At 62.9% G+C, this 51370-nt stretch carries 44 protein-coding genes and 1 tRNA gene; 19 read left to right on the top strand and 26 right to left on the bottom strand.

Annotation, left to right across the window (positions count from 1 at the left end):
- A partial coding sequence (locus B5G28_RS07660; RefSeq protein WP_144265499.1) for an IS3 family transposase occupies positions 1–210 on the top strand: 210 nt, incomplete at its 5' end.
- A gap of 123 nt (positions 211–333) precedes the next feature.
- Here the strand turns inward: B5G28_RS07660 and pulA are convergent.
- Entirely contained in the window at positions 334–2289 is a 1956-nt protein-coding gene (gene pulA / locus B5G28_RS07655; RefSeq protein ID WP_204228832.1) for a type I pullulanase, read from the bottom strand.
- Positions 2290–2550: 261 nt separating this feature from the next.
- Between pulA and B5G28_RS07650 the strand changes: the two genes are divergently transcribed.
- Positions 2551–4647 (top strand): AAA family ATPase, encoded by a 2097-nt coding sequence (locus B5G28_RS07650; protein WP_087247507.1) that lies wholly within the window; start codon positions 2551–2553, stop codon positions 4645–4647.
- A 649-nt stretch (positions 4648–5296) separates the two neighbouring features.
- Here B5G28_RS07650 and B5G28_RS07645 read toward each other — a convergent pair.
- The 5 genes from B5G28_RS07645 to B5G28_RS07625 form a co-directional block, all read right to left on the bottom strand.
- Positions 5297–6793 (bottom strand): polysaccharide biosynthesis C-terminal domain-containing protein, encoded by a 1497-nt coding sequence (locus tag B5G28_RS07645; RefSeq protein WP_087247505.1) that lies wholly within the window; start codon positions 6791–6793, stop codon positions 5297–5299.
- Between the two features lie 20 nt (positions 6794–6813).
- Positions 6814–7365 carry a YgjP-like metallopeptidase domain-containing protein gene (locus B5G28_RS07640; RefSeq protein ID WP_087247503.1) on the bottom strand — a complete coding sequence of 184 codons (552 nt, stop codon included), beginning with the start codon at positions 7363–7365 and terminating at the stop codon, positions 6814–6816.
- Positions 7355–8287 carry a DMT family transporter gene (locus tag B5G28_RS07635; protein WP_087247501.1) on the bottom strand — a complete coding sequence of 311 codons (933 nt, stop codon included), beginning with the start codon at positions 8285–8287 and terminating at the stop codon, positions 7355–7357. Before B5G28_RS07635 ends, B5G28_RS07640 begins: the two co-directional genes overlap by 11 nt.
- Positions 8284–8832, bottom strand: coding sequence for a hypothetical protein (locus B5G28_RS07630; protein ID WP_087247499.1), 549 nt, complete (start codon positions 8830–8832; stop codon positions 8284–8286). Before B5G28_RS07630 ends, B5G28_RS07635 begins: the two co-directional genes overlap by 4 nt.
- 116 nt (positions 8833–8948) lie before the next feature.
- On the bottom strand, positions 8949–10253 hold the full coding sequence (locus B5G28_RS07625) for a family 10 glycosylhydrolase (RefSeq protein ID WP_087247497.1): 1305 nt from the start codon (positions 10251–10253) through the stop codon (positions 8949–8951).
- Positions 10254–10768: 515 nt separating this feature from the next.
- Between B5G28_RS07625 and B5G28_RS07620 the strand changes: the two genes are divergently transcribed.
- Positions 10769–10845, top strand: a tRNA-Ile gene (locus B5G28_RS07620).
- A 268-nt stretch (positions 10846–11113) separates the two neighbouring features.
- On the opposite strand, the gene B5G28_RS07615 is transcribed toward B5G28_RS07620, so the two are convergent.
- From B5G28_RS07615 to B5G28_RS07595, 5 genes are all read right to left on the bottom strand, one after another.
- A complete protein-coding gene (locus B5G28_RS07615) occupies positions 11114–11377 on the bottom strand; it encodes a hypothetical protein (RefSeq protein WP_087247495.1) in 264 nt (87 codons plus the stop codon).
- A gap of 35 nt (positions 11378–11412) precedes the next feature.
- The gene (locus B5G28_RS07610) at positions 11413–12744 is read right to left on the bottom strand and encodes a prolyl oligopeptidase family serine peptidase (protein WP_087247493.1); all 1332 of its coding nucleotides are present in this window, start codon (positions 12742–12744) and stop codon (positions 11413–11415) included.
- Between the two features lie 155 nt (positions 12745–12899).
- Complete coding sequence (locus tag B5G28_RS07605; protein WP_087247491.1) at positions 12900–13619, bottom strand: Crp/Fnr family transcriptional regulator; 720 nt, start codon at positions 13617–13619, stop codon at positions 12900–12902.
- Entirely contained in the window at positions 13609–14481 is an 873-nt protein-coding gene (locus B5G28_RS07600) for an NAD(P)/FAD-dependent oxidoreductase (protein WP_087247489.1), read from the bottom strand. Before B5G28_RS07600 ends, B5G28_RS07605 begins: the two co-directional genes overlap by 11 nt.
- 96 nt (positions 14482–14577) lie before the next feature.
- Positions 14578–15708, bottom strand: a complete 1131-nt coding sequence (locus B5G28_RS07595) for a hypothetical protein (protein WP_087247487.1) — start codon at positions 15706–15708, stop codon at positions 14578–14580.
- A 147-nt stretch (positions 15709–15855) separates the two neighbouring features.
- Between B5G28_RS07595 and B5G28_RS07590 the strand changes: the two genes are divergently transcribed.
- Positions 15856–16863 (top strand): asparaginase, encoded by a 1008-nt coding sequence (locus B5G28_RS07590; RefSeq protein ID WP_087247485.1) that lies wholly within the window; start codon positions 15856–15858, stop codon positions 16861–16863.
- A gap of 24 nt (positions 16864–16887) precedes the next feature.
- A complete protein-coding gene (locus tag B5G28_RS07585) occupies positions 16888–17643 on the top strand; it encodes a TIGR02206 family membrane protein (protein WP_087247483.1) in 756 nt (251 codons plus the stop codon).
- Positions 17644–17731: 88 nt separating this feature from the next.
- Here B5G28_RS07585 and B5G28_RS07580 read toward each other — a convergent pair whose 3' ends face one another.
- The 3 genes from B5G28_RS07580 to B5G28_RS07570 all read right to left on the bottom strand — a co-directional run bounded on the left by B5G28_RS07580 (position 17732) and on the right by B5G28_RS07570 (position 20422).
- Complete coding sequence (locus B5G28_RS07580) at positions 17732–19627, bottom strand: heavy metal translocating P-type ATPase (RefSeq protein ID WP_087247481.1); 1896 nt, start codon at positions 19625–19627, stop codon at positions 17732–17734.
- A gap of 225 nt (positions 19628–19852) precedes the next feature.
- Positions 19853–20074, bottom strand: a complete 222-nt coding sequence (locus B5G28_RS07575) for a cation transporter (protein WP_087247479.1) — start codon at positions 20072–20074, stop codon at positions 19853–19855.
- A 30-nt stretch (positions 20075–20104) separates the two neighbouring features.
- Positions 20105–20422: a metalloregulator ArsR/SmtB family transcription factor gene (locus B5G28_RS07570; RefSeq protein ID WP_087247477.1), complete on the bottom strand. Its 318-nt coding sequence runs from the start codon at positions 20420–20422 to the stop codon at positions 20105–20107.
- 252 nt (positions 20423–20674) lie between these two features.
- Between B5G28_RS07570 and B5G28_RS07565 the strand changes: the two genes are divergently transcribed.
- The gene (locus tag B5G28_RS07565; RefSeq protein ID WP_087247475.1) at positions 20675–21061 is read left to right on the top strand and encodes a thioesterase family protein; all 387 of its coding nucleotides are present in this window, start codon (positions 20675–20677) and stop codon (positions 21059–21061) included.
- 3 nt (positions 21062–21064) lie between these two features.
- On the opposite strand, the gene B5G28_RS14680 is transcribed toward B5G28_RS07565, so the two are convergent.
- Positions 21065–21208, bottom strand: coding sequence for a hypothetical protein (locus B5G28_RS14680; RefSeq protein WP_158098195.1), 144 nt, complete (start codon positions 21206–21208; stop codon positions 21065–21067).
- Positions 21209–21506: 298 nt separating this feature from the next.
- On the opposite strand from B5G28_RS14680, the gene B5G28_RS07560 reads away from it, so the two are divergent.
- On the top strand, positions 21507–22559 hold the full coding sequence (locus B5G28_RS07560) for a hypothetical protein (protein ID WP_087247473.1): 1053 nt from the start codon (positions 21507–21509) through the stop codon (positions 22557–22559).
- Positions 22560–22659: 100 nt separating this feature from the next.
- On the top strand, positions 22660–23190 hold the full coding sequence (locus B5G28_RS07555) for a MarR family transcriptional regulator (RefSeq protein ID WP_087247471.1): 531 nt from the start codon (positions 22660–22662) through the stop codon (positions 23188–23190).
- 81 nt (positions 23191–23271) lie between these two features.
- Here the strand turns inward: B5G28_RS07555 and B5G28_RS07550 are convergent, their stop codons facing one another.
- Complete coding sequence (locus B5G28_RS07550) at positions 23272–23685, bottom strand: EamA family transporter (RefSeq protein WP_087247469.1); 414 nt, start codon at positions 23683–23685, stop codon at positions 23272–23274.
- Between the two features lie 334 nt (positions 23686–24019).
- Here B5G28_RS07550 and B5G28_RS07545 point away from each other — a divergent pair, with 334 nt between their 5' ends.
- Both B5G28_RS07545 and B5G28_RS07540 read left to right on the top strand, forming a co-directional pair.
- Positions 24020–24541 carry a hypothetical protein gene (locus B5G28_RS07545; RefSeq protein WP_087247467.1) on the top strand — a complete coding sequence of 174 codons (522 nt, stop codon included), beginning with the start codon at positions 24020–24022 and terminating at the stop codon, positions 24539–24541.
- Between the two features lie 71 nt (positions 24542–24612).
- A complete protein-coding gene (locus B5G28_RS07540) occupies positions 24613–26730 on the top strand; it encodes an AMP-binding protein (protein ID WP_087247465.1) in 2118 nt (705 codons plus the stop codon).
- Positions 26731–26882: 152 nt separating this feature from the next.
- On the opposite strand, the gene B5G28_RS07535 is transcribed toward B5G28_RS07540, so the two are convergent.
- The 3 genes from B5G28_RS07535 to B5G28_RS07525 form a co-directional block, all read right to left on the bottom strand.
- Positions 26883–27266: a desulfoferrodoxin family protein gene (locus B5G28_RS07535; RefSeq protein ID WP_343215546.1), complete on the bottom strand. Its 384-nt coding sequence runs from the start codon at positions 27264–27266 to the stop codon at positions 26883–26885.
- A gap of 156 nt (positions 27267–27422) precedes the next feature.
- Positions 27423–28226, bottom strand: a complete 804-nt coding sequence (locus B5G28_RS07530) for a Cof-type HAD-IIB family hydrolase (protein WP_087247463.1) — start codon at positions 28224–28226, stop codon at positions 27423–27425.
- A gap of 4 nt (positions 28227–28230) precedes the next feature.
- Entirely contained in the window at positions 28231–28884 is a 654-nt protein-coding gene (locus tag B5G28_RS07525) for an HAD family phosphatase (RefSeq protein WP_087247460.1), read from the bottom strand.
- 309 nt (positions 28885–29193) lie between these two features.
- Between B5G28_RS07525 and B5G28_RS07520 the strand changes: the two genes are divergently transcribed.
- The 4 genes from B5G28_RS07520 (at position 29194) to B5G28_RS07505 (ending at position 33584) form a co-directional block, all read left to right on the top strand.
- On the top strand, positions 29194–30273 hold the full coding sequence (locus B5G28_RS07520) for a branched-chain amino acid aminotransferase (RefSeq protein ID WP_087247458.1): 1080 nt from the start codon (positions 29194–29196) through the stop codon (positions 30271–30273).
- A 447-nt stretch (positions 30274–30720) separates the two neighbouring features.
- Positions 30721–31491 (top strand): alpha/beta hydrolase-fold protein, encoded by a 771-nt coding sequence (locus B5G28_RS07515; RefSeq protein ID WP_087247456.1) that lies wholly within the window; start codon positions 30721–30723, stop codon positions 31489–31491.
- 10 nt (positions 31492–31501) lie between these two features.
- Complete coding sequence (locus B5G28_RS07510; protein WP_087247454.1) at positions 31502–32254, top strand: alpha/beta hydrolase-fold protein; 753 nt, start codon at positions 31502–31504, stop codon at positions 32252–32254.
- A 127-nt stretch (positions 32255–32381) separates the two neighbouring features.
- Positions 32382–33584 carry an ATP-grasp domain-containing protein gene (locus B5G28_RS07505; protein ID WP_087247452.1) on the top strand — a complete coding sequence of 401 codons (1203 nt, stop codon included), beginning with the start codon at positions 32382–32384 and terminating at the stop codon, positions 33582–33584.
- A gap of 344 nt (positions 33585–33928) precedes the next feature.
- On the opposite strand, the gene B5G28_RS07500 is transcribed toward B5G28_RS07505, so the two are convergent.
- The 7 genes from B5G28_RS07500 to B5G28_RS07470 all read right to left on the bottom strand — a co-directional run bounded on the left by B5G28_RS07500 (position 33929) and on the right by B5G28_RS07470 (position 43499).
- A complete protein-coding gene (locus B5G28_RS07500; RefSeq protein ID WP_087247450.1) occupies positions 33929–35614 on the bottom strand; it encodes a DUF2264 domain-containing protein in 1686 nt (561 codons plus the stop codon).
- 14 nt (positions 35615–35628) lie between these two features.
- Positions 35629–37425: a beta-glucuronidase gene (gene uidA, locus B5G28_RS07495; RefSeq protein ID WP_087247448.1), complete on the bottom strand. Its 1797-nt coding sequence runs from the start codon at positions 37423–37425 to the stop codon at positions 35629–35631.
- 99 nt (positions 37426–37524) lie between these two features.
- Positions 37525–38685: a glycoside hydrolase family 88 protein gene (locus B5G28_RS07490; protein ID WP_087247446.1), complete on the bottom strand. Its 1161-nt coding sequence runs from the start codon at positions 38683–38685 to the stop codon at positions 37525–37527.
- 158 nt (positions 38686–38843) lie between these two features.
- Positions 38844–39704 carry a carbohydrate ABC transporter permease gene (locus B5G28_RS07485; protein ID WP_087247444.1) on the bottom strand — a complete coding sequence of 287 codons (861 nt, stop codon included), beginning with the start codon at positions 39702–39704 and terminating at the stop codon, positions 38844–38846.
- Positions 39705–39719: 15 nt separating this feature from the next.
- Positions 39720–40649 (bottom strand): sugar ABC transporter permease, encoded by a 930-nt coding sequence (locus tag B5G28_RS07480; protein ID WP_087247442.1) that lies wholly within the window; start codon positions 40647–40649, stop codon positions 39720–39722.
- A gap of 98 nt (positions 40650–40747) precedes the next feature.
- The gene (locus tag B5G28_RS07475; RefSeq protein ID WP_087247440.1) at positions 40748–42064 is read right to left on the bottom strand and encodes an extracellular solute-binding protein; all 1317 of its coding nucleotides are present in this window, start codon (positions 42062–42064) and stop codon (positions 40748–40750) included.
- Positions 42065–42329: 265 nt separating this feature from the next.
- The gene (locus B5G28_RS07470) at positions 42330–43499 is read right to left on the bottom strand and encodes an MFS transporter (protein WP_087247438.1); all 1170 of its coding nucleotides are present in this window, start codon (positions 43497–43499) and stop codon (positions 42330–42332) included.
- A 302-nt stretch (positions 43500–43801) separates the two neighbouring features.
- Here B5G28_RS07470 and B5G28_RS07465 point away from each other — a divergent pair, with 302 nt between their 5' ends.
- The 5 genes from B5G28_RS07465 (at position 43802) to B5G28_RS07445 (ending at position 51000) form a co-directional block, all read left to right on the top strand.
- Complete coding sequence (locus B5G28_RS07465; RefSeq protein WP_242967511.1) at positions 43802–45616, top strand: histidine kinase; 1815 nt, start codon at positions 43802–43804, stop codon at positions 45614–45616.
- Positions 45594–46856: a response regulator gene (locus B5G28_RS07460; protein ID WP_087247436.1), complete on the top strand. Its 1263-nt coding sequence runs from the start codon at positions 45594–45596 to the stop codon at positions 46854–46856. The genes B5G28_RS07465 and B5G28_RS07460 overlap by 23 nt, the downstream gene beginning before the upstream one ends.
- 84 nt (positions 46857–46940) lie before the next feature.
- The gene (locus B5G28_RS07455) at positions 46941–48737 is read left to right on the top strand and encodes a heparinase II/III family protein (protein WP_087247434.1); all 1797 of its coding nucleotides are present in this window, start codon (positions 46941–46943) and stop codon (positions 48735–48737) included.
- A 23-nt stretch (positions 48738–48760) separates the two neighbouring features.
- The gene (locus B5G28_RS07450; protein WP_087247432.1) at positions 48761–49579 is read left to right on the top strand and encodes a carbohydrate-binding protein; all 819 of its coding nucleotides are present in this window, start codon (positions 48761–48763) and stop codon (positions 49577–49579) included.
- Entirely contained in the window at positions 49576–51000 is a 1425-nt protein-coding gene (locus B5G28_RS07445) for a hypothetical protein (protein ID WP_087247430.1), read from the top strand. The genes B5G28_RS07450 and B5G28_RS07445 overlap by 4 nt, the downstream gene beginning before the upstream one ends.
- Positions 51001–51370 lie beyond the last annotated feature (370 nt).

Here is a 51370-nt window from a genome sequence, read left to right as displayed (position 1 = left end):
CCATCTATGTCAAGACGGGGAAATCCGTATGACAACGCGATGGCTGAAAATTTCTTCTCTATCCTCAAAACAGAGTGCATCTACCGCCGCAAACCGGCTACATTCTCCGAGGCCAACGAGATGATCGACCGATACATCCAGTTTTATAACCACGAGCGAATCCAAACGAAAGCAGGAGTGGCTCCGCTAACGCTCCGCCACTCCTGCTGAATCCTAATCTCCTACACTTGGGGCTTTTTTGTACTGTCCACACAATTTGGACCGGTTCACCTCTCAGCAAGATGCGGGGCTTTTTTCAATGGGGCAGGGGCGCACAAGGGGAAAAGGGCGCCCTCAGACTGCGCCCAGGATGGTTGCACTGTAGGGAAGCAGGACGGTGCTGCCGGTGCGGATGATTTCGCCGCCCCGCCACAGACTGGAGGAAACGCCGTCGCACAGCAGCCGCCACCGGCCCTCGGGCAGGGAAACGGTGGCCTCGCTGCCGGTGGGGTTATAGAACACGGCAATTTCAGGCCAGGCGGCGCCGTCGCCGTCGGCGGCCTCCAGATGCCACCCCTCCAGGGGCGGCTCCAGGGAGAAGAATTCGACGGCGTGGGCGCTCTCCAGTTTGCCGTCTCCCAGCCGGGGGAACCGGGCCCGCAGGGCGATGAGGCCCCGGTAATAGTCCACCAGGCCATGGAAGCTGGCCGCCCGGCTCCAGTCCAGCTGGTTGATGGAGGCAGGGGAGCGGTAGCTGTCCTTGATGCCCTTTTTGGTGCGGGCGAATTCCTCGCCGGCCTGCATAAAGGGCGTGCCCATGCAGGTCAGATAAATCCCCGCCGCCAGCCGGTTCTGGGCCACAATCACGTCGGGGCTGGCGTTGTAGTCGGGCTTTTTGAACCGGACCGCCATCAGCTTATCCCAGAGGGTCAGGTTATCATGGGCCGACACATAGCTGATGATCTGGCTGGGAGCCCGGGGATTCACCCGGTCGTGGAGGCACCAGGCCCCCACCGCCGCCCCGATATCCCAGAAAGCCCCCTGTTTTCCCTCCACATAGCCGGGGTCCCGGGCGTCAAAGCAGTTGCCCTTGATGGCGTCCCGGGTGTCGTCGCTGAACACGCCGATGCGGGTGCTGAGCATCTGCAGGTTGGCCTTGTTGGCCTCGTACCGGCGCAACATGCTCTGGCCGCCCTGCCAGGGCTCGCCGTACATCAGAATCTCCTTGCCCCGGGGCAGTCTGTCCAGGGCGGCCCGGATTTCGTTCATGGTCTCCACGTCAAACAGGCCCATCAGGTCAAACCGGAAGCCGTCGATGTGGTATTCTCTGGCCCAGTAGAGGATGGAGTCGATCATATAGCGGCGGGCCATGGGCCGCTCGCAGCAGAACTCACACCCGCAGCCGCTGCCGTTGGAGAAGGTGCCGTCGGGATTCTGGCGGAAAAAGTAGTAGGGCACCGTGTTGTTCAGGACGTTTTCGTGGCGGTACATGTGGTTGTACACCACGTCCATCACCACGCCCAATCCCGCCTTGTGGAGGGCCGCCACCATCTGTTTGAACTCATGAATCCGCACCTCCCCGTGATAGGGGTCGGTGGAGTAGCTGCCCTCGGGAATATTATAGTTGGTGGGGTCATAGCCCCAGTTGTACTGAAGCCGGAGGGGCCGGGCCTCGTCCACGCTGCCGAAATCAAACACCGGCATCAGCTGGATGTAGGTCACCCCCAGGCGGCGCAGGTAATTCAGCCCGGTGGGAAAGACGTTGTCCCCCGCCAGGGTGGTGCCCTCCTGGGTGAAGGCCAGATATTTGCCCCGCCAGGGCCGGGCAAACCCGCCGTTGGGGTCCCAGGAAAAATCCCGGACGCTGACCTCCCAGATCACCCGCCGGGAGGGCGGGATCACCGGCCGGCGGTCAAACTGCCAGCCGGAAGGATCGGTGCGGCGCAGATCCACAATCATGCTGCGCAGGCCGTTGACCCCCGCCGCCCGGGCGTAGGGGTCCCCGGTCTCCCGGATCTGGCCGTTGACCCGCACCGAGAACGTATAGTACATCCCGTGCTGGTCCCCGGGCAGGTAGATGGTCCAGCAGCCGTGTTCCCGCCGCTCCATGGCGAGGGAACCGATGCAGAAACCCTTGTCCCCCTGACGGTAGAGGTTGACCATGACCTGTTCCGCTGTGGGGGCCCACAGGCGCAGCCGGGTCCCCTCGCGGGAATAGTCCGGCCCCAGAGGCCCGTCGTAAAGGGAATCCTTCTCAAACCTCTCGCTGTCGTAGTAGGATCTCAGGCTTTTCGGGGTCTTTATGCTCACACCTCGTCACATCCTTCTGTCAACTGCGCTGAGGGACAGACCGGCCCGCAGGCCGGCCTGTTCCCACTGCATTCTATGATATCTTTATTTTAAAGGACACCGGGCCGCATTGCAAGAGCTATTCCTATATAATCCGCATTTTGTTGCAAGGTTTTGGACATTCTGCCCAAAAGGGCCGGATTTGCCCGCGGCTGCCGCTTGCAAAAAACCACGGCACCCGCTATACTTGAATCAACAGAGAAAGAACAACCGGAGGGTGCTATGGGCTACAACGACGACTGGGAAAGTTTGATGAACAGTGTATTCGGCTCACAGGGTCGGGTGCGCAGCGGCGGCACGGCCGAAAAAGCCGCCAAAGAGGACGCAAAGCCGTCGGGAAAGCCGGCAGGGAAGGCCGCGGGACCCCGTCCGGCCCGGGCCAGCGGGATGCCTGACCTGAACAAAGCCCTGCAGGAACAGCAGAAAACCCTCGACGCCCTCCTGAAAAAGCAGAATGCCGCCCTGCGGGCCCAGGACCAGAGCAGCACCCGCCAGGCCCTGGAGGAGAGCCGCCAGCTTCTGCGGGACATGGAGGCGGACGGGCTGCTGGCCCGGGGCACCTCCGACACCCCGGTCGAGCACATGGGCAGCTTTGAGGGTCTGGCCGCCGAGGTGAAAAAGACGGTTCTGGGCCAGGACGCCTATGTGGACGCCCTGGTGCGGGCCATGCGGCGGCCCTTTGTGCTGGGGACTTCGGGTCCCCGGGCACGGAATGTGATTTTGCTGTGGGGCCCCAGCGGGACGGGGCGCCACTTTGCCCTGGCCGAGACCGCCCGCCTGATGGCGGCCCGGGGCCTGCTCCAGAGCGACCAGGCCGCCCGGATGGATCTGGCCCTTTACGCCGACCCCGGCGCCGAGCGGCTCTTTTTACAGGATCTGTACGCCGCCCTGTACGCCCCGGGGGAGATGGTTCTCTTTGACCACTACGAGCGGTGCTGCCCGGCCTTCCTCAAGACCCTGGCCAGCCTGGCGGTGAAGGGTTCCGCGCCTTTGACCTCCCGCTATCTGGTGAACCGGGAGGGGATTCTGGTGGACGCCGGCAGCGCCCTGGCGCCCGGCGCCGTCAGCCGCATCACCCCCCAGGGAAAATATCTGATCTTCTTCTCCCACAAGGGCCGGGACGCCATGGCGGACCTGCTGGGGGCCGGGTTTGTGTCGGCCATCGGGGATGTGTGCCAGACCCAGCCCTTTACCGCCGACCATCTCCAGGCCCTGGCGGCCCAGCAGATCAACGAGCTGGCCCGCCGCTGCCTCCGCCAGCTGAAACTGACCCTGACTGCCGGGGCCGACGTCCGGGATTATGTGGCGGATTTCACCACCGAGCGGGAAGGGGCCGCCGGTCTGGCCGCCTGCTGCGACCAGATGTTCCGGGCCCTCAGCGAGTATTGCCTGCGGAATGACAGTTTCCGCCAGGGAAGCGTGGCTCTGGACGTTCAGGACGGGGTGCTGCGGTTCTCCATCGACAAGAGCGAGCCGGCCCCCCTGCTGGACCTGCTGCCCCCGGCCTGGAACGGGGACATCGACGAGGTGCGCCGGGAGCTGGACGCCCTGGTGGGCCTGAAAGAAGTGAAGGAATACGTCTTTGGCCTGGCGGACAACGTGCAGGTTCAGAAGCGGCGGGCCGACGCGGGAATGAAAACCGCCAGCCTGTCCATGCACATGATCTTCACCGGCAACCCCGGCACCGGCAAGACCACCATTGCCCGGCTGGTGGCCCGGTATCTGAAAGCCATCGGCGCTTTGCGGGGCGGCCAGCTGGTGGAGGTGAGCCGGGGCGACCTGGTGGGCCGGTACACCGGCCACACCGCCCCCCTGACCAACAGCGTCATCGAGAGCGCCCTGGGCGGCGTGCTGTTCATCGACGAGGCCTACAGCCTCTACCGCGGGGAACAGGACAGCTTCGGCCTGGAGGCCATCGACACCCTGGTGAAGGGAATGGAGGACCACCGGGACGATCTGGTGGTGATTCTGGCGGGCTACACCAAAGAAATGCAGCAGTTCCTGACCGCCAACAGCGGCCTGGCCAGCCGGTTCCCCAACCAGATTGAGTTCCCCGACTACACCGCCGACCAGCTTCTGGACATTACCGCCGCGCTGGCGTCGGCCCGGGGATACCGCCTGGACGAACAGTGCACCTTCCCGCTGCTGGGCTTTTACCAGCGGCGGCAGGCGGCCGACAGCCGCACCGCCGGCAACGGACGCCTGGCCCGGAACACCCTGGAGCGGGCCATCTACAACCAGAGCCGCCGTCTGGTGGCCGAGCCGGACGCGCCCCTGGATCTGATCCTTCCCGGGGACCTGGATCTGGACGACGACTAACCCCCAACGCCAAAGCCCCTGCCCCGGCCTGCGCCGGCCGGACAGGGGCTTTTGTTTCTCGTATCCATAGAAAAGGCCCCGAGCTCACCGTCCCGAAAGGGACAGCTGACCCGGGGCCTTTTCCCGCACCAAAACAAAAGTTTTGTAGGCCCCACCACAGGGCCTGCTCCTATTCTAAGGGATTTTACTCTCTGCGTCAAGCCCCTTACTTTTCTGGAAGAAAAGGATGCAAAAGACTTTTCACTGTGTACCATACACTCTCCGGGTCTCCCAAGGTTCCGCGGGGCCGTTATGTTCCGGCTCGCACCCGGCGTTTGTGCCTGCGGCACGGTACGCTGCAAACCGCCTCAAACCTGGTTTTCAGGCCCCCGCAAAAGCTCTATAAAATCAAAAATCCCCGCCCCTGCGACAAGCAGAAGCGGGGATTTTATCTTTGATAGAACTTTTTGGCGTCCGAAGCATTACACACCGGAACAAAAGATGGATTAAACCACACAAAACCTTGGACTCACCGGGGCGCAGCCCGAGAGCCTCCTAAAGCGGCTGAAACTTTGTCGCCGGCAGGGGTTTGTGAGGCCCGCAGCAGTCAGCGGTACCAGGTAAAAAGCTTTTTGCCAAGCTTTTTCTCGAAAAAGCGGAAAAGAGGGGGTTACTTTTTTTCAAAAAAGTAACGGTCCAGGAAGGCGACGAGGGGGGCGGCGCGGCGGCCCAGCAGGCGGGGCAGGATGACCCGGCCCATGGCCCAGACACCCTTGAAATTGTAGAGGACGACCACGGCGCACAGCAGGCCGGTCCACAGGCCGTACCAGGGCACCTCCGCCAGGGTGATGCCCGCCTCGATCACCAGAAAAACCACGTTCACCAAAACGTGCATGGGCTCCAGCCGCAGATCCATCATCTTGCGGCTGTCGATGGCCCGCAGCACAAAGACCAGCGCCATGGACAGGAAAGAAGCATAGGTGACGCCCACCGGGCCAAACCAGAGAATCCCCAGATAGTTCAGGATGCAGTTGGCAATGGCGCCCGCCAGCATGGTGTAGAGGCTGTGGGTGGAGCGCTTGTAGACCACATAGATGCTGTTCATGAACTGGGTGAAGCAGGTGAACACCGCCGCCAGGGTCAGGTAGGGCACAAACTGCCAGGCATCAAAATAGCTGGACTTCATGACCAGCATCACCGGCCGGCACAGCCAGAGGATGCCCGCCGCACAGCAGAACATGACGCTGGAATAGCTGCGGAACACGGTGGTGAAGAACCGGCCCCGGTCCTGTTCTTCGGTGACCGCCGACAGCTGCCAGGCGTCGTAGAAGATGGTGCCCAGGGTGCTCAGGATGGTGGGCAGGAAATAGCCGGTGGACAAAAGGCCGCTCCACTCGGCGCCGCTGCGGCCCTGGATGCCGCCGCACATGGCGTTGACAAAGAACATGTCCGAGGCATTGATGATCCAGAAACTGATCTGGGCCGGGATCATGGGCAGGGAAAACCGCAGCATCTCTTTCCAGAGGGCGCGGTTGATGTAGCTAAAATCAATGTACTGCCACAGCTTGCCGGTGAAGAACAGGAACAGGCTGCTGGTGACGTCGCCGCAGATGATGGCCAGCAGATAGCCCTCGGCGCCCATCTTGAGCACCACCAGGTACAGCACATAGAACATCAGGGTGGCGAAGGTGCACAGCACGCCGTCCACGCCCACCAGACGGTTCATCTCGCGGCTGCGGATGAACTGGGTGCAGAGGGTGCGCAGGCAGCTGGTGAGCACATACACGCACAGGAAAATCTCATACCCCTGCACGCCCGGCACCTGCCGCAGCAGCGGCCAGAACAAAAGCAGAATGCCATAGCCCAGCAGAATGGTCAACAGGCCATTGGTAAAGACCTGCTTTTTGCTGTTGCCGCGGTCCAGGCCAAAGCGGATGATGGCGTTGCTCATACCCATGGACACAAAGGGGATCAGCAGGTTGGCGCACTGGCTCAGCAGCTTGGAAATGCCCATGCTCTCCACGTCCCGCATGGCGTAGGTCAGGAAAGGCTGGACAATCAGGGTCAGCAGTTTGGACGAAAAGCTGGAAATGGCAAAAATCAGGGTATTGCCGGCCAGCTTGCTGTATTTATTCTGTCCCTCCTGGGGGACACGACGGTTTTCCAAAGATTTGTACCTCCCGGTTTTTATTCCTCCCGCAGCAGGGCGCGGCGGGCTTTCCAGTCGGGCATCCGCTGTTCCACCTGGGCCCAGAAGGCCGGGCTGTGGTTGGGCACCAGGAAATGGCAGAATTCATGCACCACCACATATTCCTGGGCCGCAGCGGGCTCGTTCCAGAGGGCCAGGGCAAAGGTAATCTGCCGTTTGGCGGGGACGCAGACGCCCCAGCGGCTGGTCATGGCCCGGACCTTGATGACCGGCATCTGTCCCCCCAGCGCCTCGGCAAAGGAGGGAAACACCGCCCGGCTCAGGGCGGTGAAATGTTCCAGGGCCGCGGCCCGGTCGGGCAGAGGACGGGCCGCCCGGCGCTGTTGGCGCAGGACGGCCTGTTGGATCCACTCCGCATGGGCCGTCACGAAGGCATCCGCCTGGCGGAGGGAGGCCCGCATGGGGATGCTCACCGCCACGGTGCCGTCGGAACGGACCCGGAGATTCAGATTTTTCACCCTTCGCCGGGTCAGCTGGTAGCAGATGCCGCCGGCCTGACGCAGCTGGGTTGTATCGTGCTTAGCCGCCACGGCTGCTGCGGGCCGGACGCCGGATCAGGCGGCCCAGCGGCAGCTGAGCGCCCACCACGGCGGCAAAAATCAGGGCGCAGCCCCACAGTTCCCGCACCGAGAGGCTCTGGCTCAAAAGCAGCCAGCCGCCCAGGGCGCCAAAGACGCTCTCCAGACACATGGCCAGGCTGGCAATGGCGGGGTTCAGGTCCCGCTGGCCCAGAATCTGGAGGGTATAGCCCACGCCGCTGGACAGGATGCCGCAGTAGAGCACCGGCAGAGCCGCGCCGGTGATGTCGGCCAGAGTCACCGTCTCGGTGAGGAAGGAGGCGATGGTGCTCTCCACCGCCACCACCAGAAATTGCAGCATGCTCAGCCGCACGCCGTCCACCTGGGGGGAGAAGTGGTCCACCGACACAATCTGGAAGGTGAACAGCACGGCGCACAGCAGCAGAATGCCGTCGCTGAGCTCCACTCCGCCGAAGCCTCCCTGCATGCACAGCAGGTAGAGGCCCGCCACCGAGAGAACCACACAGCCCCAGATCTGGGCCGGGCTCTTGCGGCCGAACAGAAGCCCCACCACCGGCACCAGGACCACATACATGGCGGTGATGAAGCTGGCCTTGGCGGTGGAGGGGTTGAGGGTAATGCCAATCTGCTGGGCCGCCGACGCGGCAAAGAGGAAGGTGCCGCAGATCAGGCCGCCCCGCAGCAGAACGCGGCGGGCCTCGCCCTGGGGCGGGCCGGCGGGCTCCCCGCGGCGGCGGTGGACCGCGTCAAAGACGCGGCACAGGGGCCACAGGAACACGATGGCCAGCCAGCTGCGGCAGGCCAGAAAGGCAAAGGGCGCCAACGTCGAGCCGGCGCTCTGGGCCACGAAGGCCAGGCCCCAGATCAGGGCGCAGAGCACCAGCAAAAAGGTGTTTCTTGTTTGTACTTTCATCCCACAATTCCCTCAGCTGCAAACATTCCGTACAGATAATACCGGCTCGAGTCGTACGAGACGGTGATGCGGTACTGGGCCGACGGGTCCAGCCCGGTGATGGTATAGCGGTAATTGGTGCCGTCGGTGCGGATATAGCCGGTGGAGCCGTCCACATACTGGGCCCCGCCGTCCACCTTTTTCCACAGAGCCAGCTTGTACTCCTGGACGCCCTCGGCGGTGCCGCAGGCCGTGATGGTCAGGGTATCCCCCGCCACCTGGAAATAACCGGTGTTCCGCTTCCAGATGCCATTGTAAATGCCGTAGAGGGTGCCGTTTGACACCACGTTGGCCCACTGGGCCGTGGAATCGGTGCCCTCGGGCAGCATGATGGGATCGGTGGTGGCCGCCGCCCAGTTTTCGGTGTCCGCCTCCTGGGCGGTGTTGGAAAAGCCCATCAGGCTGGCCACCCCGTTTTTGATGCTCTCACATCCCGCCAGGCTGAGGGTCAGCGCCGCCGCCAGCACCAGCGCAAAAAACCGTTTCATCTTTGTTTTCCGTTCCATAAGACCTCCGGGCAGAGACGCCGCTCTGCCCCGTTTTCATTCTCGTTGGTGGTTGTGTTCCAATCACTTCTTGTTAGTATACCGCATTTTCCTCTTAGACACAACCTTTTCCGGCCTTATTCTGGGGCGTTTGCCTCGGTCAGGGCCGCGCACTCGGCCCCGGCCAGCTCAGGCCAGGCCCCATTCCCAAACAGGGACCCATACCGGTACAAGGCATAACCCCCGGCCCCCTGGGCCCGCAGGTCCGCCACCTGATCGGCCAGCGCCCGCCCGGTGGACCACCGTGCCACGCTGTTTTCGTCCGAGCCGCCGTCGCCGTCCCCAATCCGCCAGGCCCCCAGCCCGATGTACAGGGCCGCAGATCCCCGGGGCATGGCCAGCCATTCCGGGAGGATGTTCTCATAGGCGAACCGGTCCGACCCGCTGGACAGCCGGTATCCATAGCCCCAGTACAGCTGGGGACAGAGGTAATCCACCACCGCATCCTCCCCGGAGGCCTCCAGCCAGGCATAAACGTCGCTGTATTGCTGGTTCAGGTCGTTGTCGGGGTTGCCCTGGGGACTGACCCCAAACCGCAGGGTGGGATCCTTGGCCTTGACGGCGTCGTGGGCCGCCTTGACCAGGGCGGTGACATTCTGACGCCGCCAGCCGGCCAGATCGGCGGCGCCGCTGGCGGCAAACTGGGCCGCGTCAATGGAAGGGTCGGTGGTGGGGTAGAAGTAGTCGTCAAAATGCACCCCGTCCACCGGATAATTCCGCACCAGCTCGGCCACCCCTTCCACCACATAGGCCGCCGCCTCGGGGATGGCCGGGTTGAGATAAAGGCCGCCGTTGACCTCCACCACCCATTCCGGGTGGGTGTTGGCCAGATTTTCCGCCGCCAGCTGGGCCGGCGACGAGGCCGTCGCCCGCAGCCGGTAGGGGTTGATCCAACCTTCCAGGGAAAGGCCCCGGTTGTGGGCCTCGGTCAACAGAATGTCCAGCGGGTCAAAGCCGGGGTCCACCCCCTGGGTGCCGGTGCAGATATGGCTCCAGGGATAGAGGGCGCTGGGATAGAGGGCGTCCCCAAAGGGCCGCACCTGAACCAGCACCGTATTGAGCCCCAGGGCGGCACAGTTGTCCATCATGGCGGCGGCCTGGGCCCGGAACCCCTCCGCCGAGGCATAATCCATCCCCTGAAGCTCAATGTAGCTGATCCACATGGCCCGGTATTCTCCGGCCCCCGGCCCGGAGGAACGGGACTCGGGACCTGTTATCCAACTCTGCCGGCTCAGCCAGAGGGCTCCCGCTCCCACAGCCGCCGCCCCGGCTCCCACCAAAAAAGCCCGCCGGGTTACCTTGCCCCCGGACTTCTTTCGGGCCCGGGTCCGGCCTCTGGAAGCCGTCCGGGTGGTGGTTCGGGTGTTTTTTGTCTGGGGCATCAGACCGCCTCCCTGTACTGTAGCTTGTTGTGTTTCATCCCAACCCCTCCGCTCTCTCTGACCGGGCCGCATCGCCCGGATGCTGTTCTGTGCACTGTCTCCCGAAATGAATGGGCTCGATCGCCGCACCGTTTCCTGTATTCTCGGGCGAACAAATGCCCCCCGCGCGAAACGTGCACTTCTTGGTCAAATAGCTACTCTCGCAGCTATTATACCGTGTCCGCCAGAGCGGACAAAAACCGATCCACGCGAAGCGTGCACTTCTTGGTCAAATAGCTGTTCTCGCAGCTATTATACCGTGTCCGCCGGAGCGGACAAAAACCAATCCACGCGAAGTGTGCACTTCTGGGTCAAATAACCGCCTTAGCGGTTATTATACCACAATCCCGCCTTTATGTGCGCTTTTTCCACAGAGCGAAATCGAGCCAAAGTCTTTTCATTTGAGCACAAATCTGCTATAATAATTTTATTAGTGCACTGCAAACCGCCTGTTACAGCATATGCAAAGCATTTGCGGGCCAGTAGCTCAGTTGGTCAGAGCTGGCGGCTCATAACCGCTTGGTCCCGGGTTCAAGTCCTGGCTGGCCCACCAAAAACAAAACGTCCGGCGTATCCCGCCGGGCGTTTTGCTTTTTCGTGCAGCGAAGCGGTGGCCAGCCCGACTTGAACAGGGCGGCGAGCCGCAGCTCGCAAAAACGGTCCTGTGGACCGTTTTTAGCCCGCGGGTGGTCCTGGCTGGCCCACCAAAAACAAAACGTCCGGCGTACCCCGCCGGGCGTTTTTGCTTTTTCGTGCAGCGAAGCGGTGGCCAGCCCGACTTGAACAGGGCGGCGAGCCAAAATAAAATTTGCCTCCCCCTCTCAGAAAAACACCAGCCTTAGAAAAAGCGCCGCGATCAAACAAGCCGCCGCGGTTTTCTCCGCTCTGCTGATTTTCTGCTCAGGGAAAAACTGTTTCCTGCACAGCGAATGGATCATGGCACAGGCAATGGAAACCGCCAGAAAAATTTGAAATCCTCTCGTGTCCGCCCACCCGGGGAAAAACATCAGCACCGCCCAGGCAGCCAGCAGCAAAAGCTCGACCCCATATCGGGAAACCGTTTGCATCTTCTCTTTGATATCCATTGCCGCGCTCCTTTCGTCTGGTGACGTTCAGGGGGTTACATCTTGTTTCGTCCGCTCCGGTTCTGCCGGGCCAGCCAGGGCCACAGGCTTTCGCCGCCGTCGGTGCACAGGCCCTGGAAGAAATACACCCAGCTGAAATGTCCGTTGTACTCATACGGGGAGCCGTTCGGCCGGGTATAAAGGCCGGTTTCATCCACCACTTTGGGCAGGACGGTGGCGTGGAGATCGGCCCCCATTTCCCGCAGACGCCGGATGGTGGGGGCGGCGTGGGCCGCCGGGGGAACGATGGGGTCGTTTTCCGCATAGACAAACCAGAGGGGCAGGCCGGATTCCGCCAGCGCTTTCAGCTGCCGGTCGGAGATGCCGTCGTCGCGGTAGGCTTCACAGATGGGATAGGCCGCCGCAAAAAGGGACGGATCATCCAGAACCAGATCCATGGTCATGTAACCGCCGTTGGAGCAGCCGCCCACCGCCACACGGTCGCGGTCGATGTCGGGGTGTTCCGCCAGGACGGCCCGGATCAGCTCCATCAAATCCCGATGGTACACCGAGGACACACCGGGGTTGTCCTTCCAGTCGCCCTTTTCGGTGTACTGCATCCAGTAAGTGGGGGTCTGGGGAGCCAGAACATAGGCCCCGCCCATTTCCTTCTGGAAGGTATCGCCCCAGAGGGCCGACACCTGATTGCCCAGCGCCGCCACCGCCGGGTCGGTGCCGCCCTCACCGGCGCCGTGGAGCCAGATCACCAGCGGATGCTTTTCTCCGGCGGGGTGGTCCGGCCCATAAAAGGCATAGTGCAGGGTATGGCCCCCGGAACCGGTGAACACCCCGTCCAGCCGGACCCCCGCCAGGCAGGGCACCCCCATGGAGGGCTCCGGGTCCAGTTCCAGATGGTCCAGCGGTTTTCCTTCCGGGGTGGGCAGGGGAGCGGTGAGGGTCACCGTCAGGCGGTAGGGGTCGCACCAGTCCGCCTTTTGGGTCAGGGGATTGAAACAGAAGGGGCAGCCCTCTGCCGGGCTCACCGCCAGAGTCAGAAGAATATAAGGGCTATCCTGACGGGTCGGGGCCCCGTCGGCCGTCACGGCGGCCGCCTGCCGGACGGTCCGCCGGGTTCTGGACAACATCCGGGCCGGGACCGGCTCGGCCTTGTCAAAAGCTTCCTTTTCCTCCCACACCTGGAACCGGTCCGCCGTCACCGAATCGCTGCAAACCGGCCTAGGCAGCACCAGAAGCACCCGGGACACCGCCGGCCCCCAGGAGCAGCCCTCCACCAGAGCCAGCTGGGTGCCCGGGGCACCCGGCTGTCCCGACACCCGCAGAACGGGAACCGTTTCCCACAGGGCGGGCTTTGATCCATGGGTCATCATCCGACATCACGCGCCTTTCCTCATTTTTCCCCATTGTACCGCCGGGAAAATGGATTTGCAAACCCTTTTTCCTGCGGCGGACGCAGAACAGGCCCCCGCCTCGAAAGGCGGGGGCCTGCCCGAAAGGAGCGGGACGATGCCCGGATTGTTTTTTGTTATTGCCTGCGGCGGGGGCGGCTGCCGGCCTCGCCCCGGGCCAGCTTCTGGAGCCGGGGTTTATCCAGCACCGTCAGGCCGCCGCGCCAGAGCTTGACCAGCCCTTCCTGGGCGAAATACTTCAGCATCCGGCTCACCACTTCCCGGGCGCTGCCCATATAGCGGGCAATCTGGTCGTGGGTCATCCGCAGGTCATTGCCGCCGGTCTTGGCCAGCTCGTCGGTGAGGAAAATGGCCAGGCGCCGGTCGGCGCTCATGAACAGAATCTGCTGCATGGCCCACATGGTCTCGGAATAGCTCTCGGCCGTCATCTGATAGGCATAGCAGCGGACGTAGATGTTCTCATCCATCACCCGCTTGAAAGCGCCGGCGCCGATGCAGTAGGCCTCCACCGGTTCCTCGGCGTCGATGTGGACGTCAAAGGTCACCGAATCCAGCACGCAGGAGGCGGACAGGATGCAGACATCCCCCGCAAACAGCCGGTACAACGTCACGTCCCGGCCGTCCTCCTCCGACAGGAGGTAGGCCCGCAGCTGGCCCGAACGCAGCAGCAGAATGCCCACACAGTTTTCGGTAGGGCTGTGAACATGGGCCCCCTTGTCGTAATGGACCGGACGTGCAAACCGGCACAGAAAATCCTGCTGTTCCGCCGTCAGCTTGTCCCAAAAGGGAAAGCAGCAGGCCAGGCAGCCTTTGTCCTCTGCTTCTTTACGCTCCATAGAAACCGCCCTTTCGCAGGGCCTTGGCGGCCTCGTTGCCGGCCACGGCCCCCTCATACACCGCCTTCGCCACCTGCAGCAGGCCACCGGTGCAGTCGCCGGCGGCAAACAGGCCGGGAATGGTGGTCATCATGTTGGCATCCACCACAATCTTGTTGCCGTCCACTTCGGCGCCCATCTTGCGGGCCAGGGCGGTGCTGCCCGCCACGCCCAGGGCGATAAAGACGCCGTCCAGGGGCAGTTCCTCGCCGCCGGCCAGCCGGACGCCGGACACCTTGTCCTGGCCCAGAATGGCCTCCACCTTTTCGGTGCGGACGGTGATCTCCGGGGGGAACTGGGCGGTCAGCTCAGCGCCGCCGGTCAGCAGGGTGACGCTCCTGGCCAGGGGCAGCAGGGCCGAGGCCTCATGCAGGGCGTATTCGCCGCTGCCCATCACCGCCACATCCTTGCCGCGGTAGAAAAAGGCGTCGCAGGTGGCGCAGTAGCTCACGCCGCGGCCTTCCAGGTCCTTCAGGCCCGGCACCGGCGGCGCGGTGCGGGACGCACCGGTGGCCAGGATCACCGCATCGGCGGGATATTCTCCGCTGAGGGTCTCCACCGTCAGCTTATCGGTGAAGGTCAGGCCCACGGCCTCGGCCTCCACAAACTTGACCCCCACTTCCTTGGCGCCCTCGATGCCGCGGCGCTCCAGCTCGGCGCCCGAGATGCTGCCCGGCACGCCGTAATAATTCTCGATGCCCTCGGCCCGGGCCAGCGACCCGGGGCCTTTGGTCAGGACGGTGGTATCCACCCCGGCACGCGCCGTATACAGCGCGGCGGAAATGCCCGCCGGACCCGAACCAATAATCACCACATTCGCCATATCCTTGTTCCTCCTGGGTATCGTTGTTTTCTCTTCCAAATGAGTATGGCACATTTTCCGCCCGCGGTCTGTAACTGACTTACAAACCGGCCCTTTTTACCCCTTTTCCGCCGCGCTGGCCAGCCGGTCCTCCACCCGGGCCAGCAGTTCCCGGGTGGCGTCGGCGTCCCCGGGGTAGGGCCAGGCATCCAGGTCCTTTTCCAGCCGGGCCCGGAGGCGGTCCGCCTCCTGGGTTTTGCCGGCGGCACGGGCCGCCGCATACTGCACCAGCACAATCCCCGGGTTGCCCTTCATCTGGCGGCAAAACGCCTTGATCTCGGAGCTGCCCAGAATGTCCAGCCCCTGTCTGGTACGGCCATCCATCAGGTCGAAAAGGCCCTGGTCTACCTGCAGCGCATACTGATGGACGGCGGCCAGTTTGCCGGTTTCTTTCAGCAGCTGTTCCCGCAGGGCGGAGGCCTCCTCATAGCGGCCCTGATCCACCAGCCGGCTGTACCGGTACACCCACACCGCCCCTTTCATGGGGTCGTCGGGGCCTGCATCCCCCGGCAGAATAAACCATTCTTCGGGGATATCCCGCAGCCGCCGGCCTTCCATCTGGGCCGCATTGATGGCCAGCTGAGCCCAGAAGGCCCGCCGGCTCACCGGGTCTTTTCCCAGATGCAGGGCGTTGTAGCCGTCGTTGGGCATCCCGCTGATCTTGAGGGGAATGCCGTTCACCAGGCCCAGATACAGCCCCGCCAGGCCAATCCCGATCCAGATGCAGGCCAGAGCCGGGCTGCTCCGGCGGAACAATACCACCAGCGCCCCGCACAGCAGCACCGACACAAAATTGATCAGCGGTCCGCCCAGATTGTAGGCGAACACCGGGAACCCTTCCTCCCGCCAGGGAGGCGGGGCGAGAAGGCACTGGCCGCCGGTGCCCGACAGGCGGTAGCGGCACCACTGGAACCGGCCGTCCCGGCGGATCAGCATGAGGCTGCCCACCCGGAAGGACACAAAGCCGTAGCCTGTGGCCAGACCGAACACCAGATGTCCGCCCTCATGGAGAATAATCTGGATGAAAAAGCCTGCCAGCAGACCCAGAATCAGGAAGGGCAGGGCGTCGGACGCCATCCCGATTTCGGCCGCCAGCGAGGCCCCCAGATAGCCCGCCGCCATGCCCAGCAGCAGGATCAGACCCCAGGTCAAAAGTTTGCCCAGGACATTCTTTTTGCTCTTTTTCACAGCGCGCCTCCCGTCGTTGGTTTGGATGCCCTCATGATACCGCACCCCGGGCCAAAAAGCAAGGCGGGGACTTTCCCAGGAAATTTTACACACCAGCGGGCCGGTTTGTGCTATACTGGACGGGACCCAATATCACGGAGGCACTCTATGCGTTTAAAGAAAATTCTGTTTATTACCACCGGCGGCACCATTGCCTGTGTGCGGACCCCGCAGGGCCTGCGGCCGGTGCTTTCCAGCGGGGAACTGCTGGCCCATCTTCCGGGTCTGGCCGAGCTGTGCCAGCCCGACACCCTGGCCTTGTGCAGCATCGACAGCACCGACATGAGCCCCGCCCACTGGCTGGACATGGCCCGGGCCATCGAAGAAAACTACGACCGCTACGACGGCTTCATCCTCTGCCACGGCACCGACACCCTGGCCTACACGGCGGCGGCGCTGAGCTATCTGGTCCAGAACGCGGCCAAGCCCATCATCCTCACCGGCTCCCAGCAGCCCATTTCCAACGAGATCACCGACGCCAAAAAGAACCTGCGGGACAGCGTCATCTGTGCGCTGGACCCCCGCAGCCACGGGGTGATGGTGGTGTTCGGGGGCCTGGTCATCGCCGGCACCCGGGCCAAGAAAAACAAGACCATCAGCTACGACGCCTTTGCGTCGGTGAATTTCCCCCATCTGGCCCAGGTCCAGGGGGACCGGCTGGTCCACTACATCCAGACCCCGCTGCCCGAAGGGCCGGTCCAGTTCAGCCACGCCCTGGACCAGCGGGTCTTTCTGCTGAAACTGACCCCCGGCATGCGGCCCGACCTGCTGCCGGCGATTTTTCAACTGTACGACTGCGTGATTGTGGAAAGCTTCGGCGCCGGCGGCATCCCGGAATCCCTGATGGAGGGCTTTGCCCGGGGTCTGGGCCGGTACGAGGACACCCACAAGGTGCTGATTATGACCACCCAGGTCACCTACGAGGGCAGCGACGTGGGCATCTACGAGGTGGGCCGCCGGGTCAAGGATCAGTTTGCCTTCCTGGAAGCCCACGACATGACCATCGAGGCCGTCATCACCAAGAGCATGTGGCTGCTGGCCCAGAAGTGCGACCACTTCCAGGAGCTGCAGGAAAAATTCTACCGCCAGATCAACTTCGACACCTTCTATCACTGATCGTCCGGGAGGGGGAAGGGCGCTATGTCTCCATTCTGGTACACCATCGACACCATGCTTCAGCTGCGGGGCGGGGATTACAAGTCCTTTGCCCTGTTCGGCCCGGTGCATCTCTTTTGGCTGGGGCTGTGCGCAGTTCTGTGCACGGCGGGCTTTTTCGGGTTCCGGCGGCTGGGGGACCGGGGACGGCGGCGGGTGCTGGCCGTTCTGACCCTTCTGCTGCTGGCCGACGAACTGCTGAAAGACGTTTCCGCTCTGGCCACCGGCCAGTTCGTCTGGCAGTTTCTGCCCTTTCACCTGTGCAGCATCAACCTGTTCATCTGTCTGTGGTACACCCTGCGGCCCAACCCCATCGCCGCCGAGGTGCTCTACGCCCTCTGTCTGCCGGGGGCGCTGGCGGCTCTGCTGTTTCCCTCCTGGCAGGCCCTGCCCCTGTGGAACGTGATGCATCTTCATTCCAGCACCGTCCACATCATGCTGGTATTGTATCCGGTTCTGCTGCTGGGAGGCGGGTTCCGGCCCAGCGTCCGGCGGCTGCCGGCGGTCTTTGGGGTGCTGGCGCTGGACACTGCCGCCGCGGCCCTCTGCAACCATTTCCTGGACACCAACTTTATGTTTCTGCGGGGTTCCTACGGCAACGCCGCTTTGAAGGTCATCGAACAGCTGTTCGGCCCCGCCTACATACTGGGCCTGCTGCTGATTGTCTTTGCGATCTGGGCGGTCCTGTACCTGCCCTGGACGGCGGCGGACCTGCTCCGCAAACGGCGGAAAAAAACCTGATTCTGCACGCAAAAAGCGCCCCGGGGCGCATCCGTTTGGGATGCCTCCGGGGCGCTGTGTTGTTTCAGAATGCGGATGGGGCAGGGGATCAGGATTTCAGGCCGTTGCGGCGGACCAGATCCCGGGTATAGAGGGCGCGGGTGGCGTTGAGGACGGCCAGCACCATGACGCCCACGTCGGCGAAGATGGCCAGCCACATCCCGGCCAGACCCAGAGCGCCCAGCAGCAGGCAGGCCGCCTTGACCGCCAGGGCAAAGACGATGTTCTGATAGACAATCCGCACGGTGCGGCGGGAGATGTCCATGGCCAGGGCGATGCGGGCGGGGTCGTCGTCCATCAGGACGATGTCCGCCGCCTCAATGGCGGCATCCGAGCCCAGAGCGCCCATGGCGATGCCCAGATCCGCCCGGGACAGCACCGGCGCGTCGTTGATGCCGTCGCCCACGAAAGCCAGATTCTCCCGGGGGCCTTTTTCGGCCAGAAGGGATTCCACCCGGTTGACCTTATCCTCGGGCAGCAGGCCCGCATGGTATTCGGTGATGCCCAGCTGATCCGCCACCGATTTGGCCACCGGCTCGGTATCGCCGGTGAGCATGACGGTGCAGCGGACGCCAGCCCGTTTCAGGCCCGCAATGGCTTTGGCGGCGGTGGGCTTGAGGACATCCGAAATCACCACCGCGCCGGCGTAAGCGCCATCAACGGCCAGGTAAATCACGGTGCCGGTCTGTTCCGGCGGGGTGGGGGTCAGGCCCAGTTTGGCCATCAGGCGGGCATTGCCCACCGCCACATTCCGGCCGTCCACCCGGGCGGTGATGCCATAGCCGCCCAGCTCCTCCACGTCCGACACACGGGCCGGGTCCAGCTCTCTGCCAAAGGCCTGTTTCAGGCTCTGGGAGATGGGGTGTTTGGAATAGCTCTCGGCCAGGGCGGCGGTCTCCAGCAGGGAATCCCGGTCCCCGCCGCCGGCAGGGTAGACCCCGGTGACCTCAAAGACGCCCCGGGTCAGGGTGCCGGTCTTGTCAAAGACCACGATTTTGGTGCGGGACAGCTCTTCCAGATAGGTGGAGCCCTTCACCAGGATGCCGCAGGTGCTGGCTCCGCCGATGCCCCCGAAAAAGCTCAGGGGAATCGAGATGACCAGGGCGCAGGGGCAGGAGATGACCAGGAAGGTGAGGGCCCGGTAGACCCAGTCCCCAAACCGGGCGGGCTGGCCCAGCAGCATCAGCACCAGAGGCGGCAGCACCGCCAGAGCCAGGGCGCTGTAGCAGACCGCCGGGGTATACACCCGGGCAAACCGGGTGATGAAGTTCTCGGTGCGGGCCTTCTTCATGCTGGAGTTTTCCACCAGGTCCAGAATCCGGGAGACAGTGGATTCCCCAAACTCCCGGGTGGTGCGGACCCGCAGCACGCCGCTGAGGTTGACACAGCCCGAAATCACATCATCCCCGGCCTTGGCGTCCCGGGGCAGGCTCTCGCCGGTGAGGGCCGCGGTGTTCAGGGTGGAGGTGCCCTCCACCACCACGCCGTCAATGGGCACCCGCTCGCCGGGCTGCACCACAATCACCGACCCAACCTCCACTTCGTCGGGGTCCACCTGTTCCAGGGAGCCGTCGGGCTGCTCCAGGTTGGCGTAGTCGGGCCGAATATCCATCAGGGCCGCAATGCTCCGGCGGCTCTTGCCCACGGCCACCGCCTGGAACAATTCGCCCACCTGATAGAACAGCATGACGGCGCAGCCTTCCATGTACTCCCCCAGGGCGAAGGCGCCCACGGTGGCCACTGCCATCAGGAAGCATTCGTCAAAGGGCTGGCGGTTCTGGATGCCCTTGATGGCCTTGCGCAGGACGTCCCCGCCCACCACCAGATAGGGAACCAGATACAGCACCCCCACCGGCACCGGCATCGCCGGCAGCAGCTGCAGCACAACCAGCAGCACCGCCGCTGCGATGATCCGGTACAGCATCTTCTTTTGCTTGGCGTTCATATCACAAAAGCCTCCTTTTGCAGGCTGTCCGGCCCTGTTTTTCCACACCATTTCGACACAGGGCGGCGTTTGTCCACAGATTCCACAGGTTTTCCCCAGAAATCTGTGGAACAAAAACCACTTTTTCTCGTTATTTTTGAACTTTTCCTCAAAAACCGTGGAAAAACCGGTGGAAAAAGTGGAAAACTGCCGCTTTTATCCCCCGGTTCTGTGGAAAACCGCTTCTCAGATCCCGAAGATCTCGCAGTCGCTCTCCACCTTTTTGCAGTTGGCCAGCACCTGGGGCATCACAGCCTTGGGGTCCTGGCCCTCCTCAAACTCCACGCTCATCTTGAGGGTCATGAAGTTGACGGTGGCGTTCTTGACGCCGGGGGTTTTCTGGGCGGCGGCCTCCATCTTGTTGGCGCAGTTGGCGCAGTCCACGTCGATCTTATAGGTCTTTTTCATGATGTACCAGTCCTTTCCATCCGCTTGGTGTCATTCTTCGATGTGCTCCATCCCGAGGGAGAGAATGCTCCGCACATGGTCGTCGTCCAGCGCGTAATAGACGGTCTTGCCCTCCCGGCGAAAGCGCACCAGCTTGGAGTCCTTCAGCACCCGCAGCTGATGGCTCACCGCCGACTGGCTCAGGGCCACCGCCGCGGCAATATCCTGCACGCACAGCTCCTGGTCGTGGAGCGCATACAGAATTTTGATCCGGGTCGAATCGCCGAACACCCGGAACAGGTCCGCCAGCTCGTACAGAATCTCGTCGTCCGGCATCCCCTCGGCTGTGGTCTTGGCCTGCTGTTCCATCTTGCATCCTCCTTTGTCCTTGATATATGAGCATCTGTTCATGTGTTCATTATAGCACCGCGCCGCGGGAAGTCAAGAGGGAAATGATAAAAAAATCACGTATGTTCTGACAAACTCCGCCCCGCCGGAAATTCCCTGGAAAAAACGGTCAAAAACAGGTGCGCCGTGGCCCAAAATGTGGTATTCTTAAGACAGACAAAAAATCAGGGCCGCAGCCCCAAAGGCCCGGCCCCTGCAAGGAGGAAATACATCATGTTGGAAGCTGGAATCCGCGGCCAGGCATCTGTGGCCGTCACCCCTGAAAACACCGCCCGCGCCATGGGCAGCGGGACCCTGGAGGTATTCGCCACCCCGGCCCTGGCGGCCCTGGCGGAAAAGACCTGCTGGGAGAGCGTAGCCTCCCAGCTGGACCCGGGCTGCGGCACGGTGGGCACCCAGCTGTCGCTGGAGCACACCGCCCCCACCCCGGTGGGAATGACCGTCACCTGTGAAAGCGAGCTGATCGCGGTGGACGGCCGGAAGCTGACCTTCTCGGTGACCATGCGGGACGAAAAGGGCCCGGTGGGCCACGGGGTGCATCAGCGGTTTGTCATCGACGACGCCAAGTTCTTCGCCAAGGCCCAGGCCAAGCGGGGCTGACCTTCAGCAGGGCGGCCCGGCCCGGCGGTCTTCGGGCGGGTCGTCGGGAAGTTCCAGCGGCGGCGGCTGGGCCGCCAGATAGGCCTCTTCGGCCCGGGCCTGGGCCTGCTGCAGCAGGCGGATGGCCGCCTCGCTGGCCCGGAACATTTCAAAGTAAAGCTCTCTGTAATCCGGCGCGGCAATACGCCCCCTTTCGGTGGATGTGAGGTCAGGGTGGATCTGAAAATACCTCCACACTGTCTCCTTCTGCCCCAAAGCGCATCTGCCGCGTTGCAGTCGCTTGCATTCCACAAAGGAGTGCGGCGCTCCTGCGCCTTGCAGCTGCATCTTTGGGGCGAACGGTCCAGCATAGATGCATTCTCAGATCCACCCTAGTCTGCCCGGCGCGCCGCCCCTTCATGCGGGCGGGGAGGTTTTCCCATCGGAAAGGAGGTTCCGTTTCACCATGAAAAAGGCATTTGCAGGACTGTTCGCCCTCTGCTTTCTGCTGCTGACCCTGGCCGCCGTGCCGGCTTCGGCTCAGCAGGGGACAGGGAAGATCTATCTCTACGGCGAAAACCACTCCACCCAGGCCCATCTGGATCAGGAGCTGGCCGCCTGGAAAGACTTTTATCACAACCAGGGGATGCGGGACCTGTTCATCGAGGTGCCCTCCTATACGGCCGCCTTTATGAATCTGTGGATCAAGGCGGAGGATGACGCCATCCTCACCCGCCTGTACGAGGACACCGAGGGAACCGCCGGCAACAGCCAGGCCACCTGGGATTTTTACCAGGCCATCAAGGCGGAATGCCCCGAGACGGTGTTCCACGGCTTTGACGTGGGCCACCAGTACGACACCACCGGCCGCCGGTATCTGATGGGCCTGATGCTCACCGGCCAGATGGGCTCGTCCGACTGGGACCTGACCCAGAAAATCATCGGCCAGGGCAAAACCTATTACCAGACCCTGGACGGCGCCTACCGGGAAAAACAGATGGTGCTCAACTTCAAGGAAGCCTTTGACGCCCTGCCCGCCGGCACCAGCGTCATGGTTATCACCGGGTCGGCCCATTCGGACATCTATCAGAACGATCTTTCCACCGGGACAGTGCCCTGTCTGGCCAACCAGCTGCGGCAGATCTACGGAGAAAACCTTCTGGCCCGGAATCTGACCGCCGGAGTGGACTACACCACCGCCGGCCTGACTTCCGCCGTCTCGCTGGGCGGGAAGGAGTATTCCGCCCTCTGTCTGGCGGTGCAGGACCTGTCCGGCCGGATGCCGCAGTACCAGTCCCGGACCTTCTGGCTGATTCAGGACGCCTATGAGGACGTTCAGGCCCTGCCCCTCATCGGAGATGTGCTGCCTTACAATAACTTCCCCTGGCCGGTCCAGCAGGGGGAGGTCTTTGCGGTGGATTATCTCCTGGCCGACGGGTCGGCCCAGCGGCATTTTTATCGGGCCGACGGCACTTCCTGGCAGGGTATGCCCACCACCGTGGGCTTTGCGGCGGGGTAAATATTCCGCCGGCGGTCATACTTTCCTCATGCAGGGTCTTTCCCTCCGGTCGAAAATATGATATACTGTCTTTAGATACGCTCAGAAAGGGGGCAAACCCATGCTGGAGGACGCGTTCCAGGCCGTCTATACCAAGTTCAAGCTTCACTTTTACCAAAAGGTATTTCATCGGTTCGCCACGCGGGAAGCCACGCTCACTACTGTGGAATCCTTCTGCATGGAGGGCATCATGGCCCTGGGCGAACCAACCATCGCCGAGTTTTCGCGCATGATGCAGATTTCCACCCCCAACGCCGCCTATAAGATCGGCAGCCTGGTCCGCAAGGGCTACGTGGAAAAGATCCAATCCACCACCGACCGGCGGGAGTATCATCTGCGCCCCACCCAGAAGTACATCGACTACTACAGCATCAGTTACTCCTACCTGCACACCGTCATCGAGCGGGTGCGGGAACGGTTCTCACCCGAAGATGTGGCCAAAATGGAAGAAATGCTGACCATCATCAACGATGAGCTGATGCCCGAGCTGCAGCTGCCCGCCACCAAGGCCGCCGCCCCCATCCGGCAGGCCAGGCCCGAGTCGCCCGCCGCTGCGCCCGATGCCGGTGCTGCACCGGAGTGCGCAGAATAACAGCCAACCCCACCCAAAACAGTACAACCGCCCCCGCTGTGCCTTATGGCAGCGGGGGCGGTTTGTGTTTTCATGCCGTTATTACAGGACCATGTAGAGGGTGCCTGCGGTGATGAGGATGCAGCCCACCAGGGACTTGGCGGTGAAGGGCTCGTGCAGAAACACAAAGGCCAGCACCAGGGTAATCACCACGCTGAGTTTGTCCACCGGCACCACCATGGACGCGTCGCCGATCTGGAGGGCATGGTAATAGCACAGCCAGGACGCGCCGGTGGCCAGTCCGGACAAAACCAGAAACATCCAGCTGCGGGGGCTGATGTCCTTCAGGCCGCCCTGGGTATTGGTGAGGAACACCATGCCCCAGGACATCACCAGCACCACGCCGGTGCGGACGGCGGTGGCCAGGGTGGAGTTCACCCCTTCGATGCCGACTTTTGCCAGGATGGAGGTCAGGGCCGCAAACACTGCCGACCCCAATGCGAAGAAAAACCACATGGAAAATGCCTTCTTTCTACGCCCATTATAAGCACATCCCGGGGCAAAGGGCAAGGGCTTTTCCCGATTTTTGCCCGGGCAGGGGGCCGTATGGTGAGCCAGTCACCAAACTCCCCGGCCGCCGGCCCCAAACCGCCCCTTTTTCCGGGGCGCCGGACGCCGGGCAGGGGAGAAAACAACCTTTTTTCGCCCGGGCGGTAAAAATCTGGGGAAAGGATTGACACCGGAAGGTATACATGGTATCCTGTCGGAGTACCTGTATTACAGGTAGACCGAGAAAAACCTGCATGCGGCGCCCGATGGTGGGCGGCTGTGCATCCATAGGAGGAGCCTTATGTCCATTTTCCAAAAACCTGACCGTCATCACGTCATCGTGACCGCCAGCGTGCTGGTCTGGATCTTCATTGTCAACGTGGCCGCCGTCGCCCTGGGCATTGCCGGCTGGCCCCTGTACTTCGTCACCATCTTCTTCTTCGCCCTGGGCGCAGACATGAAGAACATTCCCATGATTTTCGCCGGCGGCACCCTGGGTCTGGTGGCAGCGCTGGCCCTCTATGCCGGCACCTTCGGCCTGGCTCCCTACATGGGCCTGCTGGGTGCATTCGCCCTCAGCATCGGCGTCATCCTCACCGTCATCATCCTGGGCGGCACCGTCTGCCCCGTGGTCTGCAACAACGTGGCCTTTGCCTATCTGACGGTGGCCACCGTCAACTTTGAGGAGATCACCCCCGCCATCATCGGCTCCCAGCTGATCACCTTCTGGGTGGGCGGCGCCGTCATTCTGGGCGGTTCTCTGCTGTTCGCCTCCATCGGCAACAAGATCGCCGCCGCAGGCCACTCCGAAGCCAAAAAGTGAAAGCCGGATTGTAAAACCGCCGGCCGGATGCTACAATAAGAGTGTATTATGGAACAAAGGAGCATCCGACGATGGCGATTCAAAAAGTGGTAAAGAGCAGCGTCAGCCAGCAGGTTTTTGACCAGCTGCGCCAGCAGATTCTGTCCGGCAGCTGGAAACCCGGCGACAAACTGCCCTCCGAAAATGAACTGGCCGCCCAGTTCGGAGTAAGCCGGGTGACCGTCCGCAACGCGCTGCAGAAGCTCAGCGGTCTGGGCCTGCTGGAAACCCGCTTCGGCGAGGGCTCCTTTATCCGGGGTCCCGAGGCCGGGGCCGCCCTGAACCAGCTGGTGCCCATGCTGTATCTGGGCCGGGAAACCCTGAAGGACATCCTGACCTTCCGCCGGATGGTGGAGGGGCCCATCTGTGAGATCGCCTGCCGCCGGGCCACCGACGGCGAAATCGCCCAGCTGCGGGAGCTGCTGGACCAGATGGAGCGGTCCGAGGCGGATCTGGCCGCCTTTGCCCGGCTGGACAGCCGGTTCCACTGCATGCTGGCCCGGCTGACCCGCAGCAACATGATGCAGCAGATCTACCAGATCATCGACGACGCCATCCAGTCCTCCTACCGGCAGAACGCCCGGCGTCAGAGCGTGCCGGTGGCCCTCCACTGGTACCGGGAGATTCTGGCGGCCTTTGAGGCCCGGGATTCCGCCCGGGCCCGGGAAGCCATGGAGCAGTCTCTGGACCAGACCTTCTGGATTTCCACCGTCTATCAGAACGTCATCAACATGGAGTCCGCCTGGCCCCAGCGGGTGGCAGTCCGGTGGTACGACGAGGAAGCCGGTGGGGTCCGTGAGGTCACCTACCGGGACTATGCCGCCGACATCCGCCGGATGGTGGGTTATCTGCGGCGGAGCCTGCCCGACGTGCAGGGACGTCACATCGGCCTGCTGGCCCGCAGCGGCTACGCCTACGGGGTGGCCATCTTCGGGTGCATTCTGGCGGGGGCGGTGGCCGTCCCCCTGAACATCGAAAAGAACTGGGCCCAGCTGTCGGATGAGCTGGCCCGGGCCGACGTGGACTGCCTGCTGGCGGACGGCGTCTATTCCGACCGGGAGCCGGCCTTTGCAGACTATAAGGGCACGGTGCTGGACATCCATGCCTTTGCAGGCTGCACCGAACTGGCCGAGCTGACCGAATGCCCCGACCAGGACGCTCTGGCCCTGATCGTTTTCACTTCCGACACCACCGGCCGCAGCAAGGGGGTCATGCTGAGCCAGCGCAACCTCTTTGCCCCCATGCGGCTGTTTACCGAGCCTTTTGAGACCGTCCGGCACCAGTTTGGCCTGCCGGAGGATTACCAGTTCGCCGCTTTCAGCGTCCTGCCCCTGTTCCACATCGCGGCCCTCACCAGCCTGATTTCCTGGAGCATCAGCGGGAACGCGGTGCACTTCTGCACCGATCTGCGGCGCTTTTACCGGGACCTGGCCGCCATGCCCAGCGACGCCATGGCGGTGGTGCCCACCCTCCTGAAATCCATCCACCACGATGTGATGAAAGGGAAGCGGGCCCGCCTGGGCAAGCTGCGCCTGTTCACCTGCGGGGCCGCCATGTACGACCCCCAGATGCTGGCCGACCTCATCGCCCAGGGCTTTACCATCATCCAGACCTACGGCCTCACCGAGACGGTGGGGGACGGCGGCTGGAACAGCGCCCAGGACGCCGCCCATCTGTCCTCGGTGGGCCTGCGGGACCCGGACATGGAATACCGTCTGGAGGACGGCGAGCTGTGCATGAAGGGCGACGCCGTCATGCTGGGCTACTACAAAGACCCCGAGGGAACGGCGGCGGTGCTGCGGGACGGATGGTTCCACACCGGAGACCTGGCCCGCATCGACGCCGACGGCTATATCTACCTCACCGGGCGGAAAAACAGCCTGATGATTCTGCCCAGCGGGGAAAACGTCAGCCCCGAGGAGCTGGAAGCCCTGCTGAGCCGGAACCCCGCAGTGCGGGAGGTGCTGGTGGAGCAGAAGGACGGCAAAATCTGCGCCCGGATTTCCTGCCGGGAGGCCGTCCGGGACGAGGTGCGGGCCTTTGTGACCCAGACCAACCGGTCTCTGCCCCTCTACAAGCGGATTACGTCGGTGGAATTCACCGACCAGCCCCTTCCCCGCAACGCTCTGGGCAAGATGGTCCGGGGCTGAGGGATTTTCTGTTTGCGATTCACGATTCCTTTTTCGAACTCCTTTTTTGCTTTTTCGGCAAAGCAAAAATCGCCCCCGTCCGGCTGGCTGAGCGCCAGGTCCGGGCGGGGGCGATGCTATGTCTGGATGTCAGATCCGGTCAGATGGGGGAATCAGGCCTCGGTCTTCCACAGGCCGTGCAGATTGCAGTAGGCGTAAGCGGCCACAGCCTTGTCACCCTCGGCCAGGGTGAAGACGGCCTTGGGCTCGGCGTTGGCAGCCAGCTCCTTGCGCTGGACGCCCTGCTCGGTCTCCAGAACCACCCACTGGATCAGGTGAGCATCGGTCATGGGGTGTGCCACAGAGCCGACCACCACGGTGACGGTGCTGCCGTCCACGGTGACCACCGGCTTGTGCTTCTCACCGGCAGCGTCCACGGTGTTGGGGACCAGTTCCTTCATGGCCTCGCCGCAGCAGATCATGGGAACGCCCGAGCTGTGGACCATCTCGACCAGGTTGCCGCAGTGGCTGCAAACGTAGAACTTCAACTCTTTCATGGTAGTCTCTCCTTTTTGGTTTGTCTTTGTTGTATCGTGGGGGCCGCACGGCGCGGCCGTTTCGTTTGGTTTTTGGTTTCGAAGCATCTCGCTTTCGATGGTCCTAGTATACCCGATTTTCTGCCGTTTGTCTGTGACTGCATCACTTTTCAGGAATTATTCCTGAATCAGTCCGAAATGCACCGCAGCCTTCCAGATGCCGTCCCGGTCCACCGTATCGGTGACGTAGTCGGCGGCCGCCTGGACGGTGGGGGAGGCGTTGCCCATGGCCACGCCGGTACCAGCGGCCCGCAGCATCTCAATGTCGTTGCCGCCGTCTCCAAAGGCGATGCACTGGTCGGCGGTGAGGCCGTGGCGGGCCATCATCCGGGCCAGGCCCTCGGCCTTTCCGCCGTCGGCGGGGATCACATCCGCAAAAACCGGGTTCCACCGCACCGCCCGATAGCCCGGCACCGCCTCGGCAAAGGGGGCGTCCATCTCGGGGGGCATGTACAGATTCAGCTGATAGGTGGTATGGGTCAGAGCCCGGGCCGGGTCGCCCACCGGGTGCCGGGGCGGGTTCAGATGGGCGTCCTCGCACCGTTTCTCCACCAGATCCGCCGGGCGGTTCAGGTAGACGTATTCGTCCTCGCAGAAGGCGCAGAGGGTGTCGGGGTGAGCTTCCAGCCACCGCAGCAGGGCAGGCACCGACTCCTTGGGCAGGGCCTGGATGTAGAAGGGGTTCAGGTCCCCGTCGGTGCAGCACTGGCCGTTGGTCAGCACATAGCCGTCAAAGGGCACACCCAGGGTCTCCTCCATCCCTTTCATGTAGAAGGGAGGCCGCCCGCTGGCAATGAACAGCTTGATGCCGGCGGCCTTCATCTCCTTCAGGGCCCGCAGGGTGGAAGGGGGCACCTGATGGGTGGCAAAACTCAGCAGGGTGCCGTCAATATCGAAAAATGCAGCGCGAATATTCCCCATTGTATTACAGTTCACCTGCCTTGAGCTTGTCCAGCACCTCGCAGAGGCTGTCGCACTTCATGGTGTAGAGGCTCTGCATCTCCTGGTCGGCGGGCATCAGGTCGGGGACCATGACGGTGACAAAGCCGCCGGCTGCGCCGGCCCGGACTCCGTTGTGGCTGTCCTCCAGCACCAGGCAGGAGGCCGGCTCCACACCCAGAGCTTTGGCTCCCAGCAGGAAGGCCTCGGGGTCGGGCTTGGAGCGGGTGACCATCTCTCCCGACACCAGAGCCCGGAACCGGGACGTCAGATTCCAGTTGTCCAGGTTCCGGCGGATGACGTCCGCCCCGCTGGAGGACACCACGGCCATGGGAATCCCCTGGGCGTCCAGCCAGTCCATCAGCTCATCCAGGCCCGGCTTCTTGGGCACCGGCGCCAGGAATTTCTCGTGGGCGATCCGGTCAAAGGTCTGGATGATGGCCTCGGCGGGGCAGTCGGGGCCGTAATAGCTCCGCAGCACCGCCCGCAGGTTTTCCCCTGCGGCGCCCCGGGCCGCCTGATCCAGGCCGGTTTTGAAGGGCAGGCCGAACACTTCCAGCGCCGGCGCCCAGGACTCGCCCCACAGCGGTTCGGTGTCGAACATCAGGCCGTCCATATCGAAAAGAACACCTTGTATCATACAGTCATCCTTTGTTGTCTGTTGCGTGGAACAGCTTTTGCCCCGGGCCGCCTCACCGGCGGGACGGGACGGCGTTTTGGCCGCAGCTGCGCGAAATGAGGCCCTGGAAGCCGCTTTGCAGCAGCCCCGAAACCCAGTGCTATTATAGCACAATCCAGCGCAACTTACAGCACCCTAAGATGAAAATATATGCCGTCCCTCTTGTAAATTTTTCACTTGTTATTATAATAAGAACTAACATTTGGCGAAAGCGGCAAGGGCGGTGGGCCCGGGCGCGTTTCGTGCAAGAGTGAGAAAAGAGGGAACATCATGTTGGATATCAAAATCACCCGTACCGCCTCTCCTAAGGCCAAGCCGCAGGATGAGTCGAAGCTGGGCTTCGGCAAGATCTTCAGTGATCATATGTTTGTGATGGACTACACCGCCGGTCAGGGCTGGCACGACGCGCGGATCGTGCCCTATGGTCCCTTCCAGATCGACCCTGCCACCACCGTCCTGCACTACGCCCAGGAGATTTTTGAGGGCATGAAGGCCTACCGCACCGCCGACGGCACCATTCAGCTGTTCCGCCCCGACTGCAACGCCAAGCGGATGCAGGATTCGGCCGACCGTCTGTGCATCCCCACCATCCCCGAGGAGGACTACATCCAGGCTGTCAAGGCCATCGTGGATGTGGACCGCGACTGGGTGCCCCATGCCGACGGCGCTTCCCTGTATATCCGTCCCTTTGTCTTTGCCACCGACGTGGGCCTGGGCGTCCACGCTTCCCATCACTACACCTTCTGCATCATCTGCTCTCCCTCCGGCGCCTACTACGCCGAGGGCATCAACCCGGTGCGGATTTACGTGGAGGATGACTACATCCGCGCCGCACCCGGCCTGACCGGCTTCACCAAGTGCGGCGGCAACTACGCCGCCTCCATCAAGGCCGGCGAGCTGGCCGAGGAGCAGGGCTATGCCCAGGTTCTGTGGCTGGACGGCGTCGAGAAGAAGTACGTCGAGGAAGTCGGCAGCATGAACATCATGTTCAAGATCGACGGCAAGGTCTACACCGCCGCCACCGTGGGCACCGTTCTGCCCGGCGTCACCCGCCGCAGCTGCATCGAGCTGCTGAAGGACTGGGGCTATGAGGTCATCGAGGGCAAGCTGGCCATCGCCGACGTCATGAAGGCCGCCCAGGAGGGCAAGCTGGAGGAAGTCTTCGGCACCGGCACCGCCGCTGTGGTTTCTCCCGTCAAGGAACTGGTCTGGAAGGGCGAGCACGCCTACATCGGCGACGGCAAGATCGGCCCCGTCACCCAGAAACTGTACGACACCATGACCGGTATGCAGTGGGGCCGCCTGCCCGACACCAAGGGCTGGATCGTCCCCGTGGAAAAGGTCTACTAAGCGCAGTCTGCTGATAGAAAGAACTCCCGCCCCGCAAGTCCGGCGGGAGTTTGGCGTGTCGGGGGCCGACACGCCCTGAGGGGAACCCGCTCCGGCGTGCATTCGCACGACCGTCCCGCTTTCCCCCCAGTACCCCCCTTTCCGACAAAATGTCCCGGCCAAGCCCGCACCCGCCCTGCGGCGGGCACAGCTTGGCCGTAACATTTCCCGGTCGGTGTCCGGCCTGTACGCACATGTCATCAAGGCCGGACCGATTTTAAAAGGCTGCCGCCGGTTTCTACTCCCGCCCCGCAAGTCCGGCGGGAGTTTTTTGGTGCAGAAAGCCTTTACTACTTCGCTTTACTGTGATAAACTATATGTACACGCCCGCGGCCGGAGGCCGGGGCGTGGGGAAGGGCCGCAGCGGCTTCTGACGGATGCAGCGGCCCGCCCAGAGAGGAATGAACCATGGTCAGAAAATGGAGCGTGCCTTATCCCGCCGTCAACGGGGAGGAAGAACGTGCCGCCTATCTCTATCTGCCGGTGGACTATGACCGGGAGCCGGACCGCCGGTATCCGGTGCTGTATATGTTCGACGGGCAGAATGTCTTTTGGGATTCCGACGCCACCTACGGCAAGAGCTGGGGGATGGAGCGGTTTCTGGACGAAAACCGGGTGCCCCTGATTGTGGCGGCCCTGGAGTGCAACACCGGGGAACACTACGAGCGCCTGGACGAATATTCCCCCTATCGCTTTGAGGAAAAGGAGCTAGGCCGGTTTGAGGGCCACGGGGATGACACCATGGGGTGGTTCATCCAGGAATTCAAGGCCTTTGTGGACAGCGAATGCCGCACCCTGCCCGACCGGGAACACACCTTCATCGCAGGCAGTTCCATGGGCGGTCTCATGAGCCTGTACGCCCTGTTCAAGTACAACGACGTGTACAGCCGGGCGGCGGCCCTGTCGCCCTCCATCTGGGTGGCGCCCGACAAGCTCAAGGCCCTGGTGACCCGGGCCAAGATCCAGCCCGACACCATCCTGTATATGGACTACGGCTCGGAGGAAATGGGAAATCATAAGACCATGCGGCGGGACTTTGGTTCCTTTGGCACCAAGGTCATGAACCGCGGGGTGCATCTGACCCAGCGGATTGTGCCGGGCGGCACCCACAGCGAAGCCAGTTGGGAGCGGCAGCTCCCCTTCGTGATGGAGACCCTGTTCTACGGTCTCGACGTCTAAGGAGGCAGCAATGGAGACGCAATATTTCAAGGAATACAGCCCCGCCCTGGGGCGGGAGATGGAGTGCAAGCTGTACGGCCATGCCGGGCGGCCCATGCTGTTCATCCCCTGCCAGGACGGGCGGTTCTTCGACTTTGAGAATTACCACATGGCCGGCACCCTGGCCCCCTGGATTGAGTCGGGCCAGCTGATGGTCCTGTCCATCGACACCATGGACAAGGAGACCTGGTCGGACAAGACCGGGGACCCCTATTGGCGGATTCGCCGCTACGAGCAGTGGCTGGACTACATCGTCCAGGAGGCCTGCCCCATGCTGCAGCGGATCGCCTGCGAGCGAAACGGCTGGGACAGCCTGCCCGGCATCATCCCCTTCGGGTGCAGCCTGGGCGCCACCCACGTCCTCAACCTCTACCTGCGCCACCCCGACCTGTTCGACGGGTGCCTGGCCCTCAGCGGCATCTACACCGCCAGCTACGGCTTCGACGGGTATATGGACGACGTGGTCTACCGCAACTCGCCGGTGGACTACATGGCCAATTTCCCCACCGATCACCCCTTCATGGACTATTACCGCTCCAAAAAGGCGGTGGTCTGCTGCGGCCAGGGCGACTGGGAGCAGCCCGCCACCACCTGGCGGATGAAGGAGATCTTCGAGCAGAAGGGCATCCCCGTCTGGGTGGACATCTGGGGCAGCGACGTCTGCCACGACTGGCCCTGGTGGTACAAGCAGGTGATCTACTACATGCCCCATCTGCTGGGCTGACGGACCGGCTGGTCCGGCGGCACGGGCTGCGGCGCCCGGCCGTTTCCGTCCCTGGCGGGAACGGTATTTTCCGACATCGCCCCCGGCCGGGGTCCGGCCGTTCTGAACTGTGAAAAGAGGAATCCATATGAAAAATTTCATCTTCATTTCCCCCAATTTCCCCACCAATTACTGGCAGTTCTGCCATGAGCTGCAGAACAACGGGATGAACGTTCTGGGCATCGGCGACCAGCCCTACGACGAACTGATGCCCGAGCTGAAGGAGAGCCTGAACGAGTACTACAAAGTGGGCAGCCTGGAGAACTACGACGAGGTGTACCGCGCCGTGGCCTTCTTTGCCTTCAAGTACGGCAAGATTGACTGGCTGGAGTCCAACAACGAGTACTGGCTGGAGCAGGATGCCCGGCTGCGCACCGACTTCAACATCAATACCGGCTTCCATCTGGAGGACATTCCCCGCATCAAGTACAAGAGCAAGATGAAGCCCTTCTACCAGAAGGCCGGCATCACCACCGCCCGGTATCACATGGTGGACAACTTTGAGAGCTGCCGCAAGTTCATCGACGAGGTGGGCTATCCTGTGGTGGTCAAGCCGGACAACGGCGTGGGCGCTTCCGACACCTACAAGCTGTCCTCCGACCGGGAACTGCAGGAGTTCCTGGCCTACAAGTACGCCGCCCATCCCTTTGCACCCTATATCATGGAGGAGTTTGTCCACGCCGAGGTGAACAGCTACGACGCCATCATCGACGCCCACGGCAATCCCATCTTTGAGGCGGGCAACGTGACCCCCATGTCCATCATGGACATCGTCAACAACAACGACAACTCCATCTACTACATTGTGAAGGACCTGCCTGACGACACCCGCGCCGCCGGCCGGGCCGCGGTCAAGAGCTTCGGCGTCAAGAGCCGGTTTGTCCACTTTGAGTTCTTCCGCATGACCGAGGACCAGGCCAGCATGGGCGAAAAGGGCAAGATTGTGGCCCTGGAGGTCAACATGCGGCCCTGCGGCGGCTTTACCCCCGACATGATCAACTTTGCCCGGTCCACCAACGTCTACAAGATCTGGGCGGATATGGTGGCCTTCGGCGGCACCGACATGCCGGTGGGCCAGCACTTCTACTGCGCCTACGCCGGCCGCCGGGACGGCAAGCCCTTTGCCCTGAGCCACGAGCAGATCATGCAGCGCTATCAGAATAACATGCGGATGGTGGACCGCATTCCCGCCGCGCTGGCCGACGCCATGGGCAACCAGATGTATGTGGCCACCTTCTCCACCGAGGAGGAAATGAACCAGTTCTACAAGGACGTTCTGGCCACCGAATAACGCTTTTCCCGTCTTTCATCCCCGACCCTCTGGGCCGGGGATTTTTTGTTGTCCGGTCTTTCCCCAAACGAAAAGCGCCCGCTTGCGCGGGCGCCAAAAAAGGAAAAATATTTTTTGTTTTTTGAAATCCACCCGATCCGACCAGGCGCCTTTGGGATGCAGGCTCCCCCAGCGGGGGAGCTGTCGCCGAAGGCGACGGAGGGGGGACTCCGCTGAACCGTGCGGTACCTTCCGGGGCCGCCGGGCGGACCGGGGCGTTCTGGTACGCCCTTCCCCAAGGGGGAAGGCGGCCCGCAGGGCCGGATGGGGGACTTCCGCTGAGGGCGGGTGGGCGGGTTGTCTCGTCAGGCCTGGGCTTTTACCTCGGTCTCGATGGAGGAGTGGCCCTTGGGGATGACGTACCGCACCGCCGGCAGGGAGACGTTGGTGGAATACAGGCTGACGTTGGGGTCGCATTTGATGACGGTCCCCTCGCCGCTGCCCGACACGGTGCAGGACACCGATGCGTTGCGGGCGGTGGCCGCGCCGTCCGCCGTGGACTCCAGATAGCCGGAGGCAAACCGGGGCACCGCAAAGCCGCAGTCATAGGCCTCGCAGTCGTAGGCGCTGTCGATCTCATGGCGGCGAATGTGGCCGGTTGCGGTGGGCAGGATGGTGGTGGTCACCTCGATGCCCGGGAAGGGGGACCAGCGGCTCACCACCCGATCCTCACGGATTTCGTGGGAGATGGACACCTTCCGGACAAAGACGTTGTCGTCGATGACAAAGGCCAGCATGCTGTCGGGGGCGGCCTGGTAGATCACCTCACGGCTGCGGGAAGCGCAGAAGCCGAACCGGGTGTCGTAAGCGAATTTGGCGTATTTCTCAGGGAACTGGCCGTGGCCGTGGCCCTCGTTGACACCGGCGGGATAGGCCGTCACACGGCCCTCCGAGCGGGCCACCAGCATATTGGCGTGGGGCATGGGCTTGAGGGCGTCCAGCTGGGGCACAGGCAGGGCCTCGGCGGTCCAGAAGGGATGGTCGTCGGGCAGGGCCAGCAGGATAAAGCACTTCATACCCCAGTAGGGGCTGCCGGGGGCGTTGTACCGCTCGGCCATATACATCTGGGGATAGCAGTAGCCGATGGTCAGGATGCCGTCCCGGTCGAACATCTTCTGATTCAGCCACCAGTTGAAGTTCCGGGCGATCAGGCCCTTCATGACGCCCAGGGGGAAGGGTTCCAGACCGGCCCAGACGCAGGCCGACCAGAAACAGCACTGGGCAAACCGATAGCTCAGGCTGCGGCCATAGGGCAGGGCTGCGCCGTTGTCGTCAAACCAGTAGATGAACTGCTTGGCAAACAGTTCGGCCCGGCTGCGGTAGAGGGCCGCCCGCTCGGGGTCGGTGTCGGCGGCAAACTTGGCGTAGAGGATGCCGTAGTACTGGATGGCCCAGGGGATATAGTAGTCCTTCTGGGGGCTGGCGCCGTCGGTGGACCAGCCGTCTCCGCTGTAGTAGCTGTCAATCCGCGCCAGGCCCCGGGCCAGATTCTCGGGGTCGTAGGGCATCCCGCACTTTTTCAGGGCCAGGTTCACCAGGATCATGAAAAACTGCCAGTTGCACTCGGGGATGACGTGGTGGTTGATCTGTTCCAGCCACCGGGCCAGGTTCTGCTTTTCGGTGTCGGACAGGGGGTCCCACAGCTTTTCGGGGGCGGTCAGCAGGCCGCAGGCGATGGCTGCCATCTCCACAAAGCACTGGTCGTAATCCCCGCACTCGCCCCAGTACTCGGGGTTTTCGGGGTCGGAGCCGGCGGCCAGGCCGCGGCGGTAGATCTCCTCAAATTCCGGGTCGGAACCGCCTCCCACCCAGAAGGGCACCAGAGCCCACAGAGGCCGGCTGAAGGCCTCCAGCTCGATGGCGGCCTGACCGTAGGTCACGCCGGTTTCCCCCAGGTGAAGCCGGGCTTTGCCCTCGGAATAATAGGGTTTCAGGGGGTCAAGAAACAGGTGCATCAGCGCCTGAAAATCCTGTTTGGTGGAAAGTTCCATGGCTGTTTCCTCTTTTATTTCTTGTAGTCAAAGTTGGGGATGGCCGTCCAGCGGCGGCGCAGGGTGTGGGCTGCTAGCTTGGGGCGGCGGTCCCGGGTCAGCAGGCCCTTGCGGTTGCCGCCCACCCGCATGGGGCCCTGAATGGTGGCAAAGTCGGCGAAGTTCCAGGGCATCTCTCCGATGAAGAAATCCCTCTTGTCAAATTCTTCCCCCATCCGCTGATAGTATTCCGCCTGGTACTCCTCGCTGAACATTCCGCCGCAGGCGTCGTGGAGGCCGTTGACGGTGTCGGCGCCGTATTCGGTGATGGCCACCGGCTTGCCCATGCCCGCCCAGAAGTCCAGTTCCTCGTTGAGGCCGGCGCAGGCGGCGTCCAGGTCGCCCGACAGGTTGTACCAGCCATAGTACCGGTTGATGCAGACCACGTCCATGGTGCGGGTGGTGATGTCCTTGGTGTAGTCGTTCTGGCAGCACACCAGGGTGACGGGGCGGTCCTGGGGGTCCCGGGCATGGGCCTGCTCATAGAGGGCGTGCCAGTATTCCAGGGCCGACTCGGGATAGTGTTCCAGGTCGGGCTCGTTGCCCAGGCTCCACAGGATGACGCAGGGATGGTTCTTGTCCCGGGCAATCATCTCGTCCAGCACCTGGCGGTGATGGGCGGCCAGGAGATCGTTCTTGTAGGGGTCCCGGGATGCGCCGTTGATGCCCACCGCCGGGGTCTCGTCAATGACCAGAATGCCCTCCCGGTCGCACAAAGCGTAGAATTCCTCGGCGTAGGGGTAATGGCTGGTGCGCAGGGAGTTGGCCCCGAACCAGTGCATATAGTGCAGGTCGGTGACGTTGGCCACCTGGTTGAGGCCGCGGCCATGGAGGGCGCTGTCCTCGTGCTTGCCGAAGCCCTTAAGGTAAACCGGCCTGCCGTTGAGCAGGAGTTTGGTTCCCTCCACCTTCACCTCACGGATGCCGAAGGTCTCGTCGTAGCAGTCCTCCCCAAAGGTCACCCGGGCGGTGTAGAGGGCAGGGGTGCCGGGCCAGGGTTCCCACAGCTGGGGATCGGGCACCGTGACGCTGCCTGCGGCCCCCTGGGTGCAGGCCACCGGCTTGCCCGCCGGGTCCAGAATCTCCACCGAGACGCTGCCCTCGCCCACCGTGTCCACCCGGTAGTCCACCCGGCCGTCGCAGTGAGGCACCAGGGTGATGTCGGCGATGTAGGCCCTGGGGGTGGTGTAGAGGGTCACCGGGCGCTGGATGCCGGCATAGTTGAAGAAATCGAAGTTGGGGCGGTTCATGGGCTTGGCGCTGGCCTTGGCGTGTTCCACCGAGGGAATGCCGGCGTTGTCCGAGCCAAAGAAGGCGATTTCGCCCGGCTCATTGCCCACCGGCAGGGTATTGCGGTTCACCCGGTTGTCGGCGGCCACCGTCAGCAGGGCGGTGGCACCGGGGGCCAGACGGCCGGTGACGTCGGCCTCAAAGGGCAAAAAGCCGCCCCGGTGCTCGGCAATGAGCTGGCCGTCCAGCCAGACCTTGGCCTGGTGGGTCACCGAGCCGAACCGCAGCACCACCCGCTGACCGGCGCAGCTGCGGGGCAGGGTGACGGTGCGCTGATAATACACCCAGCCGTAATGATCCCGCCAGGCGCGGTCGGGCTTCTGATCGTTGAAGCTGGCGGGCACCGCCACCGTCTCGGCGCCGGGCAGGGCCGAAGCCGGGTCCAGGCTGGGGGCGGCGGGGTCGCCGGGGTCCAGGGCAAAGTTCCAGATGCCGTCCAGGCTCAGGGTGAGCCGCGCGGCGTTCTGCTGAGGATAAAGCATGGTTGTTCCTCCCATCCAAACGGATGATCTGTCCGGGCCGGATGCTCTGTGGCTGCGGCCCGGGCCCAGCGGGGGAAATCGAATTCCCCCGGACGTTTCTTACCAGTACATCTCCCAATCCTTGGTCAGGCGGGTGAGGGCCTCCATGTAGAAGTAATCGCCCCAGCTGGTGCACTCGTCCACGCCTTCGGGGGTGCAGGTGTTGTAGGGGCTCTTTTTGCTGTAGGTGCCGTGGAGCAACTGGCCCGAGCCCAGGGTGGCGGTGCGGACGGCGTAGTGGTCGTAGAGGGAGGCCAGCATCTGGCGGGCCAGGGTCCGCCAGCTCTCGGCCTCGGCAGGCTCCACATACTTGGCAGCCTCCAGCAGGCCGCAGGCCACGATGGCCGCCGAGGAGGAGTCGCGGGGTTCGCCGCTGTCGGGGGCGAAAATCATATCCCAGCAGGGGATCAGGTCCTCGGGCAGGCGGGACAGGTAGAAGTCCAGAGCCCGGCGGAACACATCCAGGAATTTTTCATCGTGGGTGTAGGTGTAGCCGATGGCGCTGCCGTAGACGCCCCAGGCCTGGCCCCGGGCCCAGAAACTGTCATCCCGGTAGCCCTGGCAGGTGCGGCCGCCCTTGGGGGTGCCGTCGGGGTTCATGTAGAAGGTGTGGTAGGTGCTGCCGTCCTCCCGGAAGGAGTTGGCCAGGCAGGTGGCGGTGTGGGCCGCCGCAATGGCCCGGTATTTGTCGTCGCCGGTGGTCTCGGTGGCCCAGTACAGCAGGGGCACGTTGAGCATGCAGTCGATGATGTAGCGGTAGTTGTCGGGGTCGTCCATGGTGCCCCAGGCCTGCAGGAATTTGCCGCTGGGCTGATAGCGGGTCAGCAGCTGGTCGGCGGCCGCCACGGCAGCGTCACGGCCCTTTTCGCTGCCCACCAGCTTCCAGGCCGCCACGCAGGTGGGGCTGTACAAAAAGCCCATGTCGTGGTGGTCCACCTCCACCTTGCGGCGGATGCGGTCGGCGAAGCTGTCCACCTGGATCAGGGCCGCCTGTTTGAATGCTTCATTGCCGGTGGCCTCATAGGCCAGCCAGATTTCGCCCGGCCAGAAGCCGCAGGTCCACTGGTTGTTGGGGCAGCCGGGGTAGATGTTGTTGACGCTGGAATGATTCTGGCACTGCCAGGTGTAGAGGGGGAGATTGGCCTCCACCTGACGGCAGGCCGCGGCCAGGGCCTCCCGGGCCTCGGCGTCGGACAGAACACGGTTGGGGAAGGTTTTCATAAGGTGACAAAGCCTCCTTGAAAAAGTTTGGTTCCAGTATACACCAAAAAGCGGGGCCGGGCAAAAAGCCCCGGCCCCGCCCACGAAACAATGGGAATCCAGCCTGCTTTCCGGCAGGCGCCGGCTGTAAAAAGCCTGATTCAGTTTGGGATAAGCGATCAGCCCTTGATGCCCGAGGAAGCCACGCCCTGGACGAAGTACTTCTGCAGGGACAGGAACACGATCAGCACCGGGATCAGCACCACCACCGAGGCGGCCATAATCAGGCCGTACTCAGCCGAGTACTGGGAGATGAACATGCGCAGGCCGATCTGGATGGTCTTCAGTTCGGTGCGGGTCAGGTAGATCAGGGGTCCCAGGAAGTCGTTCCAGGTGTTGACGAAGGTGAAGATGGTCAGGGTGGACAGAGCCGGCAGGCTCAGGGGCAGCATGATGTGCCACCAGATGCCGTATTCGGTCAGGCCGTCGATGCGGGCGGCCTCGCACAGCTCGCTGGGCACGCCCTCATAGAACTGTTTCATCAGGAACACGCCGAAGGCGCTGAAGGCCTGCAGGCACATAATGGCCAGATGGGTGTTGTTGAGGCCCCAGGAGCTCATCATCATGAACTGAGGCACCATGTAGGCCTGCCAGGGCACCGCGATGGTGGCGATGTAGCCCAGGAACAGCACGTTCTTGCCCTTGAACTGCATTTTGGCAAAGGCATAGGCCGCAAAAGACGAGGTGAACAGCTGCAGCAGGGTGACCACGATGGTGATCTTGGCGGTGTTCTTGATGAAGGTCAGCAGGGGGATCTCAGTCCAGATGTCCACATAGTTCTGCCAGCGGGGATTGGCGGGAATCCACTGGATGGGGAAGCCGAACACGTCCTTGTTCTCCTTGAAGGAGGAGGACAGCATCCACAGGAAGGGCATCAGCATGAAGGCGGTGATGACGATGAGGAAGAAATAGATCATGAACCGCATGATGGCGTTGCGCCGCTTCTGGGAGGCATGATCTTTGATTGCAGATACAGCCATGGTGCTCCTCCTTTCTCAGTTTTCGCCGCGGGAGCCGCGGAACTGGACGATGGTCACGATCAGCACCAGGACAAACAGAACCATGGCGATGGCGCTGGCGTAGCCGTATTTGGGCGTGTTGACAAAGGCCACATTGTAGATGTAGTACACCAGGGTCATGGTGGCGTTGCCGGGACCGCCCTGGGTGATCATGTACATCTGGTCGTACACCTTGAAGCCCGAGATGGTCAGCATGATGACCACGAAGAAGGTGGTGGGACGCAGCTGGGGCAGGGTGATGTGCCAGAACTGCTGCCAGCGGTTGGCGCCGTCCAGCTCGGCGGCCTCGTTCAGGTCAGGGTTGCAGCCCTGGAGGCCCGCCAGGTAGATGACCATGTAGTAGCCCATGTTCTTCCAGACGCTGAACAGGATGACGGTCAGCATAGCGGTCTCTTTGCCGGCGGCCCAGCGGGGCAGGTTCTCCACGCCCAGCGCGGCCAGCAGGGAGTTGATGGGGCCCATGGCAGGGTTGAAAATCATGTTCCAGACCGCAGCCACCGCCACCAGCGATGCGACGTAGGGGAAGAAGGCCACCGTGCGGAAGAAGTTGCGCAGGCGGACATTCTGGTTCAGCAGGACCGCCATGGCCAGGCTGCACACCAGGGTCAGGGGCACCGTGCCCAGAACGTAGACGATGGTGTTCACCAGGGCGGCCTGGAAGATCTTGTCGGTCTTGAACAGCTTGATGAAGTTGCTCAGGCCCACAAACTCAATGGCGTGGCGGCCGTCCCAGGAGCAGAAGGCCAGGGCGATGGCGAACACCATCGGCACCAGAGTGAACACGCAGAAACCGATGAAGTTGGGGGCAATGAAGGTGTAAGCGGTCAGGGTGTCCCGAACCGATTTCTTCAGGGCCTTGCGGGGAGGCTTATCCGCCTTGACGGTTGACGCGGCAGGATTTGCCATAGGGAAACTCCTCCTTTCCAAACAATCCTCACAAAAAAGCGGGGCGGGCAGGCAGCCCGCCCCGCGCCGGTACAAAAGATAGGGCGCTCAGCGAGAAATTAGGCCAGGATGACCGAGACCTGATCATTCATGTTCTGAATGCCTTCGTCGACGGTCTCGCTCAGGGTCATGATGGCGTCGTGCTCGGTGTTGAGGATGGTCTCAATATCGGAAGCATACTGGGTGTAGGGCATCTCCAGGTAGACGGCCACGGTGTTCAGAGCCTCGGCGGAAGCGTCGTCGGCAGGGAAGCCCTCGGTGGCGCGGATGATGGCGTTGGTCTCCTCGGAGCCGCAGGCGGGGAAGGTGCCGGTCTCAGCGATGACCTTGGCGCCCTCATCCGAGACACACCAGTTGATGAAGTCGGCAGCAGCCTCAGCCTTGGTGGAATCCACGTTGATGGCCAGAGAGGTCACGGTGCCCAGGGTGGAGCCGGCAGGAGCGTTGGCGGGGTGAGGATACTTGACCATGCCCCAGTTGAACGGAGTCTCGGCCTCGGCCATGTAGGTCTGCAGGGTGGCGATGAACCAGCTGCCCATGGGCAGCAGAGCGCACTGCTGGTTCTCGAAAGCAGCCGAGTAGTGCAGGGAGGAGGTCTTCAGGTAGCCGTAGTCCATGCAGATGCCGTCGTTCTGCTGAGCCAGGACCAGGTCGTAGGTGGGCTTCATGAAGTCATAGGTGCCGTCCACGATGGTGTTCTCGCCGTCCAGGATGGAGAACAGGGACACGCAGGAGCGCCAGGTGTGGTAGTGGCAGCCGTAAACCTTGGCGTCGCCCTCGCCGCTGGTCATCTGACGGGCCAGAGCGTCGTACTCCTCCATGGGCAGGTCGTTGGCGGGATAGGGAACGCCGGCGGCGTCGAACAGATCCTTGTTGTAGAACAGGACCCAGAAGTCATTGCGGAAGGGAACGGCGTAGAAGTTGCCGTCGTCGGTGGTCAGCTGCTCGATGGTGCCGTTGAAGTCAGCGGTGTCACGGGTCAGCACGTCGTTCATGGGTGCCAGGTAATCCAGGTTGATCAGGTTGGCGTAGCCGGGGATGTCCTTGATGCTCAGGACGTCGATGTCGGCGCCGCCGGCCAGCTGGGTTGCCAGAACGGTCATGTAATCGGTGGAGCCCAGGTCCAGCATCTCGATGGTGACGTTGGGGTGGGTAGCCATGTAGCCGTCAGCCATGGCCTTCCAGTAAGCGGTGGACTCCAGATCCCAGATGGTCCAGACCAGGTTGGTGGTGCCTTCGGCAGCAGACGAAACGGTGGATGCAGCAGTGGATGCGGCGGTGGAGCTGGAGCTGGAGCTGCCGCAGGCGGCCAGAGCGGTGGTGCCGGCCACCACAGCGGCGGCCTGCAGGAACGAACGGCGGGAAATCTTTCTCATGATCTTTGCCTCCTGGAAATCTTCTCTTTCTTCTTCGATGCAGCGTCCCGCCCCGTGTCGGCGGGTCCGCTTTCCTTGTTTATACTATAAGCCCGCCTGTCCCTTTTCGGAATGGAAAATCCAAAAAAGCGTCTGTAATTTTTTTATTTTTTCCAGAAAAGATGCAATATCTTAAACTCAAAGATGCAATTAATCCATTTTTTCACAAAAATTTGTTGCTGTATTCGATTTTTTCAGTACTATATATACAAGGGTCCTCCGGCGCTCAGGACAGGATTTTATACGCTGCCCAGCCGGATGCCGCCAGCAGCAGCCCCGCCGCCCCAAAGCAGGCCGCCGGGCCCGCGGCGGCCACCGCCGAGGACCCCACCAGGAACATCACCTCAAAGACGCTGCCGCTCATATTGAACAGCGAGAGGGCTTCGGCCCGGCGTTCCTCCTGGCCGGCGGCGTCCACCAGGTTGTTCTGGAATTTTTCCAGGATGCAGCCGGGCATCCGCAGCAGCAAGGGCAGAGTCAGCATCAGGGCCACCGCCGGGAGGGTCCGGTCGATGAGGCCCAGAACCGCCATGCCGGCCCCCGCCAGCACAAACAGCCCCGCCAGGGCCTGCAGGGTGTGTTCCGGCTTGAGCCGGTCCAGCAGCGGCCCCGACAGCATCTGAATCACCGAATACCCCAGAATGATGGCCGTAAGCCATTCGGCCCGGGCCCCGCAGGCCAGCAGCTTGTCGGCGTAGAAGAAATTCACCAGAATCTGACCCATGTTCAAGGCCGCCAGGGCGGCAATCAGGGCCAGGGCCCGCCGGGTCAGCACCATATGGGCCAGGCCGGGCCGGGGTGCGGTTTCGGTCCGGGGCGGGCGGCGCTGCACCGGCAGCGGCGGCAGGGAAAAGGAGGCCAGCCAGGCCAGAAAACTGGTGAGGGCGCTGGCCGCCAGCAGGACGGGAATGCCTCCCACAGCGTACAGGCCCGCATAGCACAGGGTGCTGACCACAAAGCCGGCAGTTTCCAGGTTCCGCACCCGGGCGGTGCTGGTCAGATACCGTTCCGGCGGCAGGGTGCCGTAGAGATAGGCGCTGAGGGTGCCCGACTCAAAGCTGAGGGCCGCTCCTTCCACCATGGCTTCCAGCCAGAACAAGGGCAGGGACCGGGTGAGAAAGGCCGTCAGCAGCAGCACCCGGGCCATCACAAACAGAAACTCATACAGCAGGATGGACCGGCGGCAGCCGATCCGGTCGGTGAGGCGGCCCGAGGGCACCTCGCCCAGCAGGACCGCCAGGGACAAGGCCGCCTGCAGCAGAAAGAACTGGCTGACGCTCACCCCTGCGGTGGTGCGCACCAGCAGGGAAACAGGGCCAAAAAAGACCAGCCCGTTCAAAAAGGACATGACCGTCAGACCGTCCAGCGGACGGCCTGGGCAGATAAACGATTTCATTTTCTCGTACCTCACATCAAACGTTCAGAAAAACAGCGTTTTCCCGGGGCAGGGCACAGCACGCCCCAGGGCGTACCCCTGAACGGGGCACACCGGACGGTTTGGATGTGTTTAAGGACGAGTCAACCGTTTCATCTTGCAGCAGTTCCTTTCACAGGCTGGTAAAGTAAGGCCAGTATAACACAAAAGGCCCGTCTGCACAAGCGGCGGCGGACGGTTGACAATCCACCCAAAAAACGTTACTTTATAAGTGTTGTATCCTAAATCGCGCACCGCTGCGCAGGCCGGAAAGGGGGAGGGCCATGAGCTTCGATTTCATCCGCAGAATGACCCTGCGGCGCCAGATTGTCCTGGGCACCCAGATGTTCACCGCGGTGGTGAGCCTGCTGCTGGGCATCGTGCTGTTTGCTCTGTCCGACTCCTATATCCGCAGCAACACCCTGCGCTCGGTGGAATTCAACCTGATGCAGATGGCCACCTCGGTGGAGGCCAAACTGAACAACGCCGACAACCTGCTGAACTGGGCATCCACCGACAGCACCCTCCGCCGCTATCTCACCACCACCGAGATGACCGGCCAGCTCACCACCTCCGCTTACGACACCTTTTCCGACCGGTATCTGTCCAGTCCCATCCAGACCCAGATCACCCGGTTTTTCGTCACCAACGGCACCGACCGGTTTCTTCAGCTGGGCAACCTGACCAGTTCCGCCGGCCTCAACGCCGGCACTTTGACCATGTTCCTGGGCCCGGAGAACCGGCTCACCTTTGCCCTGGACCCCCTGCTGCCTTCCCACCCCACCTGTCTGGTGCTGCGCCAGCAGATTCGCCCCAGCACCGAGACCCACTCCATCGGGTGGATTTATCTGGGCCTGGACACCGCCGTCATCACCAGCGCCGCCGACGACTACATCATGCCTGAGGGGGGCGTCCTCTACTGGCAAATGGGGGGTCAGCTCTGGCGGATGGACGGCCACATCCTCACCCCGGTGGAACACGGCCTGGACACCGAGCCCTACCGGGCCGCCGGCCTGGCCAGCCCCGACACCCAGGTATTCCGCGTCATGCGGAACAACCGGGCGTTTCTGTCGGTGGTGGCGCCTCTGGATGGCTGGGACGCCCAGCTGATTCAGCTGTTCCCCGAGAGCACCTTCCTGAACCAGCGGATGATTTACCTGCTCCTGATCGGCCTGGGCATTCTGCTGCTGTGGCTGATGGACGCTTTGCTGCTGCGGTGGCTGGATTCGGTCATCACCCGGCCGGTGGCGGCCCTCCGCCAGCGTCTGGACCGGATCAGCGAGGGCAATTTCACCATTGACCACTCCATCGAGTGGTCCAACGAGCTGGGCGACATCGGCCGGGGCATCAACCATCTGGCCGGCAATGTGGAGGGCCTGCTGGCCCGCCGCCTGGAAGATCAAAAGCGGAAGCAGGACCTGGAATACCAGATGCTGCAAACCGAGATCAACCCCCATTTCATCTACAACACCCTCAACTCCATCCGGTGGATGGCCACCATCCAGAACGCCACCGGCATCGCCGAGATGGTCACCGCCTTCGCCCGGCTCACCAAGAGCGTCTCCAAGAGCACCGAAAAACTGGTGCCGCTCCAGGACGAGCTGGCCCTGCTGAACGATTATTTCACCATCCAGCAGTACCGCTATGGCGGGGATCTGCAGATTGAGGTGTCCCACATCGACAACGAAGCCATCTGCCGGGACTGCATGATCCCCCGGTTCACCCTCCAGCCCCTGGCGGAAAACGCCATCTTTCACGGTCTGGAGCCCAAGGGCGGCTTTGGCAGCGTACTGATTGAAATTCACATCAGCCCCGACAACGGGGATGTTCTGGTCACCATGACCGACGACGGGGTGGGAATGCCCCCGGAACAGGTGGCCCATCTGCTGGACGAGCCCTCCGACCAGGCCGCCGCCCAGGACAAAATCCGCCATGTGGGCCTGTGGAACGTCCACCGGCGGCTGCAATACTCCTTCGGCAGAAACTACGGCCTGACGGTGGAGAGCGAACCCGACGTGGGCACGGCGGTGACCATCCGCCTGCCCTATCACCCCAAAGAGGAAGGAGAAACGACCCATGCTGCGGATCCTACTGGCTGACGACGAGCCCCTGGTCCTGATCGGCCTGCAGGGGATGCTGGAATGGGAAAAGCAGGGCTACACCATCTGCGGCACCGCCCGCAACGGCAAACTGGCCCTGGAAGCCATCGAGCGGGAAAAGCCCGACATCGTCATCGCCGACGTCAAGATGCCGGTGATGGACGGGCTGTCTCTGGCCCATACCTGTCACGAAAAAGGCCCTCTGCCGGTGTTCATCATGCTCACCAGCTCGGAGGATTTCAGCTATGCCCGGCGGGCCATTGAGGCCGGGGTGGTGGACTATCTGGTCAAGATGGACCTGACCCCCACCAGCCTGTGCGGCGCGCTGGAGCGGGCCAGCGAAAAGGTGAAGAAAGAGCGGGCCCTCACCGGCCAGATGCCCAGCAAAAGCGAGATGGAGGAAGGGCTGCGGACCCTGCAGGACCGGTTTTTGATCCGGCTGTATGCGGGCCTGATCCCCGACGAAGCCCATCTGCAGCAGGAGATGAAGGGGCTGGACCTGCATCTGGACCAGCCCTGTCTGATTGCGGCCTGGGGCGAGATTCTGCCCGCCAACGCCGCCATGACCACCGAGCAGCAGCTCAAGCTGAATCTGGCCTGCTGCCGGATGCTGGAAACCACCCTCCAGAACTATCTGCCGGTCCACGCCACCGGCACCGACGTGCTGCATTTCAGCGCCCTGTTCAGCCTCACCGAGGAACAAAGCCGGGACGTGAAGGCCTTTCTGGAGCCGCTGCTGAAAAAGGCCAGCCAGATTCTCTACAATTACTTTTCCGCCCGGCTCCTGTGGGCCGTGGGGCGGCCCGCCGCTGCACCGCTGGGCCTGCCCCGCCGCTGCCGCGAGCTGGATACCCTCCGGCTTCTTTTGTCGGACAGCGAACCCATCCTCTTTGCCGAGGACATGGACAGCGACGCCAGCGCATCCAAGCTGCAGACCGTTGCCCAGGTCAAGGCCTACATCCGGGACCATCTGTCCGAAAAACTGACCCTGGCGGACGTTGCCGCCGTGTTCAGCTTTTCCCCCGGCTACCTCAGCCAGCTGTTCGGCAAGTACGGCGGCGGCTTTGTGGAGTACATCACCGAGGCCCGGGTGGCTGCCGCCAAGGAAATGCTGGAAAAAGGGGATAAAAAGATCTACGAGATCGCCGAGGAACTGGGTTTTGAGAGCTCCTTCTACTTCTCCAAGGTCTTTAAAAAGGCCACCGGCCTCAGCCCCCGGGAATACCAGCAGAAACTGTAGCGCCCCGCGCCGTCACCGGGCGCAGGGGAGAGGGGCGTTGTCCGCTCTGTTTCCTTGTCTGTCATCCATGATAGGAGATGTTCCATGTTTACCGAAAGACTACCCCTTCTGCCGGCGGTGCTGCCCGCCTTCCGGCCCTGCCCTCCGGCCTGTCAGCGGGCCGGCTGGGAATCCCTGCCCGACACCGCCCGCCAGCGCCTTCTGGACGCCGGCGAGGCCGAGGCGGCCCGGTCCATTGCCCCCATGCCCCTGACCCTCTGGCTGGACTTTATCCGCAGCGGACGGCGGGCCGACTGGGAGGAGGCCACCTTCTCCCGCCGGGCCCGGCTGTGCGCCCTGGTCTGCGCCGAGTGTGTGGAGTACCGGGGCCGCTATCTGGACGCCATCGCCGACACCATTTGGGCCATCTGCGAGGAGAGCGCCTGGCAGCTGCCGGCCCACAACTCCTACGTCCGGGACACCCCCCAGCTGCCCCTGCCCGACACCGCCCGGCCCCTCATCGACCTGTTTGCGGCCGAGGCCGGAGCCCTGCTGGCCACCGTCCACTTTTTGCTGGGGCCTGAGCTGGAAAAAGCCTATCCCGGCCTCACCACCCGCATCGAACAGGAGGTCCGGGACCGGATTCTGACCCCTTACCTGCAGGATCACTTCTGGTGGATGGGCAACGGCAATGAGCCCATGTGCAACTGGACCAGCTGGTGCACCCAGAATGTGCTGCTCTGCTTCTTCCTGCTGCCCGACGTCAGCCAGGAGGAGCGCCGGGCCGCCGTCCGTCAGGCCGCCTACAGCCTGGACTGCTTTTTGAAGGACTACGGCCCCGACGGCTGCTGCAACGAGGGCGCCCAATATTACCGCCACGCCGGTTTGACCCTCTGGGGCGCCCTGCACATCCTGTCCAGCGCCGCCCCCGAGGCCTTCGGGCCCCTGTTCCGGGAGGAGAAAATCTGCAACATTGCCGAGTACATCCTGAACGTCCATGTGGACGGGCCCTATTACCTGAATTTCGGGGACTGCAGCCCTCTGGCGGGCCGCTGCGGCGCCCGGGAATATCTCTTTGCCAAGGCGGTGGACAGCCCCTCTCTGGCAGCCCTGGCGGCGTCGGATTTCCGGGCCGACCCGGACCCCGACCACCTCACCGCCCAGGACGCCAGCAGCCGGATCAACCTGTGGTACCGGCTTCTCACCGCCTTCACCCAGCGGGAGCTGGAAAGCCATCCCGACACCGCCGCCCCCGCCGGGGACGTGTGGTACCCCAGCGTGGGAGTCTTTGCCGCCCGGCGGGGCAGCTGGGTTCTGGGTGCCAAGATGGGCTCCAACGGGGACAGCCATAACCACAACGACACCGGCAGCATCACCGTCTACAAGGACGGGCGGCCCTTCCTGATTGACATTGGGGTGGAGAGCTACACCCGCAAGACCTTCAGCCCCCAGCGGTACGAGATCTGGACCATGCAGAGCGGCTGGCACAACCTGCCCACCTTTGACGGGGTGATGCAGCTGCCCGGCGCAGAGTACGCCGCCCGGGACATTCAGATCGGGGAGGGGAGCATTTCGGCCGAGTTGTCGGGGGCCTATCCCCCCATCCAGGGGCTGAGCCATTACCGGCGGACGGTGTCGGTTACCCCCGAGGGAATCACCCTGGTGGACGAGACCGACTGGCCCGGGGAAGTGGAGCTGACCCTCATGACCCAGCTGCATCCCCAGCTCTGGGGCAGCGGCCTGAGCCTGGAGGGCCTGGGCCTGATCCAGCCCGGCAGCGGGGTGGAGCTGACGGTCCAGCCGGTGCCGGTGACCGATCCCCGGCTGCGGACCGCCTGGCCTGATACCATTTGGAAAATCAGCATGTATTTCTACAATAAGCTGATCTTACATTTGAACTGAGCAGAGGAAAAGGAGTTTTTGTCATGGAAACCATCAAGCTGAAAGTCCTGAACCAGACGGGCCATACCCTGATGACCTGCCGGGCCGATCAGGAGGTATCTCTGGTCTACACCAACGCCTACCAGCCCGGCGACCGCATCGCATTGGAGATCGATCACCCGGGCCAGTTCTGCGTCATCCAGCTGGAGGATACCATGGACCCGGCCCTGGTGTATGTGGTCAACCGGGAGATCAACTTCCACATTCCCTTTGGGGAGCAGGCCATCACCTATTCCCCCAAGAGCTTCCAGGGCAACCGGCATCTGATCCGGGCCCGGCTGGCCCGGCCCGAGGAGCTGGCCGTCCGCCGGAATCTGGCTTTCAACTGCTACGATGAGCACGGGGACACCGGTTTTTATCCCCATGCTTCGGCCAACGTGGAGACCCGCGGCGAGGCGGTGTTTGCCGCCCGCAACGCCATCGATGGCATCTTTGAGAACAGCTCCCACGGGGAATATCCCTACCAGAGCTGGGGCATCAACCGGGACCCCAACGCGGCCCTGACCCTGGACTTTGGCCGGGAAGTGGTGCTGGACGAGCTGCGGATCACCGAGCGGGCCGACTTCCCCCATGACAACTACTGGATTCGGGCCACCGTCACCTTCTCGGACGGTTCCCGGCTGGAAATCCCTCTGGTCAAGAGCGCCAAACCCCAGAGCATTACCTTCCCGCCCCGCCGGGTCCGCAGCCTGGTGCTCAGCGAGCTGATCCAGGCCGAGGGTCCGTCGCCCTTCCCGGCCCTGACCCAGATCGAGGCCTGGGGCTATGAGGCCGGCGCCGAGGGCGGGGAGGCGCAGGCATGAGCTGGTTTGACGCATTCTACGGCGGCAACGGCCGGGGCGTAAACCCCAACGAGCCCGAGAAAAAGGGCCTGGCCCGGTTCTTCCAGATTCTGGGCCGGGACTTCGGCCAGCTGATCGCCACCAACTTTCTGGTCTGCGCCCTGGTGCTGCCGGCGGCGCTGGGGGTGTCTCTGGGCATCATCCTGCTGAACGTCCCCCTGACCCTTCTGGCGGGCCTGCTGGGCGGCATGCTGGCCGGCATCGGCCTTCTGGTGATGGCCGACTGCGCCCTCCGCAGCCTGTGCAATGATCCGTCCCCCTGGCTGCCCCGGATGGGCCAGACCATCTCCGCCAAGTGGAAGGCCGCCCTGCCTGTGGGCGCCATCCTCATCACCCTGCTGGGGGCCCTGTCCTTTGTCTGGGCCTTCCTGTTCGAGGTGATGGAGTCGGGCCAGTCCCCCGGCAGCGCCATTCTGGTGTTCCTGGGCTTTGATATGCTGGTGCTGGCGGTGGCGGGCAGCCTGACGGTGGCGGCTCTGACCGCCGCCCCCGCCGGGGAGACCTCTCTGGGCAGCCTGCTGCGCACCGCCGGACACATGATGCTCTATGCCCCCGGGCGGGCCCTGGGGGGCAGCGCCGTCATCTTTGCGGGGGTGGCGGTCCTGATCCTGTTTTTTCCCATCAGCACCCTGTGGGCCATGCTGTTTGGCTTCTGGCTGCCGGTGCTGGTGGCCATGCAGATTTTCTTCCCGGTGCTGCGGGAGATCTATGACCTGGACGTGGAGCACGCCCCCTCGGCCGACGACGAGGAGGAAGGTCCCCTCATGACCGAAAAGCAGAAAAAAGCCCGGGCCCGGGCCAACTGGTGGTACTACAACTGGGGCCTGGTGGCGGCTGCGGCGGTGCTGGTGGTGGCGGTGATCTATGTGGTTCACGGCCTGACCACCACCATTGACCCCGACTACAACGTGGCGGTGGTCACTCCCGACACCCTGCCCGATTCCTCCGCCCTCCAGCTCCAGCAGGTGCTGGAGAGCTACGGCGTGGACCGCAACGGGGACGGGGCGGTGGTGGTGAGCCTCAACGTCTACACCTGGAGCGCCGACGCCTCCCTCACCGACATGAACAGCCAGATGGCGGGCGCCACCCGGATGAACACCGACCTGTCCAACGGGGACAGCGGCATCTGGATTCTGGCCGATCCCCAGGGCTTTGAGGAGGCCTACGGCGCCCTGAGCGAGGCTTTGGGCAGCGACTGGGCCGGACAGCTCATCCCCTGGACCGACGTTCCCGCCCTGGCCGGCGCCGATCTGGGCAGCTACGACACCTCCGCCGACGGCTCCACCAGTCAGTCGGTGCAGGAGCTCTTTGCCGACTATCAGATCGCGGTGCTGGACAGCTCGGACGGGCTGTGGGACCTGCTGACCCATCCGGCCTCGTAAGTCGGTTTCTTGATGATTTTGGGCGGAAAAGGGATTGTATTTGCCCCGCCGCGGCGGTATCATAAAGCCGCGGTCAGGAAACAAGCCCCTGACCCCATTCTCCGAAAATCACACGCGTAAAAGAGGGGAGGTCCGCCCGGGCCGCTCCTCTTGCGGCGTTTCGGCCGGCAGATTTTCCACCGAGATTTTGTGCACTGGTGGAAAATTTGCCCCCGCCAGTCTAAACACAGACAAAAAACACCCCTGCATCCCTGAACCGCCCCAGTAAAAGTAGACAGTGAAAAAAGAAGGCCTCCTGTGGTAGAATAAAACTACCATAGGAGGTCTTTGCTATGCCAAGAAAATACAGGCACATTCAGGAACACGAGAA

Origin of the sequence: Faecalibacterium sp. An77 (genome assembly GCF_002161315.1) — a bacterium.
Lineage (GTDB): Bacteria > Bacillota > Clostridia > Oscillospirales > Ruminococcaceae > Faecalibacterium.
The sequence above is the reverse complement of the archived record's forward strand: the minus strand, read 5'-3'. Positions and strand labels throughout refer to the sequence as shown.

Bases quoted from the DNA above. Each gene is read 5' to 3' on its own strand.
- B5G28_RS07650 (WP_087247507.1), top strand. From the start codon at position 2,551: ATGGGCTACAACGACGACTGGGAAAGTTTGATGAACAGTGTATTCGGC.
- B5G28_RS07635 (WP_087247501.1), bottom strand. From the start codon at position 8,287: ATGAAAGTACAAACAAGAAACACCTTTTTGCTGGTGCTCTGCGCCCTG.
- B5G28_RS07630 (WP_087247499.1), bottom strand. From the start codon at position 8,832: ATGGAACGGAAAACAAAGATGAAACGGTTTTTTGCGCTGGTGCTGGCG.
- B5G28_RS07625 (WP_087247497.1), bottom strand. From the start codon at position 10,253: ATGCCCCAGACAAAAAACACCCGAACCACCACCCGGACGGCTTCCAGA.
- B5G28_RS07615 (WP_087247495.1), bottom strand. From the start codon at position 11,377: ATGGATATCAAAGAGAAGATGCAAACGGTTTCCCGATATGGGGTCGAG.
- B5G28_RS07610 (WP_087247493.1), bottom strand. From the start codon at position 12,744: ATGATGACCCATGGATCAAAGCCCGCCCTGTGGGAAACGGTTCCCGTT.
- B5G28_RS07605 (WP_087247491.1), bottom strand. From the start codon at position 13,619: ATGGAGCGTAAAGAAGCAGAGGACAAAGGCTGCCTGGCCTGCTGCTTT.
- B5G28_RS07600 (WP_087247489.1), bottom strand. From the start codon at position 14,481: ATGGCGAATGTGGTGATTATTGGTTCGGGTCCGGCGGGCATTTCCGCC.
- B5G28_RS07590 (WP_087247485.1), top strand. From the start codon at position 15,856: ATGCGTTTAAAGAAAATTCTGTTTATTACCACCGGCGGCACCATTGCC.
- B5G28_RS07585 (WP_087247483.1), top strand. From the start codon at position 16,888: ATGTCTCCATTCTGGTACACCATCGACACCATGCTTCAGCTGCGGGGC.
- B5G28_RS07580 (WP_087247481.1), bottom strand. From the start codon at position 19,627: ATGAACGCCAAGCAAAAGAAGATGCTGTACCGGATCATCGCAGCGGCG.
- B5G28_RS07575 (WP_087247479.1), bottom strand. From the start codon at position 20,074: ATGAAAAAGACCTATAAGATCGACGTGGACTGCGCCAACTGCGCCAAC.
- B5G28_RS07570 (WP_087247477.1), bottom strand. From the start codon at position 20,422: ATGGAACAGCAGGCCAAGACCACAGCCGAGGGGATGCCGGACGACGAG.
- B5G28_RS07565 (WP_087247475.1), top strand. From the start codon at position 20,675: ATGTTGGAAGCTGGAATCCGCGGCCAGGCATCTGTGGCCGTCACCCCT.
- B5G28_RS14680 (WP_158098195.1), bottom strand. From the start codon at position 21,208: ATGTTCCGGGCCAGCGAGGCGGCCATCCGCCTGCTGCAGCAGGCCCAG.
- B5G28_RS07560 (WP_087247473.1), top strand. From the start codon at position 21,507: ATGAAAAAGGCATTTGCAGGACTGTTCGCCCTCTGCTTTCTGCTGCTG.
- B5G28_RS07555 (WP_087247471.1), top strand. From the start codon at position 22,660: ATGCTGGAGGACGCGTTCCAGGCCGTCTATACCAAGTTCAAGCTTCAC.
- B5G28_RS07550 (WP_087247469.1), bottom strand. From the start codon at position 23,685: ATGTGGTTTTTCTTCGCATTGGGGTCGGCAGTGTTTGCGGCCCTGACC.
- B5G28_RS07545 (WP_087247467.1), top strand. From the start codon at position 24,020: ATGTCCATTTTCCAAAAACCTGACCGTCATCACGTCATCGTGACCGCC.
- B5G28_RS07540 (WP_087247465.1), top strand. From the start codon at position 24,613: ATGGCGATTCAAAAAGTGGTAAAGAGCAGCGTCAGCCAGCAGGTTTTT.
- B5G28_RS07535 (WP_343215546.1), bottom strand. From the start codon at position 27,266: ATGAAAGAGTTGAAGTTCTACGTTTGCAGCCACTGCGGCAACCTGGTC.
- B5G28_RS07530 (WP_087247463.1), bottom strand. From the start codon at position 28,226: ATGGGGAATATTCGCGCTGCATTTTTCGATATTGACGGCACCCTGCTG.
- B5G28_RS07525 (WP_087247460.1), bottom strand. From the start codon at position 28,884: ATGATACAAGGTGTTCTTTTCGATATGGACGGCCTGATGTTCGACACC.
- B5G28_RS07520 (WP_087247458.1), top strand. From the start codon at position 29,194: ATGTTGGATATCAAAATCACCCGTACCGCCTCTCCTAAGGCCAAGCCG.
- B5G28_RS07515 (WP_087247456.1), top strand. From the start codon at position 30,721: ATGGTCAGAAAATGGAGCGTGCCTTATCCCGCCGTCAACGGGGAGGAA.
- B5G28_RS07510 (WP_087247454.1), top strand. From the start codon at position 31,502: ATGGAGACGCAATATTTCAAGGAATACAGCCCCGCCCTGGGGCGGGAG.
- B5G28_RS07505 (WP_087247452.1), top strand. From the start codon at position 32,382: ATGAAAAATTTCATCTTCATTTCCCCCAATTTCCCCACCAATTACTGG.
- B5G28_RS07500 (WP_087247450.1), bottom strand. From the start codon at position 35,614: ATGGAACTTTCCACCAAACAGGATTTTCAGGCGCTGATGCACCTGTTT.
- uidA (WP_087247448.1), bottom strand. From the start codon at position 37,425: ATGCTTTATCCTCAGCAGAACGCCGCGCGGCTCACCCTGAGCCTGGAC.
- B5G28_RS07490 (WP_087247446.1), bottom strand. From the start codon at position 38,685: ATGAAAACCTTCCCCAACCGTGTTCTGTCCGACGCCGAGGCCCGGGAG.
- B5G28_RS07485 (WP_087247444.1), bottom strand. From the start codon at position 39,704: ATGGCTGTATCTGCAATCAAAGATCATGCCTCCCAGAAGCGGCGCAAC.
- B5G28_RS07480 (WP_087247442.1), bottom strand. From the start codon at position 40,649: ATGGCAAATCCTGCCGCGTCAACCGTCAAGGCGGATAAGCCTCCCCGC.
- B5G28_RS07475 (WP_087247440.1), bottom strand. From the start codon at position 42,064: ATGAGAAAGATTTCCCGCCGTTCGTTCCTGCAGGCCGCCGCTGTGGTG.
- B5G28_RS07470 (WP_087247438.1), bottom strand. From the start codon at position 43,499: ATGAAATCGTTTATCTGCCCAGGCCGTCCGCTGGACGGTCTGACGGTC.
- B5G28_RS07465 (WP_242967511.1), top strand. From the start codon at position 43,802: ATGAGCTTCGATTTCATCCGCAGAATGACCCTGCGGCGCCAGATTGTC.
- B5G28_RS07460 (WP_087247436.1), top strand. From the start codon at position 45,594: ATGCTGCGGATCCTACTGGCTGACGACGAGCCCCTGGTCCTGATCGGC.
- B5G28_RS07455 (WP_087247434.1), top strand. From the start codon at position 46,941: ATGTTTACCGAAAGACTACCCCTTCTGCCGGCGGTGCTGCCCGCCTTC.
- B5G28_RS07450 (WP_087247432.1), top strand. From the start codon at position 48,761: ATGGAAACCATCAAGCTGAAAGTCCTGAACCAGACGGGCCATACCCTG.
- B5G28_RS07445 (WP_087247430.1), top strand. From the start codon at position 49,576: ATGAGCTGGTTTGACGCATTCTACGGCGGCAACGGCCGGGGCGTAAAC.